The 57,671-nt window shown below is 63.6% G+C and carries 51 protein-coding genes and 1 riboswitch (1 of these 52 running past the window's edge); of the genes, 14 read left to right on the top strand and 37 right to left on the bottom strand.

The genetic code is table 11. From position 1 onward, the window contains the following. The 4 genes from trpA to JT360_RS24420 form a co-directional block, all read left to right on the top strand. Window positions 1–136 carry the end of a tryptophan synthase subunit alpha gene (trpA, locus tag JT360_RS24435; RefSeq protein ID WP_214474763.1) on the top strand. The gene continues 704 nt to the left of window position 1, outside the view, so 136 of the gene's 840 nt are visible here — the last part of the coding sequence; its start codon lies off the left edge, out of view; the stop codon is at window positions 134–136. 48 nt (window positions 137–184) lie between these two features. Then, window positions 185–1,111 carry an acetyl-CoA carboxylase, carboxyltransferase subunit beta gene (gene accD, locus JT360_RS24430; protein ID WP_214474762.1) on the top strand — a complete coding sequence of 309 codons (927 nt, stop codon included), beginning with the start codon at window positions 185–187 and terminating at the stop codon, window positions 1,109–1,111. A 214-nt stretch (window positions 1,112–1,325) separates the two neighbouring features. Next, the gene (locus JT360_RS24425) at window positions 1,326–2,651 is read left to right on the top strand and encodes a bifunctional folylpolyglutamate synthase/dihydrofolate synthase (protein WP_214474761.1); all 1,326 of its coding nucleotides are present in this window, start codon (window positions 1,326–1,328) and stop codon (window positions 2,649–2,651) included. A gap of 25 nt (window positions 2,652–2,676) precedes the next feature. Continuing rightward, window positions 2,677–3,096, top strand: a complete 420-nt coding sequence (locus tag JT360_RS24420) for a VOC family protein (RefSeq protein WP_214474759.1) — start codon at window positions 2,677–2,679, stop codon at window positions 3,094–3,096. Between the two features lie 4 nt (window positions 3,097–3,100). Here the strand turns inward: JT360_RS24420 and JT360_RS24415 are convergent, their stop codons facing one another. From JT360_RS24415 to JT360_RS24345, 15 genes are all read right to left on the bottom strand, one after another. Further along, entirely contained in the window at window positions 3,101–3,514 is a 414-nt protein-coding gene (locus JT360_RS24415; protein WP_214474757.1) for a type II toxin-antitoxin system VapC family toxin, read from the bottom strand. Beyond that, the gene (locus JT360_RS24410; RefSeq protein ID WP_214474756.1) at window positions 3,511–3,759 is read right to left on the bottom strand and encodes a type II toxin-antitoxin system VapB family antitoxin; all 249 of its coding nucleotides are present in this window, start codon (window positions 3,757–3,759) and stop codon (window positions 3,511–3,513) included. Before JT360_RS24410 ends, JT360_RS24415 begins: the two co-directional genes overlap by 4 nt. A gap of 128 nt (window positions 3,760–3,887) precedes the next feature. After that, on the bottom strand, window positions 3,888–4,169 hold the full coding sequence (locus JT360_RS24405) for a cupin domain-containing protein (RefSeq protein WP_214474755.1): 282 nt from the start codon (window positions 4,167–4,169) through the stop codon (window positions 3,888–3,890). 129 nt (window positions 4,170–4,298) lie between these two features. Beyond that, window positions 4,299–4,634: a thioredoxin gene (gene trxA, locus JT360_RS24400; RefSeq protein ID WP_352128285.1), complete on the bottom strand. Its 336-nt coding sequence runs from the start codon at window positions 4,632–4,634 to the stop codon at window positions 4,299–4,301. A gap of 67 nt (window positions 4,635–4,701) precedes the next feature. Continuing rightward, a complete protein-coding gene (gene addA, locus JT360_RS24395; RefSeq protein ID WP_214474753.1) occupies window positions 4,702–8,208 on the bottom strand; it encodes a double-strand break repair helicase AddA in 3,507 nt (1,168 codons plus the stop codon). After that, window positions 8,205–11,339, bottom strand: coding sequence for a double-strand break repair protein AddB (gene addB, locus JT360_RS24390; protein ID WP_214474752.1), 3,135 nt, complete (start codon window positions 11,337–11,339; stop codon window positions 8,205–8,207). Before addB ends, addA begins: the two co-directional genes overlap by 4 nt. After that, on the bottom strand, window positions 11,336–12,064 hold the full coding sequence (locus tag JT360_RS24385; RefSeq protein ID WP_214474751.1) for a nucleotidyltransferase family protein: 729 nt from the start codon (window positions 12,062–12,064) through the stop codon (window positions 11,336–11,338). The genes addB and JT360_RS24385 overlap by 4 nt, the downstream gene beginning before the upstream one ends. After that, window positions 12,061–13,572: a tRNA (adenosine(37)-N6)-threonylcarbamoyltransferase complex ATPase subunit type 1 TsaE gene (gene tsaE / locus JT360_RS24380; protein ID WP_214474750.1), complete on the bottom strand. Its 1,512-nt coding sequence runs from the start codon at window positions 13,570–13,572 to the stop codon at window positions 12,061–12,063. The genes JT360_RS24385 and tsaE overlap by 4 nt, the downstream gene beginning before the upstream one ends. Before the next feature lie 8 nt (window positions 13,573–13,580). Continuing rightward, entirely contained in the window at window positions 13,581–16,136 is a 2,556-nt protein-coding gene (locus JT360_RS24375; protein ID WP_214474749.1) for a sensor histidine kinase, read from the bottom strand. A gap of 199 nt (window positions 16,137–16,335) precedes the next feature. Beyond that, window positions 16,336–17,736: an adenosylhomocysteinase gene (gene ahcY, locus JT360_RS24370; RefSeq protein WP_214474748.1), complete on the bottom strand. Its 1,401-nt coding sequence runs from the start codon at window positions 17,734–17,736 to the stop codon at window positions 16,336–16,338. Window positions 17,737–17,917: 181 nt separating this feature from the next. After that, window positions 17,918–18,217 (bottom strand): HPr family phosphocarrier protein, encoded by a 300-nt coding sequence (locus JT360_RS24365; protein ID WP_214474747.1) that lies wholly within the window; start codon window positions 18,215–18,217, stop codon window positions 17,918–17,920. Further along, on the bottom strand, window positions 18,214–18,615 hold the full coding sequence (locus JT360_RS24360) for a PTS sugar transporter subunit IIA (protein ID WP_214474746.1): 402 nt from the start codon (window positions 18,613–18,615) through the stop codon (window positions 18,214–18,216). Before JT360_RS24360 ends, JT360_RS24365 begins: the two co-directional genes overlap by 4 nt. A gap of 164 nt (window positions 18,616–18,779) precedes the next feature. Further along, on the bottom strand, window positions 18,780–19,241 hold the full coding sequence (locus JT360_RS24355; protein WP_214474745.1) for an HPr kinase/phosphorylase: 462 nt from the start codon (window positions 19,239–19,241) through the stop codon (window positions 18,780–18,782). A 182-nt stretch (window positions 19,242–19,423) separates the two neighbouring features. Beyond that, window positions 19,424–21,208 (bottom strand): sensor histidine kinase, encoded by a 1,785-nt coding sequence (locus tag JT360_RS24350; RefSeq protein WP_284731900.1) that lies wholly within the window; start codon window positions 21,206–21,208, stop codon window positions 19,424–19,426. 148 nt (window positions 21,209–21,356) lie between these two features. Continuing rightward, a complete protein-coding gene (locus JT360_RS24345) occupies window positions 21,357–22,058 on the bottom strand; it encodes a response regulator transcription factor (protein ID WP_010912942.1) in 702 nt (233 codons plus the stop codon). Window positions 22,059–22,401: 343 nt separating this feature from the next. On the opposite strand from JT360_RS24345, the gene JT360_RS24340 reads away from it, so the two are divergent. From JT360_RS24340 to JT360_RS24325, 4 genes are all read left to right on the top strand, one after another. Continuing rightward, on the top strand, window positions 22,402–24,012 hold the full coding sequence (locus JT360_RS24340) for a phosphoenolpyruvate carboxykinase (protein WP_214474744.1): 1,611 nt from the start codon (window positions 22,402–22,404) through the stop codon (window positions 24,010–24,012). A 97-nt stretch (window positions 24,013–24,109) separates the two neighbouring features. Further along, window positions 24,110–24,547 (top strand): alternative ribosome rescue aminoacyl-tRNA hydrolase ArfB, encoded by a 438-nt coding sequence (gene arfB, locus JT360_RS24335; protein ID WP_214474743.1) that lies wholly within the window; start codon window positions 24,110–24,112, stop codon window positions 24,545–24,547. A gap of 373 nt (window positions 24,548–24,920) precedes the next feature. Next, window positions 24,921–25,550: an alpha-ketoglutarate-dependent dioxygenase AlkB family protein gene (locus JT360_RS24330; protein ID WP_214474741.1), complete on the top strand. Its 630-nt coding sequence runs from the start codon at window positions 24,921–24,923 to the stop codon at window positions 25,548–25,550. A 55-nt stretch (window positions 25,551–25,605) separates the two neighbouring features. Beyond that, the gene (locus JT360_RS24325; protein ID WP_214474740.1) at window positions 25,606–26,826 is read left to right on the top strand and encodes a glycosyltransferase family 87 protein; all 1,221 of its coding nucleotides are present in this window, start codon (window positions 25,606–25,608) and stop codon (window positions 26,824–26,826) included. A gap of 42 nt (window positions 26,827–26,868) precedes the next feature. On the opposite strand, the gene JT360_RS24320 is transcribed toward JT360_RS24325, so the two are convergent. The 4 genes from JT360_RS24320 to JT360_RS24305 all read right to left on the bottom strand — a co-directional run bounded on the left by JT360_RS24320 (window position 26,869) and on the right by JT360_RS24305 (window position 31,051). Then, entirely contained in the window at window positions 26,869–27,189 is a 321-nt protein-coding gene (locus JT360_RS24320) for a hypothetical protein (RefSeq protein WP_214474738.1), read from the bottom strand. Between the two features lie 91 nt (window positions 27,190–27,280). Continuing rightward, window positions 27,281–28,435: a hypothetical protein gene (locus tag JT360_RS24315; RefSeq protein ID WP_214474736.1), complete on the bottom strand. Its 1,155-nt coding sequence runs from the start codon at window positions 28,433–28,435 to the stop codon at window positions 27,281–27,283. A 191-nt stretch (window positions 28,436–28,626) separates the two neighbouring features. After that, on the bottom strand, window positions 28,627–29,727 hold the full coding sequence (locus tag JT360_RS24310; RefSeq protein WP_214474734.1) for an FAD-binding oxidoreductase: 1,101 nt from the start codon (window positions 29,725–29,727) through the stop codon (window positions 28,627–28,629). Window positions 29,728–29,803: 76 nt separating this feature from the next. After that, entirely contained in the window at window positions 29,804–31,051 is a 1,248-nt protein-coding gene (locus JT360_RS24305; protein ID WP_214474732.1) for an aromatic ring-hydroxylating oxygenase subunit alpha, read from the bottom strand. Window positions 31,052–31,166: 115 nt separating this feature from the next. Then, window positions 31,167–31,367: riboswitch (cobalamin riboswitch) on the bottom strand. Window positions 31,368–31,859: 492 nt separating this feature from the next. Here JT360_RS24305 and JT360_RS24300 point away from each other — a divergent pair. The 3 genes from JT360_RS24300 (at window position 31,860) to JT360_RS24290 (ending at window position 32,657) form a co-directional block, all read left to right on the top strand. Beyond that, window positions 31,860–32,063 carry a DUF680 domain-containing protein gene (locus JT360_RS24300; RefSeq protein WP_214474731.1) on the top strand — a complete coding sequence of 68 codons (204 nt, stop codon included), beginning with the start codon at window positions 31,860–31,862 and terminating at the stop codon, window positions 32,061–32,063. Between the two features lie 71 nt (window positions 32,064–32,134). Then, the gene (locus tag JT360_RS24295; protein WP_214474730.1) at window positions 32,135–32,341 is read left to right on the top strand and encodes a DUF680 domain-containing protein; all 207 of its coding nucleotides are present in this window, start codon (window positions 32,135–32,137) and stop codon (window positions 32,339–32,341) included. A gap of 76 nt (window positions 32,342–32,417) precedes the next feature. Beyond that, window positions 32,418–32,657, top strand: coding sequence for a DUF680 domain-containing protein (locus JT360_RS24290; RefSeq protein WP_214474729.1), 240 nt, complete (start codon window positions 32,418–32,420; stop codon window positions 32,655–32,657). 78 nt (window positions 32,658–32,735) lie between these two features. Here the strand turns inward: JT360_RS24290 and JT360_RS24285 are convergent, their stop codons facing one another. From JT360_RS24285 to JT360_RS24265, 5 genes are all read right to left on the bottom strand, one after another. After that, window positions 32,736–33,848 (bottom strand): ABC transporter ATP-binding protein, encoded by a 1,113-nt coding sequence (locus tag JT360_RS24285; protein WP_214474728.1) that lies wholly within the window; start codon window positions 33,846–33,848, stop codon window positions 32,736–32,738. Between the two features lie 24 nt (window positions 33,849–33,872). Continuing rightward, window positions 33,873–35,537 (bottom strand): beta-galactosidase BglA, encoded by a 1,665-nt coding sequence (bglA, locus tag JT360_RS24280; protein WP_214474727.1) that lies wholly within the window; start codon window positions 35,535–35,537, stop codon window positions 33,873–33,875. Window positions 35,538–35,541: 4 nt separating this feature from the next. After that, window positions 35,542–36,696, bottom strand: a complete 1,155-nt coding sequence (locus JT360_RS24275; RefSeq protein WP_214474726.1) for a carbohydrate ABC transporter permease — start codon at window positions 36,694–36,696, stop codon at window positions 35,542–35,544. Between the two features lies 1 nt (window position 36,697). After that, window positions 36,698–37,711, bottom strand: coding sequence for a carbohydrate ABC transporter permease (locus tag JT360_RS24270; RefSeq protein ID WP_214474725.1), 1,014 nt, complete (start codon window positions 37,709–37,711; stop codon window positions 36,698–36,700). A 187-nt stretch (window positions 37,712–37,898) separates the two neighbouring features. Further along, complete coding sequence (locus JT360_RS24265; RefSeq protein WP_214474723.1) at window positions 37,899–39,254, bottom strand: ABC transporter substrate-binding protein; 1,356 nt, start codon at window positions 39,252–39,254, stop codon at window positions 37,899–37,901. A 362-nt stretch (window positions 39,255–39,616) separates the two neighbouring features. Here JT360_RS24265 and JT360_RS24260 point away from each other — a divergent pair, with 362 nt between their 5' ends. Next, on the top strand, window positions 39,617–40,639 hold the full coding sequence (locus tag JT360_RS24260) for a substrate-binding domain-containing protein (protein ID WP_214474722.1): 1,023 nt from the start codon (window positions 39,617–39,619) through the stop codon (window positions 40,637–40,639). 151 nt (window positions 40,640–40,790) lie between these two features. Here the strand turns inward: JT360_RS24260 and JT360_RS24255 are convergent, their stop codons facing one another. The 13 genes from JT360_RS24255 to puuE all read right to left on the bottom strand — a co-directional run bounded on the left by JT360_RS24255 (window position 40,791) and on the right by puuE (window position 55,547). After that, on the bottom strand, window positions 40,791–42,239 hold the full coding sequence (locus JT360_RS24255; protein WP_214474721.1) for a S8 family serine peptidase: 1,449 nt from the start codon (window positions 42,237–42,239) through the stop codon (window positions 40,791–40,793). Next, window positions 42,229–42,900, bottom strand: coding sequence for an anti-sigma factor (locus tag JT360_RS24250; protein WP_214474720.1), 672 nt, complete (start codon window positions 42,898–42,900; stop codon window positions 42,229–42,231). The genes JT360_RS24255 and JT360_RS24250 overlap by 11 nt, the downstream gene beginning before the upstream one ends. Further along, the gene (locus tag JT360_RS24245) at window positions 42,897–43,463 is read right to left on the bottom strand and encodes a sigma-70 family RNA polymerase sigma factor (RefSeq protein ID WP_214474719.1); all 567 of its coding nucleotides are present in this window, start codon (window positions 43,461–43,463) and stop codon (window positions 42,897–42,899) included. The genes JT360_RS24250 and JT360_RS24245 overlap by 4 nt, the downstream gene beginning before the upstream one ends. Before the next feature lie 262 nt (window positions 43,464–43,725). Beyond that, window positions 43,726–44,565 carry an alkaline phosphatase family protein gene (locus JT360_RS24240; protein ID WP_214474718.1) on the bottom strand — a complete coding sequence of 280 codons (840 nt, stop codon included), beginning with the start codon at window positions 44,563–44,565 and terminating at the stop codon, window positions 43,726–43,728. A gap of 309 nt (window positions 44,566–44,874) precedes the next feature. Beyond that, window positions 44,875–46,530, bottom strand: coding sequence for an ABC transporter ATP-binding protein (locus JT360_RS24235; protein ID WP_214474717.1), 1,656 nt, complete (start codon window positions 46,528–46,530; stop codon window positions 44,875–44,877). Then, window positions 46,530–47,354: an ABC transporter permease gene (locus JT360_RS24230; protein WP_214474715.1), complete on the bottom strand. Its 825-nt coding sequence runs from the start codon at window positions 47,352–47,354 to the stop codon at window positions 46,530–46,532. Before JT360_RS24230 ends, JT360_RS24235 begins: the two co-directional genes overlap by 1 nt. Before the next feature lie 10 nt (window positions 47,355–47,364). Continuing rightward, on the bottom strand, window positions 47,365–48,324 hold the full coding sequence (locus JT360_RS24225) for an ABC transporter permease (protein ID WP_214474713.1): 960 nt from the start codon (window positions 48,322–48,324) through the stop codon (window positions 47,365–47,367). A gap of 16 nt (window positions 48,325–48,340) precedes the next feature. After that, window positions 48,341–49,927 carry an ABC transporter substrate-binding protein gene (locus JT360_RS24220; protein ID WP_214474711.1) on the bottom strand — a complete coding sequence of 529 codons (1,587 nt, stop codon included), beginning with the start codon at window positions 49,925–49,927 and terminating at the stop codon, window positions 48,341–48,343. 153 nt (window positions 49,928–50,080) lie between these two features. After that, window positions 50,081–52,066 carry a CocE/NonD family hydrolase gene (locus JT360_RS24215; protein WP_214474709.1) on the bottom strand — a complete coding sequence of 662 codons (1,986 nt, stop codon included), beginning with the start codon at window positions 52,064–52,066 and terminating at the stop codon, window positions 50,081–50,083. Between the two features lie 95 nt (window positions 52,067–52,161). Next, the gene (locus tag JT360_RS24210; RefSeq protein ID WP_214474708.1) at window positions 52,162–52,755 is read right to left on the bottom strand and encodes a nucleoside deaminase; all 594 of its coding nucleotides are present in this window, start codon (window positions 52,753–52,755) and stop codon (window positions 52,162–52,164) included. Further along, window positions 52,752–53,258: an ureidoglycolate lyase gene (locus JT360_RS24205; RefSeq protein WP_214474707.1), complete on the bottom strand. Its 507-nt coding sequence runs from the start codon at window positions 53,256–53,258 to the stop codon at window positions 52,752–52,754. The genes JT360_RS24210 and JT360_RS24205 overlap by 4 nt, the downstream gene beginning before the upstream one ends. After that, on the bottom strand, window positions 53,255–54,118 hold the full coding sequence (locus tag JT360_RS24200) for a bifunctional allantoicase/(S)-ureidoglycine aminohydrolase (RefSeq protein WP_214474706.1): 864 nt from the start codon (window positions 54,116–54,118) through the stop codon (window positions 53,255–53,257). The genes JT360_RS24205 and JT360_RS24200 overlap by 4 nt, the downstream gene beginning before the upstream one ends. A gap of 10 nt (window positions 54,119–54,128) precedes the next feature. After that, window positions 54,129–55,547, bottom strand: coding sequence for an allantoinase PuuE (puuE, locus tag JT360_RS24195; RefSeq protein WP_214474705.1), 1,419 nt, complete (start codon window positions 55,545–55,547; stop codon window positions 54,129–54,131). 202 nt (window positions 55,548–55,749) lie between these two features. Here puuE and uraH point away from each other — a divergent pair, with 202 nt between their 5' ends. Both uraH and xdhA read left to right on the top strand, forming a co-directional pair. After that, a complete protein-coding gene (uraH, locus tag JT360_RS24190; RefSeq protein ID WP_214474704.1) occupies window positions 55,750–56,124 on the top strand; it encodes a hydroxyisourate hydrolase in 375 nt (124 codons plus the stop codon). A 3-nt stretch (window positions 56,125–56,127) separates the two neighbouring features. Further along, window positions 56,128–57,609, top strand: a complete 1,482-nt coding sequence (gene xdhA, locus JT360_RS24185; RefSeq protein WP_214474702.1) for a xanthine dehydrogenase small subunit — start codon at window positions 56,128–56,130, stop codon at window positions 57,607–57,609. Window positions 57,610–57,671 lie beyond the last annotated feature (62 nt).

Raw genomic sequence — 57,671 nt, 5'->3', positions numbered from 1 at the left:
GGCGATCGTCAATGCGGTCGCCAATGTGCTGGGGCCGAAGGGCGAAAAGACCGCCGACCCGGCCGAGGCCGTCGCCACGCTGGTCAGCGGCCTCGCGCAAGGCGTGCGCTCGGCCCGCCTTGCTGCCGCCGAATAGTCTTCTTACCTCTTTACCCAACTCTTCGTCAGGACAGGAGCCGAAGCGATGAACTGGATCACCAATTACGTTCGCCCGAAGATCAATTCGATGCTCGGCCGGCGTACCGATATGCCCGAGAATCTCTGGATCAAGGATCCCGAGACCGGCGAGATGGTGTTCCACAAGGATCTGGAATCAAACCAGTTCGTCATCCCGTCCTCCGGCCATCACATGAAGATCTCGGCCAAGGAGCGGCTGAAATACTTCCTCGACGACGGCAAGTACGAGCAGCTCGAGAACCCCAAGGTCGTGCAGGACCCGCTGAAGTTCCGCGATGAGAAGCGCTACACCGACCGGCTGAAGGACGCCAAGGCCAAGACCGGCCTGGAGGATGCGATCGTCAACGCGCTGGGCACCGTCGAAGGCCTGCCGGTGGTGGTGACGGTGCAGGATTTCGCCTTCATGGGCGGCTCGCTCGGCATGGCGGCGGGCGATGCCATCGTGCACGCTTTCGAGGTCGCCTTGCAGCGCAAGCGGCCGCTGATCCTGTTTGCCGCCTCCGGCGGCGCCCGCATGCAGGAAGGTATTTTGTCCCTCATGCAATTGCCGCGCACCACGGTCGGTGTCGACCGGCTGAAGGAAGCGGGCCTTCCCTACATCGTCGTCTTGACCAACCCGACCACCGGTGGCGTCACCGCCTCCTACGCCATGCTGGGCGACGTGCACATCGCCGAGCCCGGCGCGCTGATCGGCTTTGCCGGCCCGCGCGTCATCGAACAGACGATCCGTGAAAAACTGCCGGATGGCTTCCAGCGCTCCGAATATCTGAAGGAGCACGGCATGGTCGATATGGTGGTGTCGCGGCTTGAGCTGCGCGAGACGATCGCGCGCCTGCTGAAGATGCTGCTCAAGATGCCGCAGGCTGAAAAGCCGCTTGAAGCGGAAATCCTGCCGCCGGCGGTGGTCACCGCCGAGGCGCGGCCTTCCGCCTGACGCGACACCGTGCATGTCGCCCAAAGTGACCTCGCTTTTGGGAAAACGGCATGCATAAAAACAACGATCCGAAGCGCGTCGCATGAATCCACTTCGACGCGACGTGCTTTGGCCGCCGCGAACAGCGATTGCGTCATGTCCACGGCGCGCTGTAGCCTTTGATTGCCATGGCGGGAGCGATTCTGGCTCTCGGGCCATGTGCCGGGATTCTGTCATGACGACGCTCGCCGCCGACCGCGAAATCGAAGCCCTGATGGCGCTTCACCCGAAAGGCTTCGACCTTTCGCTCGACCGCATCACGCGGCTTTTGGAGCGGCTTGGCAATCCGCAAGACTTGGTGCCGCCGGTCATCCACATCGCCGGCACCAACGGCAAGGGCTCCTGCGCCGCCTTCTCGCGGGCATTGCTGGAAGCCTCCGGCCGCCTGGTGCATGTCCACACGTCGCCGCATCTGGTCAGCTGGCACGAGCGCTACCGGCTTGCTGCCGAGGGCGGCGGCAGGCTGGTCGACGACGATGTCTTCGCCGAGGCCATTGCCCGCGTCGCCAAAGCCAATGAAGGCCAGAAGATCACCGTTTTCGAGATTCTCACCGCCGTCACTTTCATTCTGTTTTCCGAACATCCGGCCGATGCCGCCATCATCGAGGTCGGCCTCGGCGGCCGCTTCGACGCCACCAATGTCATCGCAAGGCCGGCCGTGTCGGTGATCATGCCGGTGTCGATGGACCACGAGGCCTATCTCGGCGATCGCGTCGAGCTGATCGCGGCCGAAAAGGCCGGCATCATGAAGCGCGGCTGCCCGGTGGTGATCGGGGCGCAGGAAAGCGAGACGGCGCTGCAGGTCCTGATCGAAACCGCCGAGCGGCTGGAATGCCCCACTTTCGTCTACGGCCAGGATTTTCTCGCCTTCGAGGAAAACGGCCGCATGGTCTACCAGGACGAGGATGGCCTGATGGATTTGCCGCCGCCCCGTCTGCCCGGGCGCCACCAGATCGCCAATGCGGCGGCGGCGATCGCCGCGGTCAAGGCGGCCGGCTTCGAGATCAGCCACCGCGCCGCCGAGAAGGCGATGACCAATGTCGCCTGGCCCGGCCGCATGCAGAAATTGGGTCAGGGCCGGCTGTCGGAGCTGGCGCCGAAGGGCGCCGACATCTGGCTCGACGGCGGCCACAATCCGGGCGCCGGCGTGGTCGTTGCCGAAGCGTTGGCGGAGCAGGAAGAAAAGAATCCGCGTCCGCTGTTCCTCATTTCCGGGATGATCAACACCAAGGACCAGAGCGGCTATTTCCGCGCCTTCAAGGGCCTGGTCCGGCATGTCTACACGGTGCCGGTGAGCATGAGCGATGCCGGTGTGCCGAACGACGAACTGGCGATCCGCGCCACGGAAGCCGGGCTGAGCGCCGAACCCGTCAGTTCCGTCGCCAGCGCGCTGATGCTGCTGCGCGACACCTGGGACGGCCCGCCGCCGCGCATCCTGATCGGCGGCTCGCTCTATCTGGCCGGCGCGGTGTTGGCCGAGAACGGCACGCCGCCGACGTGAGGCCACTCACTGCGAGGAGCCAGTCATGATCAAGGTCAAGCAGCTCGCCCATGTCTGCATCTTCGCGCATGACCTGGAAGCGACGCGAGCCTTCTATCGCGACGTATTCGGCCTCGACACGCAGTTCAATTTCCTGCGCGACGGCAAGGTCTTCGGCTTCTACCTCAATTGCGGCGGCCGCAGCCATGTAGAGGTCTTCCAAAAGGATGGCACTGCATACAGCGAGCAGAACCAGATCAACCACTTCTGCCTTGAGGTGGAAAACATCGACGCGGCGATCGCGCATATCAAGTCGAAGGGCATCGAGGTCACGGCCAAGAAACACGCATGCGACGACACCTTCCAGGCCTGGATCCGCGATCCCAACGGCGTAAAGATCGAGTTATTCGAATACACCGCCAAAAGCGCGCAATTCACCGGTGGCGACCGTATCGCCGACTGGTGAAAAGTTAGAAATCCCAAGGCGAGATCAGCTCAAGATTGGCCGGGCCGAAGTTGTTCAGGTTACGCGTTGCCAGGCGACCACCGTTCACACGCGCGATCGCCGCAATCATGCCATCAGGAGCCGACATTCCACGGCCTAGGCGGCTGGCGGTTCCCATGATCTCGCCGTAAGCCAGGGCAGCCTCTTCGGTCAGCCCAAAGATCCGGTCGGCGAAGCGACGGCGCCATTGAGAAAGCCCCTGCTCCAGGCGATCCGCACGCTCATCAGGCCGGATTTTTTGAATGCCGAAGGCGATTTCAGCAATCGTCACCGTGGGAAGGGCCAATTCAGCATCGTTCCGGACAAGCCAGGCCAGGACGGCTTGGTCCGGTGTCTTCTTCAGTGTCTCCGAAACCACGTTGGTGTCGACGAAAATCAAAGCTCAGGTCCCGAATGAACTTGGCGGCCCTCGCGGATAATTTCCTCCAGATCGATATCGGCGCCGCAGCTTGCCGTAAGGCGGGCATAGAAGGTGGATGCAGGTTCGCGGCCCGCCTCACGAATCTCGTACGATTCAAGCGCCCGTTCGACCACATCTGCTATCGAGCGATTTTCGCGACGGGCAAGTCGATGAGCCAGGTCGCGTGCTTTTGCGCTACGGACTGAGAGCTGCGGTTCGGCCATTTGAAACTCCCTTTCTTAGGGAGATATACGCCGACTGCCTTCTGCCATCAAGATGGCAGTTGATGGCTCGCCATCCCAAATACGCAGCCGGATAGATGGATTCTCGGTGCGCTGGCGGCGAAAGACGATCACTTCAGCTCGATCTCGATAAAAGCGTATTCGCCGTCATTGGCGCTGATGACATCGTGTTCGACGCCCTCCTTGCGGAAATAGGGCGCACCCTTCTTCATCTCGGCGAAGGTCTCGCCCTCCTTGGTCACCAGCTTCAGCTTGCCGTCCATCAGCGGCACGACGACATAGTCGTGGCCGTGGCGATGCCAGCCGGTGTTGTCGCCCGGCTGGAAGCGGTATTCGGTGACGATGACGCGCTCATTGTCGATGAAGACAGTGGCCTTGGCGGATCCGGTCATGGGGTTCTCCTGTCCTGCCTCAAGCAGATGACATGGAGTGCCCCGACGCGAGAGCCAGAGCGTGGCACCGATGACGCCAACAAAAAGCCCGGCGCGATGGCCGGGCTTGAGATCGGAATTTCGGATAGATCAGGCGAGGCTGCCGTTGATCCAGTGCGACAGCGCGGTTTTGGGCGCGGCGCCGACCTTCATGTCGGCCACTTCGCCGCCCTTGAAGATCATCAATGTCGGGATAGAGCGGACGCCGAACTGCGCGGCGAGCTCGGGGTTCTCGTCGATGTTGAGCTTGGCGATCTTGACCTTGCTGCCGAGTTCGACAGCGATGTCCTCGAGCGCCGGCGCAATCATCTTGCAGGGGCCGCACCATTCAGCCCAGAAATCCACCACGACCGGCTCCTTGGCGTTGAGCACGTCGGCCTGGAAATTGCTCTTGTCGACCTTGACGGTAGCACCCATGCGGAAAATCCTTTCGAGAGTTCTTTGTCGCACCAAATGTGGTGGCTGTCGCGCCCTTCTTCAAGCAGGTCTTGTGTCACGCTCCTGTGAGTCGGGCAAGGGCGTCATCCATGGCCCGGGCCGGCAGTTCGATCAGCCTTGGCGCTTCCGTGAACAGCAAGGCCGCCTTCACCTCCCGCCCGGGATAAAGCGGCCGCAGCAGGGCGCGATAGAGCGCAAGCTGCAGCAGATAGGCCGGCGGGACCTCTGCCAGGCTGGTGGGCGCCGGCCGGTTGGTCTTGTAGTCGACGATCGACACCGTATCCGCGGTCACAGCCAACCGGTCGATCTTTCCGGAAACGGAGCGCATCTTGCCCCTCACTTCCAGGCTGCCCATGATCGCCACCTCGGCGCGCGAGGATGGCGCAAACAGTTGGCCCAGGCGTGGATCGGCAAGGATGGCCATGACCGATGCCAGGGCCTTTTCCCGCTCTGACGGAAGCCATTCTGCACCTGTTCGCGCGAGGTAGCGTTCGGCGGCACCTTCGCGTTCGTCCTCGGCAATGCCAGGCAACATCTGCAGCAGCTTGTGCAGGGCGAGCCCGCGCAGCACGGCAAAGCCCGGCTCGGCATCGGCGTCCAGCACCGGCGAAGCCTTGTCGACCACCGCCTCCTTGCCTTCGTCGATCAACGCCGAGGCGCCCGATGGCGACAGCGGGCGCGGCAGATCCTCGAAAGGCGGCAAGGGCCGGAACAGGGTCGCCGGCAACGGGCCGAAAGCATCGGCCTGCCGCGCCTGTTCACTGACGCCTGGCGCGACCGGGGGCAATTTGGTGACATGGAAACGGTGCACCGGCTCGCCGCCGGCGGGATGCGGACGCTGTTCGCTCTCGGGCGCGCCGATCAGCGCGCGGCTGACGATCGAATGCCAGGTGCCGCTGCTCGGCGCCCGCTTGCCGTGATAGCCGCAGACGATCAGCCGGTCCTCGGCGCGGGTCATGCCGACATAGAGCAGCCGGCGGTATTCGTCGTCGGCGAGCTCGCGGGCGCGAGCGGCCGCCGCTTTCGAAAAGCCGTTGGCAACATCGCTGGCCGCACGCCAGAGATAGCCCTTGCCTTCCCAGTATGTGCCCGAGCCATCGAAGGGCATCAAGCGCGGCAGATGTTGGTCGCTGAACGGAGCGGAGCCGCCATCGACCAGGAACACCACCGGGCCCTCCAGGCCCTTGGCGGCATGCACCGTCATGACGCGAACCTCGTCGCGGGTCTGGTCCATCTCGCGTTTGATCTCGGGGCCGGCGTTCTCCAACGTCGACAGGAAGGCTTCCAGCCCGGGCAGCCCGGTCCGTTCTTCGGCAAGGCAGAAACTCAGGAACTCATCGAGAATGTCGCCGGCTTCCGGCCCGAGCCGCGCGATCATCTTGCGGCGCACGCCATCGCGCGCCAGGAGGCCGGCATAGAATTCGAACACCGGCCTCAAGGCGGCCTCATCGGTCCAGATGTCGAGTTGGGCGACGATCGCCGCCAGCGCGTCATCTTCGCCGGCATGCTGGCGCAGCGATGCGGCCAGCGACACGCCGGGCGGCCTCTGCGCGGCGAGCGTGAACAGTGTCTCCTCCGGCAGGTCAAAGATTGGGCTGCGCAGCACGGCGGCGAGCGACAAATCGTCCTGCGGCTGGATCAGCAGATGGCCGAGCGCGATCAAGTCTTTGACCGCGATATGGCCGGGCAGGCTCAGCCGGTCGGCGCCGGCGACCGGAATGTCACGGCGTTTGAGTGCCCGGGTCAGCGCGTGGACGAAGCTGTCGCGCTTGCGCACCAGCACCAGCACATCGCCTGGCCGCAGCCGCTGGCCGCGGCCCTCGATGATTTCGCCCTTGCCGATCCAGCCGGCAATGGTTGCCGCGACATTCTCGGCAACGCGCACCGCCGGTGCATGGGCATGGTCCACGGCCTGCGTCCAGTCGTCCGGCTCGTCGACGGCTTCGGCGCCGATCGACGGCCAGACCTCGACATAGCCCGGCGCATCGGTGCGGATCGCCTTGTGGCTCAGCGGATCGGGGTCGTGGCTGATGCCCCGCCGCACGACGGGATCGGCAAAGACGCGATCGACGGCGGTGAGAACATCGTCGGTCGAGCGGAACGACCAGGTCAGCTTGAGGTCGGCGAAGGAGGCCTCCGCATCGCGCACCCGTCCGGCAAACAAAAGCCGGCTATCGGCGAAGGAATCCGGGGCCGCACCTTGAAAGGAATAGATCGACTGCTTCTCGTCGCCGACGGCAAACACCGTGCGGTGGACCCGGTCACGGGCGCCAAGACCGGCAAAGAATTCCTCCGCCAGCCGCTTCACCACCTCCCATTGATCCGGGCTGGTGTCCTGCGCCTCGTCGAGCAGGATGTGGTCGATGCCCTGGTCGAGCTTGTATTGCACCCAGGGGCCGGCATCGGGCCGCGCCAGGAGGTTGACCGTGCGGGTGATCAGGTCGTTGAAGTCGAGAAAGCCGCGGCTGCGCTTCAGCACCTCGTAGCGGGCGATCAGCCAGTCGGCGATGGTCAGCGCCGCGCGTGTGCCTTCCAGCATCCGGAACAGCGCCAGCCGGTCGACGGTTTCGATGATGGCGCTGGCCGTCGAGCGGTAGCGCTCGGCCAGATCGGGCAGCCGGTCGGTCAAGGCTTTCTTGAAGGCTTTTGCCGGGTCGTAGGGGTCGCCATCGGTCTTGAGGAAGGCTCTTGCAAGCAATTGCAGGCGGCGAACCGGATCGCCCTCGGCGAAAGCCTGGCGCGCATAGGGCAGGATGTTGTTCAGCACCGATCTGGCGTCGGTGGATTCGGCGGCCCGGGCGAAGCCGGCGAAATAGTCGGGCAGGAAGCCCGGCAGTGGCCAGGCCGATGCCGCTATGCCTTCGGCGCTCTGGCCGGGACGGAAATGGAACTCATCGAACAAGGGCTGGAAGCCGTCACGCCCGATAGCATCGAGGAAATCGCGCAGCCCGTCGCGCTTGCGCACGATTTCGCCGAGTAGGGCATCGAGACCGGCCTCGCCGCCGCGCTCCAGCACCGTGGCGAAGGCCTCGGTCAACTCCGCGTCGCCGGCGGCCGAAATCATCTCGCGGCGCGCGACGGCGAAAAGCGATGCCTCCATCTGGCTATCGAGCATCTCGAAATGGGCGGGGATGTTGGCTTCCAGCGGGAACTGGTGGAGCACGGATTCGCAGAAAGCGTGGATGGTCTGGATCTTCAGCCCGCCGGGCGTCTCCAGCGCCTCGGCGAACAGGCGGCGCGCCCGGCGCATCGTGTCGCGATCCGGCCGGCGCCCTTCCAGCGTTTCGATCCTTGCCGCCAGCTCGGCGTCGCCGAGGGCCGTCCAGTCCGACAGCGTCGAAAAAACCCGGTTCGACATGTTGGCGGCGGCGGCGCGCGTATAGGTCAGGCACAGGATCTTCGACGGGTCGGTGCCGTTGAGCAGCAACCGGATGACGCGCTGGGCCAGCACATGGGTCTTGCCCGAGCCGGCATTGGCCGACACCCAGGCGGAATTCTGGGGATCGGCGGCGCGGGCCTGGCTGTTCGCGGTGTCGCTCGGGATGGGATAGGCCTTCTTCATGCCCCCCCTCCCTCGTCGCCGGCGTCGCCGCCGGCCGACCATTCGAGCACGCGGGCGAGGTGGTCGTAATCGCCATCGGTCTCGCCTTCGCGAAACGGCAGCGCGCGCGACAGATAGCCGGTCTGCGGGTCGGCGTAGTGGATCAAAAGCTTTTCCAGCCGTGCCCACGCCTCTTCGGCAAGATCGGCCGCGGTTCGCGGCTGACGATTGTGCTCGAGGATGGACTCCTCGAACACTTCGCCATTCGGCTTCAGCCTGATGAACGCCAGTTGCGATGGTTCGCGCGCACCCAGATCCTTGAAGGCGCCGCGCCTGAGCAGCGCGCCCTCCAGCGCCAATTGCGGCGCCAGCAGCGTGTGCGCCTGCGCCTTGGACGGCGAGGATCCCGTCTTGTAATCCAGTATGTCGGCCATGCCGCCGGCCAGCAGATCGACGCGGTCGGCGTAGCCCGACAGCGTCACGCCGGACTGGCCGACGACGGTCTTCCCCGCCCGCTCCTCGGCATGCCGCTGGACCACCGCGTCGGCACGTATGCGCTCCCATTCGATGATGTTGGCGGCGAGCTTTTCGAAGCGCGGCCACCACACCGCCTCGACATCGGCCGGAAGGGCTGCCTCGGCAAAGCAGGCGCGGCCGGCGGCAATGAGGCTGGCCAGCGCATCTGGCGCGCGCGGATCGGCCACCTCAGACGAGAACAGATGCAGGATCGCATGGAACAGCGTGCCGCGCTCGGCGGCACCGGGGTCGCGGATCACAGGATCGAGCGGCATCAGCCCGAGGATGCGTCTTGCGTAGACGGCGTAGGGATCGCGGCGCAACGTCTCGATCTCGGTGACCGAGAAATGCGTCGGGCGCACGGAAAGCGGCGGCTTCGGTTGCGGCCGCGGCGCGAAATCCCGCTTCGGCCCGGTATCGAGCGTGCGCGCCCAGGCGAGCAGCTCGTCGCCACGCCGGCGCAGTTTTGCCGCCTGGTCGGTGCCGATGAAGGTCAGCAGCCGCTGCAGCCAGCGCGACGGAACCGCCGGAGCGTCGCCGGCACGCGCCGACCGCGCCAGAACGACGTGTCTCGCGCCCATGGCCATCTGGAAATCATGCGCCGCGAGGCCGATGCGTCGTTCTGGCGGCTCGAGATCGATGCCGGTCTTCATCAGCCGCGACATGAAGCGGTCGCTCTCCGGCTTGCGCGGCCACACGCCTTCGTTGAGCCCCCCGATGACCAGCGTGTCGACATCCTGCAGGCGGGCTTCCAATGCGCCCCAGATGGCGATGTTCCTGTCGGTGCCCTGCGCCGGCTTGACCGTCTCGGGCGCGATCAGTGCGTCCATCACGTCAGGCCATTCGTTGGCCGCGAACGACAGCGATGCCGAAGCCGCGACCAGCCCGCGCAGCAGTTCGGCGAGTTTTTCGCCGGCATCACCGGCATAGAGTACGCCCAGCCCGCCATCGGCGGAACGGCCGAGATTTTCCAGCGTCTCGACGCTGGCTTTCATCAGCGCGGCAAGTTCGGCGTCCATCTGGCCACGAAAGGCCGTGAGCGGCGCCAAAGCTTGTGTGAGACATCCGAGCAAATTCCGCGCGTCGTCGATGGCCCGCACGGTCAAGCGGGAAAGCCAGAAGGGCGGCCGGCTGTCATCGCCGAGGCCGGTGAGGCGGGCCTCGAACAGGTCCGACAGCGACGCGATGTCGGGACGGCCGGTGCCGCCGCGCAGTGCCACCAGTTCGATCAGTTCCGCCGCATGGCGCACATCAGCCCGTTCGAGGCCGAGGCCAAGCAGCGGATGTTTGAGCAGCGACAGCAGGCCAACCGGGTCACCCGGCCGGAACACCGCCTCAAGCGCCAGCCTGAGCAGGCTGGCCGCCGGTGTGTTGGCGAGCGGCGTGCCGCCAGAATCGTCGGCAACGACGCCAAAGCGCTTGAGTTCGACCGAGACACGCCGGGCCAGTGCGCGATCGCCGGTGACGAGGGCCGCCCTTTGGCCGGGGTCTTCCACGGCTTGCTTGAGCGCGACGGCGATGGCGATGGCTTCATCGCGTTCGCTGGCCGCCTCCAACAGCGTCACGCCGGCGAAGGCGCCGGTGATGTCGGGCGCCGAAAACCCGTTGCGCGTTTCGGCCCAAAATTCGGTGGTTTCGGCCGGCCGCAACGCTTCGCCGACAAGGGCGGCGCGAAGCGCAAGCTGCGGCCCGGGCGCGCCGATCTCCTCGACATCGGCGCGCAGCACGCCGATCTTGCCGATCAGCCTGGCCAGGCCGTATTGCGGGTGGCCAAGCACGGCCGGCCGCGCACCGGGTGCGACAAGCGCCTGGAAGGATGCTTCGTCCAGCGTCCGGTCAAGCCCGGGCAGCACGATGGCGCCACCGGGCAAGCCGGCAATCGCGGCAAGAAGTTCGGCCGTGGCGGGGATGGAGCCGGTGGAGCCGGCGGCGATGACTGGCCCGGCGGGAGGTTTGCGCCGCAGCCGCGCGGCCTCGGAGCGGATCAGCGCGCTGCGGTGCGCGGCTGGATTCGAGCGGTCGCTCTCCCTGAGGAATTTCGGCCAGGCATCGGTGACGATGCCGAGGAATTCGAGCGTCACCTGCCACCATCCGGCAAGGCTGCCGGTCACCAGGTCCTTGAGCTTCGCCCAGTCCGTACCTTCGGTCTCGATTTCGTCCATCAGGCCGGCGAGATCGCGCGCCAGCCAGATCGCGTCGGCGGTCGAGGCGGGGATGACAATCTCCTCGGCGAAAAGTTTCGCCACATGCTCCGGCAGCCGGCGTTTCCAGGCGCGCACCAGCGGCGTCAGCAGCAACAGCCGTTCGGTTGCCGTGATCGGTGGCGCGAGGTCGATCGCCGCCGATGGCTCGGCCTCGAACAGGGCCTCGTCCTCATCGAATTCCCCGAGCGGACGGATGACCGGCAGGATCGCCGAACCACCGCCGCCGCGTGCCTTCAGGCTGTCGACGAAGATGCCGCGCAAGGCACGAGCAGCGCGGCGTGTCGGCACATAGATGGTCACGTCGGCCAGAGCGACCGGATCGCCGTCGAAGCGAAAGCCCGGGACGAGGCGGCCGGCCAGCAGCGCCTCGGCAAGCGTCGGCAGAAACGGCGCTCCGGGGGGAATGGAGAAAACGCGGCTGGAGCCGCTCATTGCGACTCGATTAGCGCGTCGGCGACCGCCGCTTCCGCGAGCGGGATGACGTCGGGCGTGCCGACGGTAATCCAGTGGCCGAGCATTGGCATGCCGAACAGGCGGCCGTCGGCGATCGCCTGGTCGAAATAAGCGTTGAGCGAATGCGGTTCGGCTGGCGCGTCCCTAAACAGGCGCGGATGGATGATCGCCGCGCCGGCATAGATCAGACCCGCCGGATCGCCTTTTGAACGCCGCAGGGCACCGTCCGGCGCCACCAGGAAATCGGTTGAGCCGCAATGTCCGGTCGCCTGATGGAGATCCGCCAGCATCAGCAGAATATCCATTTTCGCCGCGTTCCATGCAAGGGCGAGGCGGCCGAGATTGAGCGGACCGTGATCGATCCAGAACGTATCGGCGTTGAGGATATAGAAGGGTTGCTCGCCCAGTTCGGGCAGCGCCTTGACGATGCCGCCGGCGGAATCGAGCAATCGTTCGCTTTCATCGGAAATGACGATCCGCGGCGCGCGGCGCGCCGCGACATGGGCGACGATCTGTTCGGGAAAATAGTGGACGTTGACAACGGCCTTGGCGACGCCGGCGGCGGCCAGGCTGTCGAGGCACCAGTCCAGCAAGGTCTTACCGGCGATCTTGACCAGCGGCTTGGGGATGGTGTCCGTGATCGGCCGCATGCGCTTGCCGAGACCGGCGGCAAGTACGATGGCAGTGTCCGGTCTTGCAGTCACAGCGTTTGTTCCTCAAGCAGCCCGTGCGCATTGTAGAAATCCCGCAGGCTGGCGAGCGCAGGGTGGGACAGCGCCCGGCGCAGATAGTCGCGGATGCGCGGCAGGTGCCTGAGATAATAGGGTTTGCCGTCGCGCTTTTCGAGGCGCACGAAAATGCCGAGGATCTTGGAATTGCGCTGTGCGGCCATGATTGCATAGGCTTCCAGGAAGCTTGCCTCGTCGAAAGTGCCTGCCGCATGACGCGCCGCGACATAGGCGTCGAGCGTCTTTTTCTCGATCTCCGGCGATATAGTGACGCGGGCATCCATGGCGAGCGAGGCGACATCATAGGCTGAAGGCCCGATCAGCGCGTCCTGGAAATCGACGATGCCCAGCCGGTCATGGCCGGTGCGGTCGCCGCGCCAGATGATGTTGGGCGAATGGAAGTCGCGCAGCATCAGCGTGTATTCGCTGCCCTGCAGCCGCTCGAAAAGCGCATTCCACTCCCTGGAATAGCCGGCACGCAGATCGTCGCTTGCCGGACTGCCCGATATGACAGGCACATACCAGTCGACCAAAAGGTCGGCTTCGATCATCATCGCATCACGGTCGAAAGGCGGCACATCGTGGAAGCTGCCCGGACGCGCTTCCAGGCGTTGCGGCCAGGTCTTGCCATGCATCATGGCCAGCAGTTCGGCTGCCGCGGCGTAGCGCTTGGCCACCGGCTCGCCGGTCTTGCCGAGAAACCCCTCGGAGCCGAGATGCTCGAGCAGCAGAAAACCCTGGTCCTGGTCCTCCGCATGGATTTCCGGAACGCTGACACCGCCTGCCTTCAAGGCGCGATCGATGGCGACGAAAGCCGAGACCGACTGCGCGGTGTGGGCGATCACGGCATAGGGTTTGCCGTCGCGCACGGGCGGGCCGAGCACCAGGCGCGGCGAGTTCATCAGCACGCGCGGCTCCTGGCCGGCAAGCGTCACGATCTCATAGGAGCGGGCCGAGGCATCGCCGATGAAATGGCGGCGCCGTGCTTCGCCCCAGCCGGCGCTCTCGAGAAAACCGCGCATGGCCAGTGAGCGTGCAGCGCGGTCGAAGGCGGAACCTTGCCCGGACAGCCGCGCCAGCCGACCCTCGCCATGATGGACGAGTTCGATCAAGAGCGCATTCTTCGGCAAATAGCCCTCTGCCCGCTCGGGCCACTCGACCAGGGCGGCCCCTTGCGTCAGCGCTTCGTCGAAGCCGAGTTCGTCGAGCTCATTTGCCGAGGACAGACGATAGAGATCGAAATGATGGACCGGGATGCGGGTATCGTAGCTCTGCACCAAAGTGAAGGTCGGGCTCGGCACGTCGAGGCCGGCATCGTCGGCGAGTGTCCTGATCAGCGCTCGCGCCAAGGTCGACTTGCCGGCGCCGAGATCGCCCTTGAGCGCCAGCACGTCGCCCACGCGCAACGCCAGCGCCAGATCCTCGCCCAGCCGCGCTGTCTGTGTCTCGTCGGTGAGCAAACGCTCCAGCACCGGTTCCGTCATCGAGCGCGCTACTCGGCCGCGGCGCGGATGCCCGGCATGTCGGGGAAGGTGCAGATGACGGTCGTGCCCTTGTCCTTGCCGGTTTCGATGCGAACGCCGCCGCCATGCAGTTCGACGAAGCTCTTGACGATCGACAGGCCCAGGCCTGCACCCCGCCGGCGGCCGCCATTGGCGCGCGGTTCGAAGCGGCGGAACACCGAATCGAGCACGTCGGGCGGCATGCCGGGCCCGTCGTCATGAACCGAGAATTCCACCCCATCCGCCAGCTGGCGGCAGGTGAGTCGGATGGAGCTGGCTTCCGGTGCGTAGTTGGCGGCGTTGCTGAGCAGATTGTAGAGGATCTGGCGGATGCGGGTTTCATCTCCGTGAAACGTCTTCGGCGCCGCAGCGGCATCGACCTCGAGCCGGATCGAATGCTCCTGCAGCCGGTCGGCAACCAGCTCGGCGGCCGCCGCGATGGTGCGGTCGACATGAACCTCGGAAATGTCGAGCTGCATGATGCCGGCATCGACGGTCGCAAGGTCCAGTATGTCGTTGACGATGGTCAGCAGCACCGAGGAGGACGAGCTGACATGCTCGACATACTCATGCTGCTTTTGATTGAGCGGCCCGGTGGTGGGCAGCGAAAGCAGTTCGGTGAAGCCGATGATGTTGGTCAGCGGCGAGCGCAATTCGTAGGACACGTGCTGGACGAAGTCGTTCTTGAGCTGGTCTGACTTCTCCAGCGCCTCGTTCTTGTCCTTCAGCGCGCGTTCGACACGCACGCTGTCGGTGACGTCGACGAAGGTCATCATCACCTGCCCGTTGGGCAGCGGGATCACGGCGTAGCGCAGCACGGTGCCGTTGTTGAGCTCGCTCTGGCCGTGACGGTCGCGGCGTTCATCGTCGAAACCTGTGATGGCGGCAACGAAACCGGGCCAGGGGCTGTCGACCGCCTGCCGGTCGCAAAGGTCGCGGATGGTCGAGACGTGCACATTGGGCTTGGCGGCCTCCGCACCCAGCCCCCACAGCGTGGCAAAGGCCGGGTTCGACAGCCGCAGCCGGCCGTCGGGGCCGAACACCGCCACGCCTTCGGCGAGATTGTCGAGCGTCTCGCCCTGCACGCGCACCGCTGTGCGATAGCGGCTTTCCAAATCCATCTTCTCGGTCAGGTTCTCGAACACCCAGGTGACGCCGCCCTTGGGCTGCGGGTTGGCGACGACGCGGATGGTCTTGCCGTCGGGCAGATGCCACCAATGTTCCTGCGATTCGACCGCGCGGTAGGCGCCGAGCAGGCCTTCCTTCCAGCGGCGCCATTCGGGCTGCTCGGCGATCTTGCCCTCGCTGCGCAGCCGGTCGAGCAAAAGCGCATTGTCGGGCGCACTGTGCAGGAAGCCGCTGTCCAGCCCCCACAGTTTCTGGAAGGCCTGGTTGAAGAAGCGCAGCTTCTCGTCGGTGTCGAAAATGGCGACCGCGGTGTTAAGCTGGTCGAGCGTGTCGGCGTGGCTGCGCACCGTCCGCTCATATTCGCCGCGAATGGTTTCGATGGCGCTGGTGTCGCAGGCAAGGCCGGCCGAGCCGTCCGGGCCGGCGAAGTCGGTCACCGCGAACACGCGGCGGTCGCCTTCGATGACAGTGGAGAGCGATTGTTCGAAGACCGGATGCGAATTGTGCTGGGCGGCAATCGCCTCGCGCGCCTGGCCGCCGAGGAACTCCTTGGCATCGCGAACGGCGGCTTCCGCGCTCTCGGCCTCGACCGCATCGGCATAGGCCCGGTTCACCCATTTCAAGCGTCCGTGTTCGTCGCGCAGCCATGCCGGCATCTTCAGCGCTTCGAGCAGGCCGATCATCGTGTCGTGGTCGGCGGCCAGCCGCTGGTTGTCGATCTTCAGCCGGGCCTGGCTGCGCTGTGTCTCGGAAAGCGACACAAAGCGCACCAGTATATGCGCGGCGCTCTTGCGGCCATGCACTTCGAGCGGTGCGCCGGCCTGCGATTCGATGACGAGGTCGAAGGGTCTGGCCTTTTCGCGCAAGCCGGCAATGGCGTGCTCGAGCGCTGCGGCCGAGCGCGGCATCAGCCAGCGGCCGAAGGCGAGGAAAGCCGCCCGCTCCTCCGGCGCGCCGCTTTCGACCGGCAATGTACCGATGAGTTCGGGCTTCTTGTTTTCCGAGGCCCAGACGACCACGCGCTGGTCACGCAAATTGAGCAGCGCCTCCGAACGGCGCAGCGCCGCGTTGACGTCGGCGACGCGGCTCCTCAGCTCGACATTCTCCGCCGAGGTGCGGGCCCGTTCGCGAATGAGAACGATGGCCGACAGAAATGCCGCGCCTGTCACGCCGACGAATACGGCAAGCTGCATGACCTCGATCGTGTTCATCGAAAGACCGGCCGCCGACACACCGGCGCCCTGGGCGCGCGCCGCCGCGCCAAGCAACGGGCTGGCGAGCATGGACCCGGCAAGCAGCAGCCCCGCGCGGCCACGCCATGAAAGACGTCCGCGCCGGATTGCGGAGCCAGTGGTCCCCGAATCGTCATGGCCGCCGGAAACGGCCCGTCCCGCTCCGTGCGGGTTTTGCCCCGGCATGTCTTGGTCCTCTCCGCCGCCTGAATGCAAGACCGCCCTGAAACGCACCTCTCTGATCCCCTCTCGGGCCGGAAGCGTCGCGAATCACCTGACAATAAACCCTCGCCGAATCGCCGTGAAGGCTGATCGCGCGCAAAAATAAAGCCGGGCGAAAAGTCAATCGCCCGGCGTCAATATCTGGTAGTAATTTTAGCTTTGGTTAATAGCGGTAGTGTTCCGGCTTGAACGGACCCTGCGGCGTGACGCCGATATAGGCGGCCTGCTCACCCGACAATTCGGTCAGGCGGGCACCCAGCTTGTCGAGGTGCAGGCGCGCGACCTTTTCGTCGAGATGCTTGGGCAGGACATAGACCTGGTTCTGATACTGCTCGCCCTTGGTGAACAGCTCGATCTGGGCCAGCACCTGGTTGGTGAAGGACGCCGACATGACGAAGCTCGGATGGCCGGTCGCGTTGCCGAGATTGAGCAGGCGGCCTTCCGACAAGAGGATCATCCGCTTGCCATCCGGGAAGGTGATCATGTCGACCTGCGGCTTGACGTTGGTCCAATTCAAATTGCGCAGCGACGCCACCTGGATCTCGTTGTCGAAGTGGCCGATATTGCCGACGATCACCATGTCCTTCATCGACCGCATATGGTCGAGGGTGACGACGTCCTTGTTGCCGGTGGTGGTGATGACGATGTCGGCGGTCGGAGCCGCATCTTCAAGCGTGACGACTTCAAAGCCGTCCATTGCCGCCTGCAGGGCGCAGATCGGGTCGACCTCGGTGACCTTGACGCGGGCGCCGGCGCCCTTGAGCGAGGCCGACGAACCCTTGCCGACGTCGCCATAACCGCAGACGACCGCGACCTTGCCGGCCATCATTGTGTCGGTGCCGCGACGGATGCCGTCGACCAGCGATTCCTTGCAGCCATACTTGTTGTCGAATTTCGACTTGGTGACCGAGTCGTTGACGTTGATGGCGGGGAAGGGCAGCAGGCCCTTCTTCTGCAGCTGGTAGAGCCGGTTGACGCCGGTGGTTGTCTCCTCGGTGACGCCGCGGATGGCTTCCTTCTGCTTGGTGAAGAAGCCGGGCGAAGCCTTCAGCCGCTTCTTGACCTGGGCGTAGAAATATTCCTCTTCCTCGCTCTGCGGATTGGACAGCACGTCCTCGCCGGCTTCGGCGCGGGCGCCGATCAGGATGTACATGGTGGCGTCGCCGCCATCATCGAGGATCATGTTGGAGAGGCCGCCATCGGCCCACTGGAAGATCCGGTCGGTGTAGTCCCAGTATTGTTCGAGGCTCTCGCCCTTGACGGCGAAGACCGGAATGCCGGCCTCGGCGATGGCCGCGGCGGCATGGTCCTGGGTCGAGAAGATGTTGCAGGACGCCCAGCGTATGTCGGCGCCGAGCGTCTTCAGCGTCTCGATCAGCACCGCGGTCTGGATGGTCATGTGCAGCGAGCCGGTGATGCGCGCGCCCTTCAGCGGCTTCCTGGCACCGAACTCCTCGCGGCAGGCCATCAGGCCCGGCATTTCGGTTTCGGCGATATCGAGTTCCTTGCGGCCCCAGCCGGCAAGCGAGATGTCGGCGACCACATAATCCTTGGTACCCGTCATGGCAGTGCTCCGTGCGAATTGTTATGCTTGCGAATTGGTTGCGGATGCGCCCGCGCCGGGAGGCGCGTCGAAGGGCGCGAATTGCCGGCCTGACTAGCAGATCGGGGCTGGGACGACAATGGGATATAAAGAAATCTTTATCCCTGCATGTCTCTCGGGCGTGCTTGGCGGTGGTACGGGATCAGCATTCCTCGCCGAAGCGGGAGGCGACAAGCTGCTCCAGCGCGTCCATGACCTCAAGCGCTTCCGGCCCGCTGGCGATGACGCGGATCGAGTAGCCCGGACTGGCCGCAAGCATCATCAGGCCCATGATCGACGTGCCGCCGACCTTGACGCCGTCCTTCTCGACATGGACCGAGGCGTCGAAACCGCTGGCGAGCTGGACGAATTTGGCCGAAGCGCGTGCATGCAGGCCGCGCTGGTTGACGATCGGAAACTCCCGGACGATCTGGTCCTCCTTTTCCGACGACACCATGCTCATTTGCTGCTCAGAAGCTGGCTGGCGACATTGATGTATTTGCGGCCGGCGGCCTGCGCCTCGTCGAGCGCGGCCGTCATGTTGTCGCCTTTGCGTATAGAGGACAGCTTGATCAGCATCGGCAGGTTCATGCCGGCGATCACTTCGGTGCGGCCGGACTCCATCACCGAGATGGCGAGGTTGGACGGCGTGCCACCGAACATGTCAGTCAGCACGATGACGCCCGCCCCGGTATCGACGCGGGCCACGGCGTCGACGATGTCGCGGCGACGCTGTTCCATATCGTCGTCGGCACCGATCGCCACGGTTTCGAAATTGTCTTGTGGCCCGACGACATGTTCGACGGCATGTCGGAACTCGGTGGCCAGTTGACCGTGCGTTACAAGCACGAGTCCGATCATTCTTTGGTGGCTCCCGTCATGGCCGCTTCACAGGCGCATATTATGCTCGCCAGCCATTCCAGGCGGCGGGAGCGCTATCTTGTCGACGCGCGGCCCGTTGACAAGCCCAAAATTGCGCCAGCCCACGCCATTTTGACGCATTGCAGCAAAAAATCCGGAGCCAATCATAGAAAAGGCGCGATCGACAGCCGCGCCATCACGGCGGGCAGGGCCGTGGCGGCGTTACGCTCGGCAAGGTCGATACGCGGCACCACGCAGCCGGCGATCTCGTCGCTGGCGTCCTCCTGGAAGCGTGCGACTTCGCCAGCCGGCAAAAGGCGTATATGCAGGTCGACGACGCAGGCCGGTTCGAACGGCAGGGGGCGCGGCATGAACCCGGGCACTTCGGCGAGGCCGGCGATAGTCGCTGGCACGCGACAGACCAGCCGCCCGGCGCGGGCCGCGGCAAGCAGCCTGTCGTCGCCGATCAGCCGCGAGAACAGCCCGCGCGCGCGGCAATGGTCCAGCAGCGTCAGCGCCAGCGTTGTCTTGCCGGCGCCGGACGCCCCGGTGATAAGGACGCCGCGCTCGCCGATCAGGATTCCGGTTCCGTGAATGTTTTCAGGCTGCGCAATTGGGTCAGGCACAATCTTGCCCGATCATGTTTTTGGATGAAGCATGATCTTGTCCGAAAACCGGTTCCCACTTTTCGGGATCATGCCTTTTGGATGAAGCGTGATCTTATCCGAAAACCGGGTCCCACTTTTCGGGATCATGCCTTTTGGATGAAGCATGATCTTATCCGAAAACCGGGTCTCACTTTTCGGGATCATGCTTCTGCCGGCAGCGTCACGACGAAGCGCGCGCCCTTGATCTCGCCGGGCTTGGTGCCGGGGATGTTTTCGGCGGTCAGCGTACCGCCATGGGCCTCGACGATCTGCCGCGATATCGACAGGCCAAGGCCCGAGTTCTGGCCGAACGCCTCGCCTGCCGGCCGGTCGGTGTAGAAGCGCTCGAAGATGCGGTCGATGTTGTCGGCCCGGATGCCGGGACCATTGTCGTCGATGGTGAGGATGTTGAACTTGCCGGCGCGTGCCAGCGACAGGCTGATGTGGCCGTGGTCTTCGGGAACGAAGGAGCGGGCGTTTTCGATCAAATTGGTGATGACCTGACCGATGCGCAGATCGTGGCCGACGACGAAATAGCCTTTGACGCCCTGCGGCAGCTTGGCGACCTTGAGCTCGATCTCGACCGCCTTCTTGTTGCGCGTGGCTTCACGCGAAACGGCGACCAGATCGGTGACGAATTTCTTCAGGTCGACCGTTCCCGCATCTTCGCGCGCCAGTTCGGCGTCGAGGCGGGAGGCGTCGGAAATGTCGGTGATGAGGCGGTCCAGCCGTCTGACGTCGTGCTGGATGATCTCCATCAGCCGGCTGCGCGAATTGTCGTTCTTGGCCAGCGGCAAGGTTTCCACCGCGCTGCGCAGCGAGGTCAGCGGGTTCTTCAACTCATGCGACACATCGGCGGCGAAGCTTTCGATCGCCTCGATGCGGGCGTAGAGCGCGTTGGTCATGTCGCGCACCGCGATCGACAAATTGCCGATCTCGTCCTGCCGGTCGGAGAAGTCTGGGATTTCCTCTCGGCTTTTGACACCGCGCCTGACCCGCACCGCCGCGGCCGACAGCCGACGCAGCGGGTTGGCGATGGTGGAGGCCAAAAGCATCGACAGGATGGCGGTGACCAGTGCGGCGATGCCGAAGACGCGCAGGATCGCCTTGCGTTCGGCGGCGACGATCTTGTCGATGTCGCCGCCTTCGGTCGACAGCATCAGCACGCCGAGAACGGCGCGGAAGCGCTGGATCGGCACCGCCACTGAAACGATCTGCTCGCCCTGTTCCGAGACGCGCACGATGGTCGACGGGCTGCCGGTCAGCGCCTTGACCACTTCCGGGTAGGTGGCACCATTGCCGCCCGGCTGTTCGTGATAGACGGGCAGGTCGGTGTTGCGGAAGAAGTCGAAGATGAACTTCTGGATGCGCTCGACGAGGTCGGGCTCCTCTTCCTCGACCGGCGGCAGGTCGTAGCGCAGGATCTGGCCGCGCGAATAGAGATGGCGCGAATCGAGCAGCAAATTGGCGTCGCGGTCATAGATGCGGGCCCGCGTCCGCGTCGGCGAGATCAGCCGCCGCAGCACCGGCGCGACACGTTCGGGATTGATCGGAAAATCCAGATTGTCGAGCTGGTCCGAACCAGGCCCCAGGCTCTCTCCGGCCTGCAGCTCCAGCAGCTTTTCCGGGTCGATGCTGATCGAATCGGTCTCGACGGTCGCCGATGCCGCGATCGCCCCAGCGATGATCTCGCCCTGCGTCATCAGGCTTTCGACGCGGGCATCGATCAGCCCGTCGCGGAAGGTGTTGAGATAGAGAATGCCGGTGACCAGGACAGCCAGGCCGGCAAGGTTGAGGAACAGAATGCGCCGCGTCAGGCTGGAAAAGATGTGATGGCCGAGGAAGCGGCGCATCGGTACCGTGATTTTCGAAACGAAGGACGGCATGATGCGCGACGGCCGCCTGGCGGCGCCCGTCGGCCTGCTTCGCTGTGCTTCCACTGCCATCGAATAGCAGTCCCTGCTTAGTAATTAGTGAGTAGTGAGTAGGCAGTAGAGAATAGAGAATGGCTGGCTGAGAGCGCGTCGATGCATGAGTGGCCGCCCGCACCATTCAAAACTGACTACCGACTATTCCCTACAGCCTAATGCCTATTCACGCTTCGCGAAACCGGTATCCGACTCCGTAAAGGGTTTCGATCATCTCGAAGTCGTCGTCGACAGCCTTGAACTTCTTGCGCAGCCGCTTGATGTGGCTGTCGATCGTGCGGTCATCGACATAGACCTGTTCATCATAAGCCGAATCCATCAGCGCATCACGGCTTTTTACGACGCCTGGGCGCTGCGCCAGCGAATGCAGGATCAGGAATTCGGTGACGGTGAGCGTCACCGGTTCGCCCTTCCAGGTGCAGGTGTGGCGTTCCTGGTCCATGACGAGCTGGCCGCGCTCGAGCGAGCGGGCCTGCTGGCTGGGCGCCTTTGCCGCAGCCTCGCGGGCACTGGCACGGCGCAGCACGGCGCGCACCCGCTCGACCAGCAGGCGCTGCGAGAACGGTTTGCGGATGAAATCGTCGGCGCCCATTTTGAGGCCGAAAAGCTCGTCGATCTCGTCGTCCTTGGAGGTCAGGAAGATCACCGGCAGGTCGGACTTCTGACGCATCCGGCGCAGAAGCTCCATGCCGTCCATGCGCGGCATCTTGATGTCGAGGATGGCAAGATTCGGCGGGCGCGCCGCCAGGCCTTCCAGCGCGGACGCACCATCCGTGTAGGTCTCGACGCGATATCCCTCGGACTCGAGAGCGATCGACACCGACGTCAGAATGTTGCGGTCGTCATCGACAAGCGCGATTGTTGCCATTTCAAGCGGCTCCCTCATGAGCTGTCCCTTCTTTGGTAGAGAAGGGGCTTTTGCAGGACAAATTAGGTACAAAATGTGGCATAGGCCTTGTCCGCTGTCACGGGCGGCGTGCCGGCGGTCACAATTGCACCTCTAAACGGATTGGACGATCGAACGCTGCCAATCCTTTGGGCAACCACAGAACTTTTTGCACATATAAACGATTTAAACAACTTTCAAAATTTTTAAATCGATTAATGATTTGATATCATTCGGCTTTTCTGTTTCTGACCATCTTGGGCCTGCGGTGCGGGCGTGCCGGAATGCGCCGGCAAAGATGCGGCAAATCGAAGAAGGGACACCAATGTCGGAAGTCGGCAAACGCAATCCTGCTTGCGCGATCGATCGGATCGGCCTGAAAACCACCGGCGTGGTACGCTACAATTTCGGTGCGGCCGCCCTTTACGAGGAATCGATCCGGCGCAATGAGGCCCGCCTGACCGCGCATGGCGCGCTGGTCGCCGAGACCGGCCAGCACACAGGCCGTTCGCCCAAGGACAAGTTCGTCGTCCGCGACGATGCCACCGAGCCTGAAGTCTGGTGGGACAACAACAAGGCGATTTCGCCGGCCCAGTTCGACACGCTGCTCGCCGATTTCCGCGCCCATGCGGCGGACAAGGATCTTTACGTGCAGGATCTGGTCGGCGGCGCCGATGCGGAGCTGAAATTGCCCACCAGGGTGATCACGGAATTCGCCTGGCACTCGCTGTTCATCCGCAACCTGCTCATCCGTCCCGACAATGCCGAACTCGAGCAGTTCGTGCCTGAGATGACGATCATCGACCTGCCGTCCTTCCGCGCCGATCCCGCTCGTCACGGCAGCCGCACCGAAACGGTGATCGCCGTCGACCTCACCCGCAAGGTCGTGCTGATCGGCGGCACCTCCTATGCCGGCGAGATGAAGAAGTCGGTGTTCACCATGCTCAACTACCTGCTGCCGGAGAAGGGCGTGATGCCGATGCATTGCTCGGCCAATGAAGGGCCGGCCGGCGACGCCGCCATCTTCTTCGGCTTGTCGGGGACCGGCAAGACGACGCTGTCGGCCGATCCTTCGCGCACGCTGATAGGCGACGACGAGCATGGCTGGGGTCCGCACGGCATCTTCAACTTCGAAGGCGGCTGCTACGCCAAGACCATCAAGCTGTCGGCCGAAGCCGAGCCGGAGATTTTTGCCACCACGCAGCGCTTCGGCACGGTGCTGGAAAATGTCGTGCTCGACGCCGATGGCGTGCCGGATTTCAATGACGGGCGGCTGACAGAAAACACGCGCTGCGCCTACCCGCTCGACTTCATCCCCAATGCCTCGAAGACCGGGCGCGCCAATCACCCGAAGAACATCATCATGCTGACCGCCGACGCGTTCGGCGTGATGCCGCCGATCGCGCGGCTGACGCCGGCGCAGGCGATGTATCATTTCCTGTCCGGCTACACCGCCAAGGTGGCCGGAACCGAAAAGGGTGTCACCGAGCCCGAAGCGACTTTCTCGACCTGCTTCGGCGCGCCGTTCATGCCGCGCCACCCCTCGGAATACGGCAATCTGCTGCGCGAGCTCATCGCCCGTCATGGCGCCGATTGCTGGCTGGTCAACACCGGCTGGACCGGCGGCGCCTACGGCACCGGCAAGCGCATGCCGATCAAGGCGACGCGCGCTTTGCTTGCCGCCGCACTCGACGGCTCGCTGAAGGCAGGCGAATTCCGCACCGACGCCAATTTCGGCTTCGAGGTGCCGGTGGCCGTGCCCAGCGTCGACAGCGCCATTCTCGATCCGCGCTCGACCTGGGCCGACAAGGCTGCGTATGACCGGCAAGCGGCAAGGCTGGTCGGCATGTTCGCCGTCAATTTCGAGAAATTCGAAAGCCATGTCGATGCCGTCGTGCTGGGTGCCGCGCCCCGCATGCAGGAAGCGGCTGAGTAATCGCCAGGCCGCGGGGCATCGTTGCCGGTTAGAACCATCGAGGGCCCGGTTTCGATCGGGCCTTTTCTTTTTCGGTCCGCCGCGCCATGACTGCGGCATGCCGACCGACGACAACATCATCATATCAGGCGAAGCCGTGATCCACGCGAGCGACCTGCACGAGGATTTCATCCGCTCGTCCGGTCCCGGCGGCCAGAACGTCAACAAGGTGGCGACGGCGGTGCAGTTGCGCTTCGATGCGGCCAATGCGGCGGGCCTGTCGGAGCGCGTGCGCACCCGTACGATCAAGCTTGCCGGCCAGCGCGCCACCAAGGACGGCGTCATCGTCATCGAGGCGGGGCGCTTCCGCACCCAGGAGCAGAACCGGGCCGATGCCCGCGCAAGGCTCGCAGCACTTGTCGCCAAGGCCGCCGAGCCGCCACCGCCGCCGCGCAAGAAGACGCGGCCCTCGAAAGGCGCGGTGGAACGGCGGCTGAAGAGCAAGGCCGGACGCGGCACGATCAAGAAGCTGCGCGGCCGGGTGGATAACGATTAAGCACCACACCATGTGCGTGCTTGATCGAGTTTGACGAGAGTGTTTGTGCGTCCAGCAGGCGGGCAACACAGCGGATCCTACCCATCGGCGCTTCGGCGAAGCCGTGATGTTGCGGCTCTCGCCCATGTAGCAATAGCCGCTGTTGCACACCGTCGCGCGCTCACCGCGAGTTGCAGACGTCGACACCTTCACGCACGCCTTACGCTCAAAGTCATCGCGATCACCGAAACAGACCGTCGCCGCATTCAGAAAGCGAATTCGGCGTTTGTTCACACGGTAGCGGGCTCGCGCCTCGACAGGCGGCTTTCGGGTCGCCGTTTGCGTTGGATGGTGGCATGTTGCGGCCCTCAACCATCGTCATGCGAGGCAATCCATGCTCGTTCTGCCCAAGGGCGTCCGCCACATGCCGGCCTATCTGCCGCGCACCGTGCAGGAGACGCTGGTCGAGGATGTGAGAAGCATCGTCCAGCAGGCGCCGCTGTACGTGCCGGCCATGCCGCGCACCGGCAAGGAGATGAGCGTGCGCATGACCAATTGCGGCCCGCTCGGCTGGGTCACCGACAAGGACCGCGGCTATCGCTACCAGCCGACGCATCCGCTGACCGGAGAGCCGTGGCCGCCGATTCCGGAGAGCCTGCTCGATCTCTGGCGGCAGGTATCGGGCTATCCGAATCCGCCGGAGGCCTGTCTGGTCAATTTCTACACGGCGGACGCAAAGATGGGCCTGCACCAGGATCGCGACGAGGCCGATTTCTCGGCACCCGTCGTCTCCGTTTCGCTAGGCGACGATTGCCTGTTCAGGGTCGGCCAGACGACGCGCGAAGGCGCCACCAAGTCGTTCAGGCTGAAAAGCGGCGACGTCGTCGTACTCGGCGGCGAGGGCCGCCTCTGTTTTCACGGCGTCGACCGCATCTATCCTTCAACCTCGGCACTGCTCAAGAATGGCGGCCGGATCAATCTGACCTTGCGGCGGGTGACGAAGCCGGAGGAAGGCTCTGTATAAGCCGATCTTAACGCGTGTCCCTTATCAAGCTGCCAGGGTCTTGGAAGACAACGCAATGGCGCCGAACAACCAGACTGCCCGCAACCGTTCCGATTTCCAATTCGCGGCGCTTGTGCTGTGCACCGGAATGCTGATCGGGCTGCGCTACCATCTTGCGCTGTGGACCTTCGGCGAGCACGGCTTCTCTGAACTTAGCGACCGGCTGCCTTATTGGGACTTCACCAATCTATGGGCCGGCGGGCGCATGGCGCTCGACGGCCATGTGGCCTTGCTGTTCGACGTTGACGGCTATCGCGCGGCGCTGCGGCTTATGTTCTCGCCCGATCTGCCCAATCAGGAATGGAGCTACCCACCCAGCATCCTCGTCTTCGGCGCGCCGCTTGCGCTGCTGCCGATTTTTTCGGCCTATTTCATCTGGACGTTCGGCACCGTCTTCTGCCTCTGGCTGGCGGTGCGGCCGTTGAAACTGGGCGCGCTCGCCGAAGCCGCCATCCTTGTGTGTCCGGCCGTCTTCGTCAATGCCATCTTCGGCCAAAACGGCGCCTTGACCACCGCTCTCCTCATCGGCGGAATGGCCGTCGCGCCCAGGCGGCCGATCGTGGCCGGGCTGCTGTTCGGCTTGCTGACGATCAAGCCGCATCTCGGGATTCTGGTCCCATTCTGCCTATTGGCGAGCGGCAATTGGCGGGCCATCGCCGCCGCCGCCCTGTCCTCGGCGGCGCTGTTCATGCTGACCGGCGCATCGCTCGGATTTGACGTCTGGCGACTGTTCTGGACGGAAACCCGCCCCTTGATGACCGCGATTCTGGAGGCACCCTATCCGCAGCCCTACCAGTCCAACGCCGCCACCATGTTCTTCCTGGCGCGCGCATGTGGATCGGGGCTGACAGTCGCCTATGCGATGCAGGCCGTTGCGACCATCGCCGCCATCTCCGCGGCTTTCTGGATATGGCTGCCATGGCGGCAGATGCGGCACGGCGAAAGAGTGGTTCTCACCGCCGTGCTGGCAACGCTGGCGACGCCTTACGGCTACAGCTATGATACGATAGGCTTGGCCGCTGCCGTCGCCTATCTATTCTCGACGCGCAGCGCCATGCCGAGGATTTTTCTGGCGTTGATCTGGCTTTACCCGGGCATTGCCCATCTGGTGAACAATGCCGGACTTGGCATTGGCGTGCTGGTACCGTTGTCCTTGTCGGGGTGGATGCTTGTCGACATAAGACGCCGTGAGGGTGGAACTCTTGGTTCCCGTGCCTCGGGCAGCGGTGCACAGTAGCTGTTCGCTCCAAGGCCTCAATCGATCACGCTTCGGTATCGCCTACTCACGCGGGGCGATATCGGTGCGAATGAGCACGGTTGTCGACGCGTTCTGATGCAGTAGGCGATAGCCTTGCAGAGCCCTTGCCATCGCGGGGCTGTCGCGGAGAGGCTCGGGCGAACGCGGCTGTTCCGTTCCGTCGTCGAGAACAATATCAGGCCGCTTGGCTGCAACTTCGGCAGCGATAGCAAGCGTGTATTTCTGCCGCAGGACGTCCAACTCCATGCGTTTGACCGGATCCCTTTCCTCCTCGATCAGAACCCCGGAATCGTGGATCATCCAGGCGGAAGGATGATGCCCGACAAGGCGGGCGCCGATCATTCGGACAAGCGGGTTGCCGATCTGCAGGCGCGAACCGATTGATATGACGGCCGGGCGATCGACGGCGCGGGTGATGGCGGCAGTCGCCGCGTCAAGATCGTTGCGAGGCTCTGCGAAGGCTGATATTTGCTGTTGCACGGCAAGCATTACCGCCAAAAGCATGCCGAGCACCGTGCCGGCCTTGGCCAGTATCGGAAGGCTTTGCAGCGGCGGCTGCCGGATGTATTGAAGCATGAACGCCAGGACGCTGAACGTCAGGAACGGCAGCGCCTGATAGGTCCAGCCCTTGCCCATGATGACGAAGGCGGGGACGTAGGCCGCTCCTGCCAGAAGCAATATTTTCACATCGCAATGAAGACGACCGGGATAGGCCATGACCAGCGTGGCCGCTGCCATGGAACCCGAACATCGTGACGGGCCATAGCATCAGCATGCCAAGCACCGGCAAGCGCATCGGCAGATAAACCTGGCGCAGCAGGGGAAGCACGTCGGTAAAGAAGGGCTGCATGAAGAAGGCGAGTGCAATCAGGTAGACGATTGTCAGAGTGCCACCGACCACATTTTCCGTCGTCAAAAGCGGATGCAGCGAACGTCGCTGCAGTGCAATGACCATGGCTGGCACCGCCAGCGCCAGCACACTGTAGGGCGGTTTGATCATGACGAAGACACCGGCACCGACACCGGCACCGATCCGCTCGGTGACACTGCCCGCACGAAAATCCGCTGCGCGATCACGCGCCGCAAGCAGCGCCAGCCAGGGCAGCAAGGCGATGACGGCAATCTGCTCGCGCTGGCCGAAATCCGGCGGGAACAGGAACAGCACGACAAACACCGCCGCCGGAATTATCCAGACATATTGCTTCAGCGTCTTTTCGTCCCGCCGCGCGAGAATGCGCGCCGAACAGCAGACGGAAGCAACCGCGAGCGCGGCCAGGCCGACACTCACCCAAATCTCCGCTGCAAGCCCGGTCAGCCGTTCCATGACGAGAAAGGGCAGATAGAGCCAGGTTGAAAAAGGTGGGTTGCCCTCGGCGATATCGGCATAAAGCCGTTCGCCGTTGAGGACACGCTCGCCAACCGTCAGCAGCCACGACACGTCGACATTGCTCGGCACGACGACGAGCGACACGGCGATCGCATAGGCAACAATCAACAGCGTTGCGGCAGCCGGCGCGCCGAGACGAAACACGGCCCGGCTGAACTTCAAGTCCGCCGGCTTGCCTGGAGCAACGAGCGGCGCATCCATGCCAACAGCCTTCACCACCAGAACTGTTGGTCTTCTAGCAGCTCAGCAGTTAAAGGCGTTCTAACCGTCGGGTGAGCACAGCCTGCCCGCCAGAACTTGCACAGCGCCACTGCCTCGATCGGGCTTGCTGTCGCCTGCTTGCTTTCGAGACGCGCCGGCCATTTCCAGGAATCAGTCGGGCCGCGAGCGGATCAGGCCTCGATTTCAAGCGCCGACAGCGGCTTCGAGCAACAGGCGAGAATGAAGCCGTCGTCGATCTCGTGATCGAGGATGCCGCCATTGTGGCTCATCTCGACGGCGCCGGAGACTTTCTTCACCTTGCAGGTTCCGCACAGGCCGAATTCGCAGGCCGCGGGTATCCGCACGCCCGAGCCGCGCGCCGTCTGGAGCACGGTCTGGCCGGCGACGCATTCGGCATCGACGTCCGAAAGCGCGAAGCGGATTGGTGTTGTGGCTTCGACAGGGACGGCAGCGCCGTCCTGCGCTGGCGCTGCGAACGGTGCCGGGATTTCCTCCACCGCAGGTGCCGCAAAGCTCTCCTGATGGTATTTCGTCATGTCGAAGCCGGCGGCTTCCAGCATGCCGCGCACCGCGCGCATGAAAGGGTCCGGGCCGCAGCAGAAGATTTCGCGTTCGCGGAAATCCGGCGCCAGCAGCGGCAGCCGGATGGCGTCGATGCGGCCCATATGGCCGTACCAGCCCTCGCGGCTCGACCGCTCCTCGATCATGAAGCCGAGCGACAGGCCCGGCATATGGCCGCCGAGCAGTTCGAGCTCCTTGCGGAAGATGATCTCTTCCGCGCGCCGTGCGCAATTGACGAAGCCGACATCGGTCCATGGCGCGCAGTCGTTCAGCCAGCGCAGCATCGACATCATCGGCGTCACGCCGGAACCGGCCGAGATGAACAGATATTTCGCCGCCGGATGGCTGTGCAATGAAAAGTCGCCGCTCGGACCATAGGCCTTGACGTGCGAACCGGGCACCAGGCGATCGAACATCCAGCGTGTGCCGACGCTGCCTGCCTGCGCCTTCACCGTCACCGCGATGGAGAACGGCCGCGATGGCGACGACGACAGCGTATAGGTCCGCATCAGCGGCCCGTCCGATGTCGGCAGTTCCAGCGTCACGAACTGGCCCGGCTTGTAGCGGAACCAGGTCTGGTTGTCGGACCGGAAGGTGAAGGTCTTCACGCCAGGGGCCTCGTCGCTGACGCCGATCACTTCCAGCACTTGCAGCCTGTCGTTCCAGGGCGCCATCTGGTCGAGATGGCGATAGAGGCCAAGATCAGTCATCGCGTTCATCCCTCAAGTCCTTTTGCTCTGCTCATGTCGTGATCCCAAAAGCGCGGAGCACTTTGGACGACATGAGCTAGGCGACACTGCGCAGCGCCGGGCGTCCGTCTTCGGCAAGGCGCGGGCCGATGAAGCGCGCATACCAGTCGACGAACTGGATGACGCCGCCCTCGTGCAGCTCCGAATAGGGGCCGGGCTCATAGGCCGGCGAGAGGATGCCGAGCGCGTTTTCCTCGACGATGCGGCGATCCTGGTCGTTGGTCTCGGTCCAGACATGGGTGAGTTCGGCGAGATCGTAGTCGACGCCCTCGACCGCATCCTTGTGAACCAGCCATTTGGTCGTCACCGCGGTTTCCGTGGCGCTGATCGGCAGCACGCGGAAGGTGACGGCATGGTCGATGAGGATATGGTTCCAGGTGGTTGGGTAGTGATAGTGCATCAAAGTGCCGATGCGGTCGGCTGAGACGCTGTCGGAGAGGTTCTTCTTCACCGCCCGCTTGCCGTTCATCGTATAGCTGACGGCATCGCGCAACAGCGGCGCGCGGGTGGCGCGGTATTGCCCGGCCGGATCTATGCGGAACTTGCTCGGCAGCCCGGCGGCCTCGCATTTGGCCCAATGGGCCAGCATCTCCGGATCGCTGTCGGCGCCTTGCACACCGGTCACGGTCGGCGCTTCCGGGAATGTCTTGCAGAGCTCCGGGTGATTGCCGGCGCAATGGTAGCACTCGCGGTTGTTCTCCCAGACGAGCTTCCAGTTGCCCTTCTCGACGATCGTGCTCTCGAAGGCGATTTTTGCTTCACTGAGCCTGTGCGGCTTGAGATAGGGTTCGATCATCGTCCGCATCGGCGCGAAGTCGGCGGGCTCCTTGGCCAGGCAGATGAAGATGTAGCCGGCCACGCTTTCGCAAGCGACCGGCTTAAGTCCGAACTGGCTCTTGTCGAAACCGTCGGCCATCTGGCGGGCGAACAGCAGCCGGCCGTCCAACTCATAGGTCCATTGGTGATAGGGGCAGACCAGTTTGGCGGCCGTGCCCCTGTCGGTGTTGCAGACGCGGCTGCCGCGATGGCGGCAGGAATTGTGGAAGGCGTTGATCTTGCCATGCTGGTCGCGCACCAGCACGACCGGATAGTCGCCGATCTGCACGGTGATATAGCTGCCGGGCTTCGGCAGTTCGCAATCATGGCCGATGAACAGCCAGTCGCGATACCAGATCAGCTCCATGTCGAGCTTGAAATAGTCCGGGTCGGTGTAGAAAGGCTGATCGAGCGAAAAGCCCTGTCTGCGGCCATTCAAGAGCCTCAGCATGTCGTTGCGAGCATCCATGTCCTGTCCTCATATTCAAGGACTGAACTGGTGGTGACGGAGGAAGGATAAGGCCGCATGCCGGCTCGCGCCGGACGGGCAGCATCCGCCTCTTGACCGCCCACCGCGATCAGTCGAGTTCTAGCAATCTCTGGCTGGTTTCCGGGCTCTGGAGTGTCCTTGCGGACGGTCGCAACACCTTCCCAGGCTTTCGCCCAGTGGTCTCCCGTTGCGACTTGAACTCCACCACCGTTGCGGGGGCAGCGCCGGACTTTGACCGGCTTCCCAATTCTCCGCCCCGTCGTCACGAAGCGGCACCTGAGATGGCATGATCTAATCACGACGGCGGTTGCGACATCGGCATGAAAGCGACATCGCATCCATGCGGCGCGACACGCATGCGTAACGACTGGGCCGCAAACGCGGCCCGGAAATCGCCTCGGCGGCGGCTGTGCCGGCGATCGAAAATCGATCCGGAACGCGGGCCAATACGGCTAAAGGTTTCGAAAAGTGACTATTAGCGGGCACTAAAATCGAACCGAACGGTTCGTTTCTGTTGACGGTGCGTGCAAGACAGTGTGAACGCTGAGCCTCAGACACAGTTGGTGATCGCAGCGCTGGTTCTATATAAGCATTTGATATCTAAGAGAAAAATGTTTGATGTAGAAGGCTCTGGCACAATTTCAAGTGGTGGATTCTTGGTCCACGCTGAACAACTTCGTGATTGGAAACGGCCAGTTGGCTTTCCCACATCGGGGCTGTCCGAACGACGCGATTTTAATCCCAAGACACGCCGCTAGACGGACGGAAAAATACTGGAGTACCAAAAATGAAAAAGATTGTTCTCACTGCCGCAGCCCTTCTGGCCATTTCCGGCAGCGCCTTTGCCGGCAACGACAACGTTGGCTGGAGCGACATCAACAAGCAGGCGACCGCTGACAGCTCGCATACGGCTTCGATCAAGACGTCGGCTCCGGCGGAAAAGCAGTCTGTCGTCCAGGGCGCCGACCGCAACCTCTTCGGCAACAACTAGCAGCCGACCCCCAGTTGACGGCGGGTTTGCCCGCCGCCCTGGCTAAGTCCAGAAATTCAGGAGTACTTGAAATGAAGAAGATCATCCTTGCTGCCGCGGCCGTTCTGGCCATTTCCGGCAGCGCTTTTGCCGGCAGCGACAACTTCGGCTCCAACGGCGCCAATCAGCCCGCGGTTACTTCGACCGACAGCTCGTACACGGCATCGACCAAGAAGTCGGAGCCGGCTGCACAGAAGCCCGTCCAGGGCGCCGACCGCAACCTGTTCGGCAACAACTAACAGCCGATACCAACATTCGACCGCAAGGCGGCGGGGCAACCGCCGCCTTGAATTCGAGAAAACCGGAGTATCAAAAATGAAAAAGATTGTTCTTACTGCCGCCGCTCTTCTGATTGCCGCTGGCAGCGCCTATGCCCGCAACGACAATGTTGGCGGCACCGACATCAACAAGCAGGCGACCGCCAACGTCGACACCGCGCATACGGGCTCGATCCGTAACGGCGATTCGCTCGTTTACAAGCTGCTCAATTCGTCGGGCGACGTGCAGAAGCCGGCCCATCAGGGTGCGGACCGCAACCTGTTCGGCAACAACTAACAGCCGCGGTTGATATACAAAAAGGAGCGGCGGGCCTTGCCCGCCGCTCCTTTTTGCTTGTCGAGACAGGCTTTTGTCTCAGGCCGCCTTTGCTTCCAGCTCGTGCAGGGCGAATGACCGTCCATCCGCGTCGAAGATATGAAGGTCGCCGGCATCGGCTGTCAGCCGAAGTGTCGAGCCGCGCTTGACCTCGACATTGCCCGGCAGCTTGGTCACCAGCGGCAGGTCGGCGCGGCCGATGTCGACATAGACCAGCTGGACTTCGCCGAGCTGTTCGACATAATCGACCGTTCCCTCGAACAGATAGTCCGCACCGCTGGCGATCGAAAGATCTTCCGGCCGTACCCCGAAGCTTACCGCGGCTCCCTTGGCCGACAGAGGTGTCGCGATCGGCACCGAAGCCTTGCGGCCGCCGACATGGCTGATGACCGTCGGGCTGCCGGACTTGTCGATGGTCGCCGGCAGGATGTTCATGGCCGGCGAGCCGATGAACTGGGCGACGAACAGGTTGCCGGGCTTCTTGTAGAGATCCATCGGCGTGCCGACCTGTTCGACATGGCCATCCTTCAACACCACGATGCGGTCGGCCAGTGTCATCGCCTCGACCTGGTCGTGGGTGACGTAGATCATCGTCGTGTTGGGCATCGATTCCTTGAGCTTGGCGATCTCGATGCGCGTGGCGACGCGCAGTGCGGCGTCAAGGTTCGACAGCGGCTCGTCGAACAGGAACACCTTCGGGTTGCGCACGATGGCGCGGCCGATGGCGACGCGCTGGCGCTGGCCGCCCGACATCGCCTTGGGCAGCCGGTCGAGATATTTGGTCAGCTGCAGGATTTCCGCCGCCTGGCGCACGCGGCGGTCGATCTCGGCCTTGTTCTCCTTGCCGATCTTCATCGAGAACGCCATGTTGTCGTAGACGGTCATGTGCGGATAGAGCGCGTAGGACTGGAACACCATGGCGATGCCGCGCTTGGACGGCGGCACATCGTTCACCACCTCGCCAGCGATCTTGAGCTCACCTGAGGAGATTTCCTCGAGCCCGGCAATCGAACGCAGCAAGGTCGACTTGCCGCAGCCCGAAGGGCCGACGAAGACGATGAACTCGCCCGATTTGATATCGAGGTCGATGCCGTGGAGAATGTTGAGGTTGCCGTAGGACTTCTTCACTTGTCTCAGTGTGACATCGGCCATGATTGTCTCCCAGTGATTTGAATTTCAGTCGACGCGCCCGAACCAGGCGCCGTAGCCGCCGAGGCGGACGGAACCTCCGTCCGCTTTCCCCGCAAATCCGTGTCCCGGCAAAGGTTGCAGCGATCCGCCGCCAAGGTCAACCTCGGCCGGCTTGGCGCTCAGATTGAAGACACAGACGATCTGCTCATTGCCCTCCCGGCGTGTGAAGGCGACGGTGTCCCCCTCGCTTTCGATGAAGGTGATATTACCCTTGACCAGCGCCGGATGGGCGCGGCGGAAGGCGAGAAAGCGCCGATAGTGCTCGAGCAGCGAAGTTTCGTCGCCCTGCTGCACATTGACCGCCTGCGTCAGATGCTTGGCCGGCACCGGCAGCCACGGCCTTGCCTGGGAGAAGCCGCCATTCTTGGCGTTGCCGTCCCACACCATGGGCGTGCGGCAGCCGTCGCGGCCCTTGAATTCCGGCCAGAAGCGGATGCCATAGGGATCCTGCAGATCCTCGAAGCGCAGCTCGGCCTCGCCAAGCCCCAGCTCTTCGCCCTGGTAGATGCAGACCGAGCCGCGCAGCGACATCAGCAATGCAGAGATGACCTTGAGATATGCGGTCGGATCTGCCTCATTGGAAGCCCAGCGCGAGGCTGGGCGCATCACGTCATGATTGGAAAACGCCCAGCACGACCAACCGTCGCTGGCAACCTTGCCGAAGGTTTCCAGCACCGAGCGGACCTTGGCGGCGCTGATCTTTTCCGGCGCCAGGAAATCGAAGGAATAGCACATGTGCACGCGCTTGCCGCCGGCCGTATAGGCGGCCACCACGTCCAGCCCGCGTTGCGAATCGCCGACTTCGCCGACGGCAGCGGTTGCCGGATATTCGTCGAGCAAGGCGCGGAAGCGTTCGAGGAAGCCGAGGTTCTCCGGACGGCTCTTGTCGTAGATATGGTCCTGGTAGTTGTAGGGATTGACCGTCGGCGCGGTCTGGTCGTTGCGCTCCTCGGGCGGCAGCGGCGGATTGTTTTCCAGACCCTGGCTGTGGAAATAGAAATTGATGGTGTCGAGCCTGAAGCCGTCGACGCCGCGTTCCAGCCAGAAGCGGGTGACCTCCAGCAGCGCGTCCTGGACTTCTCGGTTGTGGAAGTTGAGGTCGGGCTGCTCGGCGAGAAAATTGTGCAGGTAATATTGCTGACGGCTGGTGTCCCACTGCCAGGCCGAGCCGCCGAAGATCGACAGCCAGTTGTTGGGCGGCGTGCCGTCGGGCCTGGCGTCGGCCCAGACATACCAGTCCGCTCTGGGGTTGGTGCGACTCGACCGGCTTTCCTTGAACCAGGGATGGATATCGGCGGTGTGTGACAGCACCTCGTCGATCATCACCTTGAGGCCGAGCCGGTGCGCCTCCGCCGTCAGCGCATCGAAGTCGGCCAGCGTGCCGAACATCGGGTCGACGTCGCAATAGTCCGAGACGTCGTAGCCGAAATCCTTCATCGGCGATTTGAAGAAGGGCGAGATCCAGATGGCATCCGCGCCGAGCGCGGCGATGTAGGGCAGGCGCCGCACGATGCCTTTCAGGTCGCCGATGCCGTCGCCGTCCGAGTCTTGATAGGAACGCGGATAGATCTGGTAGATCACCGCGCCCCGCCACCAGTCGCGGTCGACGGCGGGGTCTGGTCTCGAAGTCGCCTTCAAAGCCGATTGCATTGTTTCAGCCTCCTTTCACCGAGCCGGCAAGCAGCCCGCGGACGAAATAGCGCTGCAGCGAGAAGAACACGATCAGCGGCACGATAATGGTCACGAAGGCCGATGTCGTCAGGATCTCCCAGTCGCCGCCGCGTGAGCCGAGCAGCGCGTTGAGTTTGGCCGTCAGAACGATCTGGTCGCCCTCGGTGCCAAGGAAAACCATCGCCACCAAGAGATCGTTCCATACCCACAGGAACTGGAAGATGGCGAAGGAGGCAAGCACCGGGAACGACAGCGGCAGCACGATCTTGACGAAGATCTCGAAATCGCTGGCGCCATCGATGCGCGCCGATTCCATGATCTCGCGCGGCAGGCCGGCGATGTAGCTCCTGAGCAGGTAGATGGCGAAGGGCAGGCCGAAGCCGGTATGCGCCAGCCAGATGCCGAGATAGGTCTTGGACGGCACGCCGAAGAAAGCGCCGACGCCGTTATAGAGCTTGAGCAGCGGGATCAGCGACATCTGCAGCGGCACCACCAGAAGGCCGATGATGACCGCGATCAAGAGCGCGCGGCCGGGAAAGCGCATCCAGGCAAGCGCATAGGCCGCGAAGGCCGCGATCAGGATCGGGATGACGGTCGAGGGAATGGTCACCGTCAGCGAGTTCATGAAGGAGCGGCCGATGCCTTCGGAAAACAGTACCGTCCGGTAGTTGTCGGTGGTGAATTTCGGCGGCGCCGACGAGGCATAGTAGACGCGCTGGCCGCGCTCGCCCTCGAAGACATTCGGCGAAGATAGAACGAAGCCGCCGTCGGCATTCATCTGCAGCGTGACGCCGTCGCCGAGATCGGCGGTCGAGCCAGCGGGATATTGCGTCGGCGCCGCCGACTTGACGCCGAAGGCGCTGATGTTGCGCTTGGCGCCGTCGCCGAAGATGTTGCCCTCGATGACGTATTTGCCGTCCTTCTGCGCCTGCGCCGAAGCGGCCGGCAGCCGTCCGGCCTCGGTCTGACTGGAACTGGCGAAGGAGTTCCACCAGCCCGAGGCGATGATCTGGTCCTTGTCGCGCAGCGACGAGACGAGGATGCCGAGCGTGGGGACGGTCCATATCACCACGAAGACGAGCACGGCGATGTGGACGCCGAAACGGCTGCCAAAGGACTTTCCGGTCGGGCTCGCCATCTCAATGTCCTCCCGTCTCTTTGTTGGCCTGGCGGATGTTCCAGACCATGATCGGAATGACCGCGACCATGATGATGATGGCGATCGTCGCGCCGCGGCCGAAGTCGCCGCCGCCGCGGAACATCCAGTCGAACATCAGATTGGCCAGCACCTGGCTGTTCCACTGGCCGTTGGTCATGGTCAGCACGATGTCGAACACCTTCAGCACAAGGATGGTGATCGTGGTCCACACCACGGCGATGGTGCCCCAGATCTGCGGCACCATGATCTTCCAGAAGATCTGGAACGGATTGGCGCCGTCGATGACGGCCGCCTCCAGCGTCTCTTCCGGAATGCCGCGCAGCGCCGAGGACAGGATCACCATGGCAAAGCCGGTCTGGATCCAGATCAGGATGATCATCAGGAAGAAATCGTTCCAGAACGGCAGCGATATCCACACCTGCGGCTGGCCGCCGAAATACTGGATGACGGCGTTGAGCAGGCCGATCTGCGTCTGGCCCTCGCCGCGATACTCATAGATGAATTTCCAGATCACGCTGGCGCCGACGAAGGAGATCGCCAAAGGCAGGAAGATCAGGCTCTTGGCGATCGTGCCCCACCAGATCTTGTCGGTGAGCACCGCGATGATCAGCCCGAGGAAGGTGCAGGCGGCGGGCGCCACTGCCAGCCACATGATGTTGTTGAGGATCGAGTTGCGGAACTCGCGGTCGCCGAACGCCCATTCATAATTGGCGAAGCCGACGAAATTGCCGCCGCCGCGGTCGAGGAACGACAGCCTCAGCGTCTCGACGACCGGATAGATCAGGTAGATGGTGAGGATGATCAGTGCCGGGCCGACGAAAAGCCACGGCCGGATCATTCCCTGCCGGCGCAGATTGTCGATTGCCGTGCCGCCTTTGACGCCGCGCGAGGGGAAGATCGTGTCGAGCAGTTTGTTGGCGCCCCAGAAATAGGCGACACAGCCGCCGACGCCGACGATGATGACGAATATGGCCGAGAAAATCTGAGCCGCCATGGGTCCCTCTCCCTGCGCATGACCGGCCAGGCTGAAAACGGCTCCTGGCAGTGGGATGATGCGCCGATTCGATTAATCGGAACGATCGAACGCAAAAGGCGTCCGGCATGGATTGCCGGTGGGATCCGGGCCTGTGGCCCGGATCCGGTATGTGGATCAGGAAGTCTAGCGTCGGGCCGCCACCAGCCTACTTGATCGCATCCCAGCTCTTCTGGATGTCGGTGGCGACGTCCTGGGCCGACTTGCCGCCGACCAGGTCGATCATGCCGGTCCAGAAGGAGCCGGCGCCGATCTTGCCCGGCATCAGGTCGGAGCCGTCGAAGCGGAAGGTCGAGGCGTTGGCCAGGATCTCGCCCTGCTTCTTCAGCGCGTCGCTGGCATAGGCCTCCTTGTTCACCGACTTGAACGGCGTCACGAAGCCGCCCTGGGCCATCCAGATCTCATGCGCCAGCGGCATCTTCAGGAATTCGATGAACGCGCGGGCACTTTTGCTATCTTTTGTGATCATGGCCAGCGTGCCGGCGCCGAGCACCGGCGTGCCGAGGTCAGGCTTGGAGGCGTAGGGCGGGAAATAGAAGAAGTCCGCGTCCTGCCCGAGCTTCTTGCCTTGCGGGAAGAAGGTCGGGATGAACGATGCCTGGTGGTGCAGATAGCACTTCGGCGGCACCGAGAAGAGGCCCTTCGGGCTGTCGCGGAAGTCGGTCGCCGCGACCGCCTTGGCGCCTCCATCGACCATCTTGTCGTCGGTGGCGATCTTGCCGAAGATGTCGATGGCGTTGACCACTGCGGGGTCGTTGAACGGGATCTCGTTCTTCACCCACTTGTCGTAGACATCGGGTGTCTGGGTCCTGAGCATGATGTCCTCGACCCAGTCGGTCGCCGGCCAGCCGGTGGCGCCGCCGGAGCCGAGGCCGATGCACCAGGGCGTGCCGCCGTCCGCGATGATCTTCTTTTCGAGATCGGCGAGTTCTTCCTGCGTCTTCGGTACCTTGTAGCCGGCTTCCTCGAAATTGTCCGGCGAGTACCAGACCAGCGACTTCACGTCGGCCTTGTAGGGGAAGGCGAAGAAGCCGGGCTTGCCGTCCTTGTCCTTGAAGGTGCCGAGGTCGACCCAGGATTGGCCGGCGCCGTAATTGTCCTTGATCCATTTGGCGGTGTCGTCGCCGAGCGGCGTCAGCAGGCCCTTGGAGGCCAGGTCCTGGATCAGGCCGGGCTGCGGCAGCACGGCGATGTTGGGGGGGCTGCCGGCCTGGGTGTCGATGACGATCTGCTGCTCGTAGTTTTCGGACGAGGAGTATTTGATCTCGGCGCCGGTGGCCTCCTGGAAATATTCGAGAACGGTGCGCACCAGGCCCTCATCCTCGCCGCGCCACGGCCCGAAGATGGTCAGCGTCTCGCCCTTGAGGTCGACTTTCTTCAGCTCGTCGTAATTTGCCCAGTGAAAGCGCGGATCCTCGCCCGGCTTGAACTTCAGTTCGGCATGAGCTGGCGCGCCAAGGGCGAGTGCGGCAAACGCAACGCCCAGCAAAAGCATTTTCTTCATCGGTATTCCCTCCCAATGGGTCACATACACCGGACGGAACCTCCATTCCGCCCGCCGACGCCGCAGGACTGTGACTCAGTCGCAAGGGAACCGCAACCTTTCGAAGAGTCTTCCAAAGCGCTTTGGCTTTTTCGATCTCGCCATTGAATCGGTCCGAAGTCAAGAGGCCGAGTAAGCTAATCGATTTAATTCCAAGTGATTCAGGGCTGAAGGGTGCGCTGCAGCATGATTTTTGGGCGTTGCAGCAGCAATTTTTGTTTCAAACTCGCCCGTGGCGCGCTTATGGTTGCCGTCTCGCGGTTGCGCCTTGGTGGCGCTTGGGTCGATTCAACTTAAAAGCGCTTTGAGGCAAGGAGCCACTCGTGAACCTCAAGCAGCTCGCGCATATGCTGGCGCTTTCGCAGACCACGGTGAGCCGGGCGCTGAACGGCTATCCGGAGGTCAATGAGGAGACGCGCAGGCGCGTCATGGACGCTGCCAAACGCCATGGCTATCGCCCCAATCCGAGCGCGCGGCGGCTGGCGACCGGCAAGTCCGGCATGATCGGCTATGTCCTGCCGACGGGGACAGCCGTCGACATCGATCCGCATTTCGTCGAGTTCCTGTCCGGCCTGGGCGACTATGCCCGCTCGCACGAGCTGGATCTCGTGCTGTCGCCGGCCGATGCCGACGACCAGGAAACGACCTACCGCCGCATCGTCGCCAACCGGCAGGTCGATGCGGTTTACATCTCTTCGCCGAGGCGCGAGGACAGTCGGGTGGCGCTGGTCAGCACGCTCGGCATTCCTTTCCTCGTCCATGGCCGAAGCGAGGGCTTCGATTTCGACTACCCATATCTCGACATCGACAATGAAGGCGCCTTCCATGAGGCGGCGCGGCTGCTGGTCCAACTCGGCCACCAGCGGCTGGCGCTGATCAATGGCGATGACCGCGAAACCTTCGCTATTCATCGCGAGCGCGGCGTGCGCCGGGCCTTGGCGGCGAGCGGGCTGACCCTGAGCGAGCGCCACGTCTGCTCCGTGGTCATGACGGAGGAAAACGGTTATCGCGCCACCAGGCGTCTGTTGGAAGCGAGCGACGCGCCGACGGCGATCGCCTGCTCCAGCCTGATCATGGCGCTCGGCGTCGTGCGCGCGGTTCGCGACCTCGGCCTGACCATTCCAGGCGACGTCTCGCTGATCGCCCATGACGACGTCTTTCCCTGGCTGAAGCCCGAAAATTTCTCCGTGCCGCTGTCGACGACGCGCTCATCGATCCGTCTCGCCGGCGCCCGCGTCGCCGAGCGGCTGGCGGCGCGGATATCAGGGGTGGAGGAAGGGGCTCGGGGAGAGGTTTGGCCGGTCGACCTGGTCGTTAGGGGCTCGGTCGCCGGCGCGCCGGCGTAGGTCGTGCCGACAGCTCAACCGCTGGCTCTCACTTTCAACGTTGGGCAATTGGCGAAAGCGGCGACGACGTCCAATCTCCCCCCTTGCGGGGGAGATGTCCGGCAGGACAGAGGGGGGTGCTGTCCCGCCGACGCCACAGGTTTGAGGGAACCTATTCCTTCGCCGCCCCAGCCGCCTTGATGTCCAGCAGCCCGTAGCCGAAATCATTGTCGCGTCCCTTGGGGCCGAGATCCCTGGCCGTTGCCGCCAGCGCCTTCTCGATGTCGCCGGCCGAGCGATCGGGCGCGGCGTGGATCAGATTGGCGATGGCGCCGCTGACGATCGCCGCGGCGAACGAGGTGCCGGTGACGACGTCGGAGCCGGCGCCGCTCGGCGCCACCATCTCGACGCCGGGCGCGGAGATGAAGACATAGGCGCCGCGATTGGCTTGCGGCATCAGCCCGTCCTTGGCGTCGGTGGCGGTCACTGCGATGACGCCATCGAAGGCGGCAGGATAGCCGTAGGGCGCCTTCGGCCCATTGTTTCCGGCGGCGGCGACCAGCGCGATGCCGAGTGCCCTTGCATTGCGGCAGGCGACGCCGAGCAGATCGTTCTTCGGTCCGACGAAGCTCATATTGATGATGCTGACATTCTGCTCCGCCGCCCAGTCGAGCGCCGACAGGATGACGTCCATGGTCGACTTGCCGCCTTCGAAGGCGCGGGCGTGATAGATCCTGGCGCCCGGTGCCATGCCCTCCAGCGCGCCGACGCCGGCGATCAGCCCGTCCACCGAGGTGCCATGATCGCGCTTTTCGACCGGCATGTCGGGCATCGCGTCGAACTGCGCGGCGATGACGCCGGCCAGTGCCGGATTGGTGTCGTCGATGCCGGTATCGATGACCGCGACGCGGACGTTTTCGCCGCTGGCCTGTTTGGAGTCCAGCGCGATGCGGTCGAACGCATAGTTGACGATGCCGGCCGCCTGCTGCAGCGAATAGATGTGGTTGGGCTCGCGGCGTTGCGTACGGCCGTCGGCGGCAAGCTGCGCCAGCACGACGCCGACAGGACGGCCGTCGGGAATGCCGAAACGCACCAAAGTGGTGCCAAGCAGCCTGGATTGACGCTGCGAGCGCACTTCGAGGCCGAACGAGGCGGCGATCTGCTGCAAGGCGCCGGCATCGCCGTCGACGGTCACCAGCACCTCGTCGGGCACGAAATCCCCGGCCACGGCCCGCGGCGGCTGAACGGCGATGAGATCGGTCGGCGAGACGATCGGCCCGCCCGCCGGCGGGCCGGCTTGATTGTTGCCGGGTGGCGTCGCCGGTTCTGGTCGTGGCGTCGGCACTGGTGCCGGAAGCGCGACCGGATTGGGGAACAGATCGACGATCAGGGCGGGAAGAAAGACGGCGTCGGCTTGGGCAGGGCCCCCACCGCCGGCATTGTCCTTGGCGCCGTTGCCGTCCTTGGCGCAGTCAGCACCGGCCGCATTGGTTCTGTTGCGGCAGTCGATTTTCGTCTGGTCGCTATTGGCGTCGTTGGTCTGCGCGGAAGCAGGCACGGCGGCGACGGTCATCGCCGCCGCAAGGATCGCCGCAACTCGAAGGGCCGTCTCAGCCGCCATCAGCCGGTTTCCTTCCCTCGATCACAGTTTCGGTGAAGGGCTGGGCGGCAATAAGGCCGAGCTGCCTGGTGTAGCCGGCTGCGTCGGCGGCCGGAATGCCGAGCCGGAACACGCCGTCGGTGGTCGGTCCGCCGATCACCTTCAGCCCATTGCTGCCGAGGAAGCCCGAAATGTCGGACATCTTCGCATCCGGCTTGAACTTCACCAGCGCGAACGGCATCTTCGCCAGATCGTCTTCAGCGCCGGCAATCTCGAAATCCTTGCCCTTGCCGCCGGGCTGCACCAGGGTCTGCACCACGATCAGGGCCAGCAGGACCGCAGCCGCCGCCCAGGCGACACCGACCGGCACGGCCATGAAGCGGCCCCAGGCCTGCGCCAGCCAGGACGAGCCTGCCGGCTTGCCTGCTGCGGGTCCGGCCTCGGCGTCAAGCGCCTTGGCGAAGCGGCTGAGCGCATCGGCTGGCGGCCGGATCGCTTCATTGGCGGCCGATGTGCCGGAGAATTCGGCCTCGGCCTCGCCAAGGGCGGCAAGTGCCGAGGGATCGCTGGCCAGCCATTCCTCGACGGCTTCCAGGTCCGAGCCTTCCAGCGAGCCGTTCAGATAGAACGGCAGCAGCGTTTCCATTTCGTCGCGGCGCGACATCTTTTCAGCGGCGCTCATGGCCACCCCCTGTCGTAACCGGCGGCCTTCAAGGCCTCGCCGAGTTTCTTGCGGGCGTAGAACATCCGGGTCTTGACGGTCGCGACCGGGATGCCGAGCACCTCGCCGATCTCGCTCACCGACTGCCCATGATAATAGGCAAGGTCGATCACCGTGCGGTGTTCTTCGGGCAAGGCGTCGACAAAGCGCCGCAACGCGGCGGCTTTGTCCTCCTTCATAGTGACGACCTCGGGCGTGTCGGCGCCGTCGGGCACAGCGGCGGCGGCCTCGTCGTCGATCCAGTCTTCCTTCTTCTTGCGCAGCAGCGACAGCGCCTTGAACCGGGCTATGCCGAGCAGCCATGTCGAGACCTCGGAGCGTCCCTCGAAGCCCGGCGCCTGGCGCCACAGCTCAAGAAACACCTCGTTCGCGATATCGTCAGCCATCATTTCCGATCCCGTCTGGCGCGCCACGAAGCGGTAGACCCGCGCGTGATGACGCATGAACAGGAGCCGCACGGCGGCACGATCGCCCTTCGCGACCCGGTCGACAAGCGCGCGATCGGTCTCCGCCGCTGCCGTCATGACCGGTCGAGCCGCCTGGCTCCTGCCTGCTCTGTCGCTGATCGGTCCAAAAAGGTTCATCCTCCGCCAAGGAATTTGCCGAGGCTAGCCGAAGAAAGCGGAGGTTGCCAGAGCATCCCTTCGCCCCGTCCCTATACGGGGAGAAGGTGCCGGCAGGCGGATGAGGGGCGGCGCTGGCCTTGGGAGATCATATTCGACGTTTGCGCAGTCCTCACATTTACCCCGCAAGCGACGGGGAGAGGGCGACGCCAACGCCACTCCTTCACCCCAAAAACGGCTTCGCCTTCATCGTCGCCGGCACCGGCACGCCGAGCCGGCTCAACACGGTCGGCGCCAGCTGCAACTGGTCGAGCAGCGTGTCGGCCTGCGGGCCCTGGCCTTGCCCGAAATAATACAGCGCGAAATCCTGCATCTCGTCGTCGTGGCCGCCATGGTGGCCACGGTCGGTCTGGCCATGATCGGCGGTGACCATGACCTCGTAGCCGGCTCGGATCCAGCCCGGCAGGAAGGCAGCCAGCATGCCGTCCACGGCATAGACGGCATGGTCCATCTCGGCGCAGTCATGGCCGAAGCGATGGCCCATGGAGTCCAGCGTGCAGGTGTGCAGGATGCCGTAGTCGATGCCGTGACGTCTGGTCAGCATGGTCAGCGTCGCGAACAGGTCGACATCGCTCGGCGTCATCTGGTTGCGCGCGTTGTAGCCGGTCATGGTGTGGAAGCGGCCATGCGTGATCGGGCCGCCGGGCTCGTCATATTCCATGTCCTCGACCAGCTCGAACGGATAGGAGCGGAAGAACTCCGACCAGTAGGAGTGGGTGACGGCACCGGTCTTGCCGCCGGCCTTGCTGATCTCGGAGAAGATATCGGGCTGCTCGACGCGAAAACGGTTCTCGTTGGACAGGATGCCGTGCACCTGCGGCGACACGCCGGTGTGGATCGAGGCATAGCAGCATGCCGAGGTCGACGGCAGCACGGAGCGCATCTTCCAGACCCGTGCTTCGCCCGATTGCACCCAACCCTCGAGATTGCCCATCAGCCGGCGCCAGTTGCGGTAGGGAAGGCCGTCGAGGATGATCAGCAGAAGCTTGGATTTGAGCGCCACGGGCAGCTCCATGAGGTTTGGCAATTGAAACCAAGGCGCCGCGTGTCATACAGACACGCGGCGCCTTCGCTGTGAAACAGTCTTTCCGGGCGGCGATTTCGCCCGTAGAGCAATTCACCGTTTCGCGGAAACGGCGAACCGCTCTATCTCTTTGTTTTGACGCAATTCCGAACGGAAAACCGTTTTCACACTTTTCCTGGAATTGCTCTACAGCAGCTCACCGTTTCACGGAAACGGCGAACCGCTCTATCTCTTTGTTTTGACGCAATTCCGGACGGAAAACCGTTTCACACTTTTCCTGGAATTGCTCTAATTCCCCGCGCTGGCCATGCGCCGTCCCTTGATCGCCTCTTCCAGCCAGCCGATCTCCATTTCCGGCACCGACGACAAGAGAAGGTCGGTGTAGGCATCGAAGGGCGGCGTGAGAACCTTGCTCTTCGAGCCGTAGCGGACCACTTCGCCGCGATACATGACCGCGATGGAATCGGCGATCGACTTCACCGTTGCCAGATCATGGGTGATGAACAGATAGGCGACCTTTTCGTGCTCCTGCAGGTTCAGCAGCAGTTTGAGGATGCCGTTGGCCACCAGCGGATCCAGCGCCGACGTCACCTCGTCGCAGATGATCAGCTTGGGTTTGGCGGCAAGCGAGCGGGCGATGCAGACGCGCTGCTTCTGGCCACCCGAGAGTTCCGCCGGATAGCGATCGATGAAGCCCTTGCCCATCTCGATCTCGTCGAGCAGTTCGGCGACGCGCCTGTCGCGTGCCCTGCCGCGCATGCCGAAATAAAACTCCAGCGGTCTGCCGATGATGGTGCCGACCGTCTGGCGCGGGTTCATCGCCACGTCGGCCATCTGGTAGATCATCTGCAACTGGCGCAGATCCTCCTTCGGCCGGTCGGCAAGCCGGTTGGCCAGCGGGCGTCCGTCGAAGGTCACGGTGCCTTGCTCAGGCGGCAAAAGTCCGGTGATGGCGCGCGCCAGCGTCGACTTGCCGGAGCCGGATTCGCCGACCACGGCCAGCGTCTGGCCGGGATAGATATCGACCGAGACGTTCTTCAGCACCTTGACATGGCCGCCGCCATAGGCGGCGGTGACGTTCTTCACCGACAGGAACGGCGCGGTGCCGGGCTTCTGCTCCGCATGTTCGATCTCATGCACCGAGACCAGCGCGTTGGTGTATTCCTGGCGCGGTTCCTTGATGATCTGCCGCGTGCCGCCCCATTCGACCAGCCTACCGTGGCGCAGCACCATGATCTCGTCGGAGACCTGGGCAACGACGGCAAGGTCGTGGGTGATGTAGAGCGCGGCCACATGCGTGTCGCGGATGGCGTCCTTGATCGCGGCCAGAACGTCGATCTGCGTCGTCACGTCGAGCGCCGTTGTCGGTTCGTCGAAGACGATCAGGTCCGGCTCGGAACAGAGCGCCATCGCCGTCATCACCCGCTGCAGCTGGCCGCCCGAGACCTGGTGCGGGAAGCGTTCGCCAATGGTTTCGGGGTTCGGCAGGCTGAGCTTCTTGAACAGCGCGACGGCGCGCTTCTCGGCCTCGGCGCGCGTTGCCGTGCCGTGCAGAAGCGTGGCTTCGACCACCTGGTCCATCAGCCTGTGCGCCGGATTGAAGGCGGCCGCCGCCGATTGCGCGACATAACAGACCTCGCGGCCGCGCAATTTGCGGAAACCTTCCTTGCCGCCCTTGAGGATATCGCGGCCGTTGAGGAGCACCTCGCCGCCGGTGATGCGCACGCCGCCACGGCCATAACCCATCGACGACAGGCCGATGGTCGACTTGCCGGCGCCGGATTCGCCGATCAGGCCCAGCACCTTGCCCTTTTCCAGCGTCAACGAGACATCGTGCACCAGCACGATGTTCTTCGGCGCCTCGCCGGGCGGGTACACCGTGGCCTCGATGCGCAGATTGCGGATATCGAGCAGCACGCCGGATTTCGCTTTGGTATCAGCCATCACCCGCGTCCTCCCTTCAGGCTTGTCGTGCGGTTGAGGATCCAGTCGGCGACAAGGTTGACCGAGATGGCCAGCGCCGCGATCGCCGCTGCCGGAATAAGCGCGGCGGCTATGCCGAAGACGATGCCGTCCTTGTTCTCCTTGACCATGCCGCCCCAGTCGGCATCGGGCGGTTGCACGCCGAGGCCGAGGAAGGACAGCGTCGACAGGAACAGCACCGCATAGATGAAGCGCAGGCCGAGTTCCGAAACCAGCGGCGACAGCGCATTGGGCAGGATCTCGCGGAAGATGATCCAGCCACTACCTTCGCCGCGCAGCTTGGCGGCTTCGACATAGTCCATGACGTTGATGTCGACGGCGACCGCGCGCGACAGGCGATAGACACGGGTCGAATCGAGAATGCCCATGACCAGGATCAGCGTCACCAGGTTCGTCGGCAGCACGGAAAGTACAACCAGGCCCATGATCAGCGTCGGGATCGACATCAACAGGTCGACGAGGCGCGACAGGATCGTGTCGAACCAGCCGCCGAACACCGCCGCCGAGAAGCCCAGTATGGCGCCGAGCGAGAAGGACAGCGCGGTGGCAAGCACAGCGATAAACAGCGTGATGCGGGCGCCGTAGATCATGCGTGACAACAGATCGCGGCCGAGATTGTCGGTGCCCAGCCAGTGCACCGCCGTCATTGGTTCCCAGACGTCGCCGACGATCTCGGCATTGTCGTGCGGCGAGATCCACGGTGCGAAGATCGCCGCCAGCACGAACAGGGCGGTCAGCACCAAGCCGATCAAGGCGGGAATGGGGATGCGTCTTATGTCGAGCATGCCCGCCCTCTCACTTTGGATGCCTGAGACGCGGATTGGCGACGATCGCCGCTATGTCCGCGATGATGTTGAGGCTGATATAGACGGCGGCGAAGATCAGCCCGACCGCCTGCACGACGGGCACGTCGCGCTTGGTGACATGGTCGACGAGATACTGCCCCATGCCGGGATAGACGAAGATCACCTCGACGACGACGACGCCGACGATGAGATAGGCGAGGTTGAGCATGACGACATTGATGATCGGCGCGATGGCATTGGGAAAGGCGTGCTTGCGAATGACATTGAAAGCCGACAGGCCTTTCAGTTCCGCGGTCTCGACATAGGCCGACTGCATGACGTTGAGGATCGCCGCGCGGGTCATGCGCATCATATGGGCGAGCACCACCAGCGTCAGTGCCGCAGCCGGAAGCGCGATGGCTTGCATGCGCTCGCCGAAGGGCATGCCGTCATAAACGGTCGAGATGGCGGGGAAGATTTGCCAATGTACGGCGAAGAAATAGACCAGGAGATAGCCGACGAAGAATTCCGGGAAGGAGGTCGAGGCGAGCGCCAGCCCTGAGATCAGCTTGTCGAGCCAGCCATTGCGGTAGCGAACCGCGATCAAGCCCAGGATGATCGCCAGCGGCACGGCCACGATCGCTGCCCAGAAGGCGAGGAACAGCGTGTTCCACAACCGGCCCTTGATCGATGTCGCGATATCCTGCCCGCTCGACATAGCCGTGCCGAGGTCGCCGGTCAGCACGCCGCCGAGCCAGTGGAAATACCTGACATAGGCCGGGTCGTTCAGCCCGAGCTGCTGGCGCAGATTGGCGAGCGACTCCGGTGTCGCCGATTGCCCCAGAATGGCTTGCGCGACGTCGCCGGGCAGGATCTGCGTGCCAGCGAAGATCAGGACCGAAATGGCCAACAGAAGGAGGATGCCCAGCGCGATGCGCTGGGCAATGAGCTTCAGGATGGGCGAGGACATCTCTGCAAAGCCGGACTCAGGCCTTCAGCCAGCACTTCGCCAGCGCGTAGCCGTTCATCAGTTCCTGATGCGGATCGTCCACCCAGCCATCGACCTTGGCACCGGTCGCGTCGATGAACTGGTTGAACATCGGCAGGATCAGGCCGCCTTCGTCGCGCACCATGACGGCCATGTCGTGGTACATCTGCTTGCGCTTGGCTTCGTCGAGTTCGGCGCGCGCCGCAAGCACCATCTTGTCGAAGTCCGGGCGCTTGAAACGCGTGTCGTTCCAGTCGGCCGTCGACAGGTAAGCGGTCGAGTACATCTGGTCCTGCGTCGAGCGCCCGCCCCAATAGGAGGCGCAGAAGGGCTGCTTGTTCCAGACCTCGTTCCAGTAACCGTCGCCGGGCTCGCGCTTGAGCTCGATCTTGATGCCGGCCTTGGCCGCGCTCTGCTGGAAGAGCTGGGAGGCATCGACCGCGCCGGGGAAGGCGACATCCGAGGTCCTCAGCAGCACAGCGCCGTCATGGCCCGACTTCTTGTAGTGGAACTTGGCCTTGTCCGGATCGTACTTGCGCTGCTCGATCTCGGTGAACAGCGGGTAGGACGCGTTGATCGGGAAGTCGTTGCCGAGCGAACCATAGCCGCGCAGCACCTTGGTCAGCATCTCCTCGCGGTCGATCGCGAGCTTCAGAGCCATGCGCAGGTCGTTGTTGTCGAAGGGCGCTGTGTTGCAGTGCATGATGAAGACATAGTGGCCCGGGCCGGCGTGGTTGCGGATGGTCACGCCCGGCACGCGCTTGATCAAGTCGACGATCTTCGGCTCGACGCGGTTGATCATGTTGACCTGGCCGCCCTGCAGGGCCGCCGTGCGCGCGGTCGCATCGTTGATGACGATGATCTCGATCTGGTCGGCATGGCCCATCTTGTCGCCCTGCCAGTAGTTGGCGAAGCGTTCGCCGCCATGGCGCACGCCGGGCTCGTTGGTCTTGACCACATACGGGCCGGCGGAGATGCCGGCATCGGCCTTGTCCTTGCCGCCATTGGGCTGGACGATCAGGTGATAGTCGCTGAGCACGTAGGGAAGGTCGGCGTTGGCCTCCTTCAGCGTCAGCACCACTTCCTTGCCGCTGGCCTTGATGGTCTCGATGCCCTTCATGTAGCCGAGCGCGCCGGATTTCGACTTCTCGTCCGAATGGCGCTCGAGCGTTGCGGCGACGTCCTCGGCGGTTACCTTCTTGCCGTTATGGAATTCGACGCCGTCGCGGATTTTCAGCGTCCAGGTCTTCGCATCGTCCGAGGAGCCGATCTCCTCCGCGATGCGGTTCTCGAGTTTGCCGTCCGGCGACAGCTCGACGATCATTTCGCCCCAGCATTTGCCGAACGCGAACGGCACCTGGGTCATGAACAGGGCAGGATCGAGACTGTTGGTGGATTCACCGCCGACCAGGCCGGCCTTCAGCGTGCCGCCCTTGACCGGGCCGGCCGCACGCGCGGCGCTTGAAAGCAGCGAATTGGCGAAGGGTGCTGCGATACCGAGCGCTGCCGCCCGGCCGAGAAAATCACGACGGCTCAGCTTGCCCGCTGCGACACGCCGGCTAAGGAATTCCAGTTCGTTTGACATTTGAGTTCCTCACTCTGTTGGTTCGACTCTGCGGTCGATTTTCTTGTTTCTTATGAGGGGAATAATGACCGTAAGGGAAAGCAGTAAGCAAGACCGAATGCGACATGCCGTGGCGTAAATCGCACGTCGCATTTGGACCAACGGTTTCAGCGCTCAAACAAGCGCGCGCGGAACCCGTTCCTCGAAATTGCGTGCGAAGACGAGTTTTTCACCTTCATAGGCTTCGATTCTGGCGCCGACGATGAAGTTTTGCGCATCCGATCTCATCTCCGCCCATGTCTCGGTCCGCACCGACCATCCATTTCGCGACAGGGTCTGCGTCCAATGGGTTTTTCCCGATGCGGACAGCGGATCGTCGGGATGGATCGCCCAGGTTTCGCGGGCGATGCTGCCATTGACCAGGCCATGGTCGAGATCGCGCACCTCGCCGAAATCGTCCGCTATGGAAAGCGTGACGATTCCGGTCTTTTCGTCGCGATCGACATGGCGTTCGGAATTGGCGGGCCGAACCGTCTCGGTTGCCCAGGGCGCAGCGCCTTCCGGTTCGGCGAATGTCGCTTCGTTGCCTGTCGCCAAAGGGCGCAGCGGCAGGGATAACGTCGCCGCCGACAAGGCCAGCTGGACCGGCTCCGGCGAGGGCCAGATGGCAGGCCAATAGGCGTTCGACACGGCAATGCGCAGATGGTGACCGGCTGGCACGCGATAGGCGCATTGGTCGAGCACGACGCGCGCGGAGACGGTCTCGCCCGGCACCAGCGGCTGCGGGAATTCGTGCGAATCGCGGTGCGTCAGGTTGAGCACGCCATAGGAGATCAGTTCTGATGCGCCGTCCGGGTGCACGTCGCACAGCCGGATCGCGATGTTGGCTTGCGGGCGGTCGCAAGTGAGCGTGACCTGTACTTCCGGTGCGCCGACGATGTCGATCGCCTCGGCGAGTTCCGGCTGGTCGAAACACACCGACAGCGCATCGTCGGGGCGCTGGTCGCCGGGCAGTTCCGGGCCGAAGGTGAACGGAAAGTATTCGCCGCCGGCGAGACCGCAGCTTTGCGGCGAGGCTACGATGGCAGGTTTGGTCCCGCTGGGGATCAGTTCGATCGTTTGCGCCTTGACGGCGGGCGACGGCCATTGCTGCTCTGCCACCCAGCGGCCAGGCCGCTCGGGATGCCAGCGCGCCGGGCGCACGCTGTCCATCACATAGGCGCGGTAGGCCGGGTCCGCCTCGACACCGGTGTCGAGGCCCTTCAGCCAGCGGTCCCACCAGCTCAGGGCTTCCTTCAGGAAGCCGATGGCGGGTTTTGGTGCCGCATAGTGCGGGCATTTGTGGATCCAGGGGCCGACGATGCCCTTGACCGGCGCTTGGATGTTGGTGACGAGGTGCGAGATCGTGTTGCGGTAGCCGTCATGCCAGCCGCCGATCGACAGCACGGCGGCCTTGACGGCCGAAAAATCCTCGCAGATCGAGCCGCGTTTCCAATAGGCGTCGCGATGCTGATGGCTGAGCCAGAGCGGCGCCAGGAAAGTCTGATTTTCCAGCCTTGTAAGCCACAGATCGCGCCACCGGTTGTCGCCGGCAATCAGCGGGTCCGGCGGCCGCGACGAATAGGAGAGCATCGTCGAGGCCCAGCCGAAATTCTCGATCAGCAGACAGCCGCCCTTGTAGTGGATGTCGTCGGCATAGCGGTCGACGGTCGAACACAGGCTGATCACCGCCTTCAGCGCCGGCGGCTGCCTGGCCGCCACCTGCAGGCAGTTGAAGCCGCCCCAGGAAATGCCCATCATGCCGACATTGCCGTTGCACCAGGGTTGGCTTGCGGCCCAAGCAATGACGTCGCAGGCGTCCTGCAATTCCTGCTCGGAATATTCGTCGTCCATCAGCCCTTCGGAATCGCCATTGCCGCGCATGTCGACACGGATCGAGGCGTAGCCGTGGCCGGCGAAATAGGGATGCGTCAGCTGATCGCGAAAGATGGTGCCGTCGCGCTTGCGGTAGGGCAGATGCTCGAGGATAGCAGGCACCGGATCGTCGCCGGCGTCTTCCGGCATCCACACCCGCGCCGACAGCCGGCAGCCATCCGGCATGACGATGCCCATATCAGGGAATTCGACGACCTTGCGGGGAAATTCGGTGACGGTTTTCATGCTGCGCATAACGCCCCGCAGCGTGGCAATTTTCAATCGCCATTCGCGACTGGAGCAGCGGAATATGCGACCTGTGCCGCTACCTGCTTCTACCGTCAGTTCAGCGGAATGTCGTTCTCGGCCTTGCTAGACTGGTAGGCGCCGGACAGCTCTTCATAGCGCGCCGAGATTTTGCCGATCCGCGCCTCCAGCCGCTGGCGCTCGGCCTCTGGCAATGCCCGCACCAGCCGACGGATCGAATAGCTCTTCCAATAGGCGTTCTCGGCATTGTAGCCGCCGGGCTCGAGGGTGAAGACCTCCTTCAGAATCCTGAGATCGTGCGGGATGGCGAAACTGTCGCGCGAATCCTCGTGGCTGAACAGGTAGTAGAAATTGTCGAAGCCGGTCCAGGTGATCGCCGACAGGCAGAGCGAGCAAGGCTCATGCGTGGCGATGAAAAGCGCGTCCTTTGTGTCGACACGCTCCGCCCTGGGCATTTCGTAGAAACGCTTCAGGCAGTGCACTTCGCCATGCCAGAGCGGGTTTTCGATCTCATTGTTGGTTTCGGCCAGCACCAGCGAGCGGTCGTCCTTGCGCAGGATCGCCGCGCCGAACAGCTTGTTGCCATGAGCGACGCCCTCTTCCGTCTTCGGCACGATATCGTGCTCGATGACGTCGAGCAGGCGGTCGATAAGCGAAATGTCGGTCATGACTGGGTCTCGGCGGGAAGGTGGATTTCATAAGCGTGCGAGAAATGGAATTCCTCGAGATTGGAGCCGTCGCCGCCGCGGTCGACGACCAGGAAATCCTGCGGTTCGCCGAGCGGCGTCAGCACGCCATGCCAGAGATTGCGGGAATAGTTGATGCCTTGTCCGGGCGCGGTGATGAAGGCGTGCGGCTCGCCCGGGCCATCCTTGCCGTCATGGCAGACGACGACCAGGAACGGGCGCGGCGACAGCGGAATGAAGGCCTGGCTGCCGAACGGATGCCGCTCGACCATGGTCAGCTTCAACGGCAGTTCGTAAGGCGTGCCGTGCACCATCGAGATCAGCACGCGCGCGTTCGGCCCTGTTGCCTCGGCGGTGGCAAGATCGTGGTAACGCTCGGCCTTGCCGCCATTGATCGGATAATGGTTGTCGCCCGCCATGTCGATGACGTCACCGAATTCGGCAAAGGCCTCACGGGTCAGCGGCCGAGCGATAATGCGGGTCACCGCGCGCGACCACCGATATCAGCCCCGCCAAGCTTGGCGTGCCGGTTGACGTCCTTGTAGAGCAAATAGCGGAATTTCCCCGGGCCGCCGGCGTAGCAGGCCTGCGGGCAGAAGGCGCGCAGCCACATATAGTCGCCGGCCTCGACCTCGACCCAGTCCTGGTTCAGCCGATAGACCGCCTTGCCTTCAAGCACATAAAGCCCATGCTCCATCACATGTGTCTCGGCGAACGGAATGACGGCGCCGGGCTCGAGCGTGACGATGGTCATGTGCATGTCGTGGCGCAAATCGGCCGGATCGACGAACCGCGTCGTCGCCCAGCGGCCGTCGGTGCCAGGCATCGGCGTCGGCGCGATCTCCTGCTCGTTGGTGAAGAAGGCTTCAGGCACATCGAGGCCGTCGACCGCTTCGTAAGCTTTTCGGATCCAGTGGAAACGGACAGCCGCCTTGCTCTCGTTGCGAACTGTCCAGCCGCTGGCCGGCGGCAGAAAGGCAAAGCCGCCGGGCCGCAACACATACTTCTTGCCGGCAAGCAGAACCGTCAATTCGCCCTCGACCACGAACAGGGCACCCTCGGCGCCGGCATCGGGTTCCGGCCGGTCGCTGCCGCCGCCAGGCTCGACCTCGACAATGTATTGCGAAAACGTCTCGGCAAAGCCGGACAGCGGCCGCGACAGGATCCAGACGCGGGTCTCGTCCCAGAACGGCAAGGCGCTGGTGACGATGTCCTGCATCACCCCCTTGGGGATGACGGCATAGGCCTCGGTGAAGACGGCGCGGCCCGTCAGCAGTTCGGTTTGACCGGAATGGCCGCCATGCGGCGCGTAATAAGTTCGGTCGGGCATCCTGATCGTATCCATGGGTTCAAACCTATTGCGGTAGCATATCCCTGAGGCGGAGCAGCGCGATGCGCTCGACCTGTTTGCAGGCGGTCTCGAATTCGACGCCGCGGCCGTTGCCGATGCGGGCTTCGAATTCCGCCAGGATTTCCTCCTTGGTCTTTCCCTTCACCGCTATGATGAAGGGGAAGCCGAAAGTGGTGACGTAGGCGGCGTTGAGCTTGGAGAACAATTCGCGCTCCTTGTCGGTCAGCGCGTCGAGCCCAGCGGAGGCCTGTTCCCGGGTCGATTCCGCCGTCAGCCGCCTGGCCTTGGCAAGCTTGCCGGCAAGGTCGGGATGGGCGTTGAGCACGCCGAGCCGCTCGGCCTCGCTGGCGGAACGGAAGATGCGGCAAAGCGCGTTATGCAGGCCGCCGGCTGTGTCATGCGCTGGGCCGAGCTCAAGTTCATAAGCACGTTCGGCAATCCACGGCGAATGCTCGAACACGCCGCCGAAAGTGTGAACGAATGTCTCGAATTCCATTTTCGACGGGCGCAGCGCCGCCGGCTTGTACGGATGGTTCTCTTGCCAGTGCCTGGCGATGTCGATGCGCCGCGCCAGCCAGACCTTGTCATGCGACTTCACATAGTCGACGAAGCGCTTCAGCGCCGCCACCCGGCCCGGACGCCCGACAAGCCGGCAGTGCAGGCCAATGTTCATCATGCGCGGCCGCCCGGCCCCGCCCTCGGCGTACAGCGTGTCGAAACTATCCTTGAGATAGGCGAAGAACTGGTCGCCGGAGTTGAAGCCTTGCGGCGTGGCGAAGCGCATATCATTGGCATCGAGCGTATAGGGGATGATGAGCTGCGTGCCGCCCGCATGCTCGAACCAGTAAGGCAGCTCGTCGTCATAAGTGTCGGAGACGTAGTCGAAACCGCCTTCTTCGGCGGCCAGACGCACCGTGTTGATCGATGTGCGGCCGGTGTACCAGCCGGTTGGGCGCTGGCCAGTCACCTCGTAATGCAGCTTGATCGCGGCTTCGAGGTCGCGGCGTTCGTCCTCGGCGCTGTGGTCACGATAGTCGATCCATCGCAGCCCGTGCGAGGCGATCTCCCAGCCGGCCTCCTGCATGGCCGTGACCTGGTCGGGTGAACGCGCCAGCGCCGTGGCGACGCCGTAACAGGTCACCGGAACCTCAGCTTCGCTGAACAGGCGCAGCAGCCGCCAGAAGCCGGCCCGCGCCCCATATTCGTAGATCGATTCCATATTCCAGTGGCGCTGGCCCACCCAGGGTGCCGCGCCGACGATTTCCGAGAGGAAGGCTTCCGACGCCTTGTCGCCGTGGAGCACGCAGTTCTCGCCGCCCTCTTCGTAATTGACGACGAACTGCACGGCGACATGCGCACCGCCGGGCCATTTCGGATCCGGCGGATTGGCTCCGTAACCGCGCATGTCTCTGATGTAACGCATCGTTCCTCCTGCCGGGCATCGCCCGAACTATGATCAGGATATCGAAAGGGTGCTTCTCGCATTCCCCCGAAAATTTTTGAAAGTGTTTTTGTCGCACTCCGCTCGACCGGGACTTATGCATCGCCTTTAAATGGCGCACAATTCATCAGTAATGTTTGACTGTACCGGCCAATTTGTTCGTATTGGAAATGGGAGGCGGCCAATGGCAGAAACGTCGAAAGCCGATGGCGGGCGTCTGACGACCCATGTGCTCGACACGGCGACCGGCAAACCGGCGGCGGGATTGTCCATCGCGCTTTACCGCCTCGACGGTGCCGCGCGCAGGCTTCTGAAGACGGTTGCGACCAACGCTGACGGTCGCTGCGACGCGCCGCTGCTGGCCGGCGGCGACTTTCGCACCGGCGAATACGAACTGGTTTTCGCGGCCGGCGATTATCTGCGCGGCTCTGGAGCAAAGCTGCCAGAGCCCGCCTTCCTCGATAGCGTGCCGATCCGCTTCGGCATGGCCGAGGCGGTGCATTATCACGTACCCTTGCTGATCTCGCCCTACGGCTATTCGACCTACAGGGGGAGCTGAGGCATGGCCAAAGTCAACATCCGCAACGAGATCCGCTTCATCCTGAATGACAGGGACGTCGTGCTGTCCTCGGTGGCGCCCGACGCGACCTTGCTCGACTGGCTGCGGCTCGACCGCTCGCTGCGCGGCACCAAGGAGGGCTGCGCCGAGGGCGATTGTGGCGCCTGCACCGTGCTGGTCGGCAAGCTCTCGGCCGGCGGTTTAGTCTATGAAAGCGTCAATGCCTGCATCCGCTTCCTCGGTTCGCTCGACGGCACCCATGTCGTGACCGTCGAACATTTGCGCAGCGAGCCCGGCAAACTGCATCCCGTGCAGCAGGCGATGGTCGATTTCCACGGCTCGCAATGCGGCTTCTGCACGCCCGGCTTCGTCATGTCGCTCTATGGCCTGTGGATGAAATCGCCCGATCCGTCGAACGCGGCGATCGAAAAAGCTTTGCAAGGCAATCTCTGCCGCTGCACTGGCTACGAGGCGATCATGCGCGCCGCGCACGCCATCTCCAGCTACGGCAAGGCGACGAAGGACCCGCTGGCGGCGGAGCGCAAGGCGATCGCGGCAAGGCTGGAGGCCATGCATGACGGCGCGCGGGTCGAGATCGGCACCGGCAAAGCGCGGTTGATGGTGCCGGCCAATGTCGACGACTTCTCCGCCATGCTGGACAAGGAACCCGGCGCTACCATCGTTGCCGGCGCGACCGATGTCGGCCTGTGGGTGACCAAGCACATGCGCGATATCTCGCCGGTGATCTTCATCGGCAATCTCGATGGGCTTTGCACCATCTCCGAAGACAACGGCGTCATATCCATCGGCGCCGGCGTCACCTACACCGAAGCCTTCTCGATGCTCTCCAAGAGGATCCCGGCGCTGGGACCGTTGTTCGATCGCATCGGTGGCGAACAAGTGCGTAATATGGGCACCATCGGCGGCAACATCGCCAATGGCTCGCCGATCGGCGACACGCCGCCGCCCTTGATCGCACTCGGCGCGCGCCTGACGCTGCGCAAGGGCAAGACGCGGCGCACGATCCCGCTGGAAACCTTCTTCATCGCCTATGGCAAGCAGGACCGGCAGCCGGGCGAATTTGTCGAGGCGGTGCACGTGCCCGTGCCGGCCAAGGATACAAAGTTTGCGGTCTACAAGGTCACCAAGCGGCGCGACGAGGACATCACGGCGGCACTCGGCGCCTTTTTCCTGGCGCTGGCCAAGGACGGCACCGTCGCCGATATCCGCATCGCCTATGGCGGCATGGCGGCGACGCCGAAGCGTGCGGCTGCTGTCGAAAAGGCATTGCTTGGCAAACCGTGGACCGAAGAGATGGTCGAGACGGCGATGGCCGAATACGCCAGGGATTTCACGCCGCTCACCGACATGCGGGCGTCAGCCGAATACCGGGCTCTGGCGGCGAAAAACCTGTTGTTGCGTTTCTTCGTCGAAACCACCGGCACCAGGGCGCCCTTCCAGGTTTCAAGGCATGAGGCGGCCTGATGCATATCAACGCCAGCGAACAAACAGCCGGAGGGTCGCGAGGAGCGTCCTTCTCCCCGTTC

The sequence above is a fragment of the Mesorhizobium sp. dw_380 genome, assembly GCF_018588885.1.
Taxonomy (GTDB): Bacteria; Pseudomonadota; Alphaproteobacteria; order Rhizobiales; family Rhizobiaceae; genus Mesorhizobium.
The sequence above is the reverse complement of the archived record's forward strand: the minus strand, read 5'-3'. Positions and strand labels throughout refer to the sequence as shown.

Coding starts and splice junctions, on each gene's coding strand:
- bglA (WP_214474727.1), bottom strand. CDS start 35,537: ATGCAATCGGCTTTGAAGGCGACTTCGAGACCAGACCCCGCCGTCGAC.
- JT360_RS24255 (WP_214474721.1), bottom strand. CDS start 42,239: ATGGCGGCTGAGACGGCCCTTCGAGTTGCGGCGATCCTTGCGGCGGCG.
- JT360_RS24220 (WP_214474711.1), bottom strand. CDS start 49,927: ATGTCAAACGAACTGGAATTCCTTAGCCGGCGTGTCGCAGCGGGCAAG.
- uraH (WP_214474704.1), top strand. CDS start 55,750: ATGGCAGAAACGTCGAAAGCCGATGGCGGGCGTCTGACGACCCATGTG.
- JT360_RS24420 (WP_214474759.1), top strand. CDS start 2,677: ATGATCAAGGTCAAGCAGCTCGCCCATGTCTGCATCTTCGCGCATGAC.
- JT360_RS24340 (WP_214474744.1), top strand. CDS start 22,402: ATGTCGGAAGTCGGCAAACGCAATCCTGCTTGCGCGATCGATCGGATC.
- JT360_RS24230 (WP_214474715.1), bottom strand. CDS start 47,354: ATGCTCGACATAAGACGCATCCCCATTCCCGCCTTGATCGGCTTGGTG.
- JT360_RS24300 (WP_214474731.1), top strand. CDS start 31,860: ATGAAAAAGATTGTTCTCACTGCCGCAGCCCTTCTGGCCATTTCCGGC.
- JT360_RS24270 (WP_214474725.1), bottom strand. CDS start 37,711: ATGGCGGCTCAGATTTTCTCGGCCATATTCGTCATCATCGTCGGCGTC.
- JT360_RS24200 (WP_214474706.1), bottom strand. CDS start 54,118: ATGGATACGATCAGGATGCCCGACCGAACTTATTACGCGCCGCATGGC.
- JT360_RS24350 (WP_284731900.1), bottom strand. CDS start 21,208: ATGGCAGTGGAAGCACAGCGAAGCAGGCCGACGGGCGCCGCCAGGCGG.
- JT360_RS24285 (WP_214474728.1), bottom strand. CDS start 33,848: ATGGCCGATGTCACACTGAGACAAGTGAAGAAGTCCTACGGCAACCTC.
- xdhA (WP_214474702.1), top strand. CDS start 56,128: ATGGCCAAAGTCAACATCCGCAACGAGATCCGCTTCATCCTGAATGAC.
- JT360_RS24250 (WP_214474720.1), bottom strand. CDS start 42,900: ATGAGCGCCGCTGAAAAGATGTCGCGCCGCGACGAAATGGAAACGCTG.
- puuE (WP_214474705.1), bottom strand. CDS start 55,547: ATGCGTTACATCAGAGACATGCGCGGTTACGGAGCCAATCCGCCGGAT.
- JT360_RS24375 (WP_214474749.1), bottom strand. CDS start 16,136: ATGCCGGGGCAAAACCCGCACGGAGCGGGACGGGCCGTTTCCGGCGGC.
- JT360_RS24225 (WP_214474713.1), bottom strand. CDS start 48,324: ATGTCCTCGCCCATCCTGAAGCTCATTGCCCAGCGCATCGCGCTGGGC.
- JT360_RS24235 (WP_214474717.1), bottom strand. CDS start 46,530: ATGGCTGATACCAAAGCGAAATCCGGCGTGCTGCTCGATATCCGCAAT.
- JT360_RS24310 (WP_214474734.1), bottom strand. CDS start 29,727: ATGACTGATCTTGGCCTCTATCGCCATCTCGACCAGATGGCGCCCTGG.
- JT360_RS24295 (WP_214474730.1), top strand. CDS start 32,135: ATGAAGAAGATCATCCTTGCTGCCGCGGCCGTTCTGGCCATTTCCGGC.
- tsaE (WP_214474750.1), bottom strand. CDS start 13,572: ATGACGGAACCGGTGCTGGAGCGTTTGCTCACCGACGAGACACAGACA.
- JT360_RS24275 (WP_214474726.1), bottom strand. CDS start 36,696: ATGGCGAGCCCGACCGGAAAGTCCTTTGGCAGCCGTTTCGGCGTCCAC.
- JT360_RS24315 (WP_214474736.1), bottom strand. CDS start 28,435: ATGGATGCGCCGCTCGTTGCTCCAGGCAAGCCGGCGGACTTGAAGTTC.
- JT360_RS24305 (WP_214474732.1), bottom strand. CDS start 31,051: ATGGATGCTCGCAACGACATGCTGAGGCTCTTGAATGGCCGCAGACAG.
- JT360_RS24330 (WP_214474741.1), top strand. CDS start 24,921: ATGCTCGTTCTGCCCAAGGGCGTCCGCCACATGCCGGCCTATCTGCCG.
- JT360_RS24290 (WP_214474729.1), top strand. CDS start 32,418: ATGAAAAAGATTGTTCTTACTGCCGCCGCTCTTCTGATTGCCGCTGGC.
- ahcY (WP_214474748.1), bottom strand. CDS start 17,736: ATGACGGGTACCAAGGATTATGTGGTCGCCGACATCTCGCTTGCCGGC.
- JT360_RS24210 (WP_214474708.1), bottom strand. CDS start 52,755: ATGACCGACATTTCGCTTATCGACCGCCTGCTCGACGTCATCGAGCAC.
- JT360_RS24425 (WP_214474761.1), top strand. CDS start 1,326: ATGACGACGCTCGCCGCCGACCGCGAAATCGAAGCCCTGATGGCGCTT.
- JT360_RS24325 (WP_214474740.1), top strand. CDS start 25,606: ATGGCGCCGAACAACCAGACTGCCCGCAACCGTTCCGATTTCCAATTC.
- addB (WP_214474752.1), bottom strand. CDS start 11,339: ATGAGCGGCTCCAGCCGCGTTTTCTCCATTCCCCCCGGAGCGCCGTTT.
- accD (WP_214474762.1), top strand. CDS start 185: ATGAACTGGATCACCAATTACGTTCGCCCGAAGATCAATTCGATGCTC.
- JT360_RS24215 (WP_214474709.1), bottom strand. CDS start 52,066: ATGAAAACCGTCACCGAATTTCCCCGCAAGGTCGTCGAATTCCCTGAT.
- JT360_RS24245 (WP_214474719.1), bottom strand. CDS start 43,463: ATGACGGCAGCGGCGGAGACCGATCGCGCGCTTGTCGACCGGGTCGCG.
- arfB (WP_214474743.1), top strand. CDS start 24,110: ATGCCGACCGACGACAACATCATCATATCAGGCGAAGCCGTGATCCAC.
- JT360_RS24360 (WP_214474746.1), bottom strand. CDS start 18,615: ATGATCGGACTCGTGCTTGTAACGCACGGTCAACTGGCCACCGAGTTC.
- JT360_RS24345 (WP_010912942.1), bottom strand. CDS start 22,058: ATGGCAACAATCGCGCTTGTCGATGACGACCGCAACATTCTGACGTCG.
- addA (WP_214474753.1), bottom strand. CDS start 8,208: ATGAAGAAGGCCTATCCCATCCCGAGCGACACCGCGAACAGCCAGGCC.
- JT360_RS24405 (WP_214474755.1), bottom strand. CDS start 4,169: ATGACCGGATCCGCCAAGGCCACTGTCTTCATCGACAATGAGCGCGTC.
- JT360_RS24365 (WP_214474747.1), bottom strand. CDS start 18,217: ATGAGCATGGTGTCGTCGGAAAAGGAGGACCAGATCGTCCGGGAGTTT.
- JT360_RS24410 (WP_214474756.1), bottom strand. CDS start 3,759: ATGGCCGAACCGCAGCTCTCAGTCCGTAGCGCAAAAGCACGCGACCTG.
- JT360_RS24265 (WP_214474723.1), bottom strand. CDS start 39,254: ATGAAGAAAATGCTTTTGCTGGGCGTTGCGTTTGCCGCACTCGCCCTT.
- JT360_RS24320 (WP_214474738.1), bottom strand. CDS start 27,189: ATGATCGGCGCCCGCCTTGTCGGGCATCATCCTTCCGCCTGGATGATC.